General features: G+C 49.7%; 48 protein-coding genes (2 of these 48 cut by a window edge). 24 read left to right on the top strand and 24 right to left on the bottom strand.

The window, feature by feature from the left end; translation table 11 throughout:
* On the top strand, positions 1–333 hold the 3' portion of the coding sequence (dnaB, locus tag J7438_RS11345) for a replicative DNA helicase (protein WP_209201985.1). Its footprint begins 1,068 nt before the window's first position; 333 of the gene's 1,401 nt are visible here — the last part of the coding sequence; the start codon falls outside the window, past its left edge; the stop codon is at positions 331–333.
* A gap of 66 nt (positions 334–399) precedes the next feature.
* On the opposite strand, the gene J7438_RS11340 is transcribed toward dnaB, so the two are convergent.
* Positions 400–1,398: a serine/threonine protein kinase gene (locus J7438_RS11340; protein ID WP_209276622.1), complete on the bottom strand. Its 999-nt coding sequence runs from the start codon at positions 1,396–1,398 to the stop codon at positions 400–402.
* A 159-nt stretch (positions 1,399–1,557) separates the two neighbouring features.
* Entirely contained in the window at positions 1,558–1,974 is a 417-nt protein-coding gene (locus J7438_RS11335; protein ID WP_209276621.1) for a ComF family protein, read from the bottom strand.
* 493 nt (positions 1,975–2,467) lie between these two features.
* On the opposite strand from J7438_RS11335, the gene bioB reads away from it, so the two are divergent.
* The 6 genes from bioB to J7438_RS11305 all read left to right on the top strand — a co-directional run bounded on the left by bioB (position 2,468) and on the right by J7438_RS11305 (position 9,128).
* Positions 2,468–3,604 carry a biotin synthase BioB gene (gene bioB, locus J7438_RS11330; RefSeq protein ID WP_209276620.1) on the top strand — a complete coding sequence of 379 codons (1,137 nt, stop codon included), beginning with the start codon at positions 2,468–2,470 and terminating at the stop codon, positions 3,602–3,604.
* Entirely contained in the window at positions 3,601–4,824 is a 1,224-nt protein-coding gene (gene bioF / locus J7438_RS11325) for an 8-amino-7-oxononanoate synthase (protein WP_209276619.1), read from the top strand. Before bioB ends, bioF begins: the two co-directional genes overlap by 4 nt.
* Complete coding sequence (locus tag J7438_RS11320) at positions 4,824–5,594, top strand: alpha/beta fold hydrolase (protein ID WP_209276618.1); 771 nt, start codon at positions 4,824–4,826, stop codon at positions 5,592–5,594. The genes bioF and J7438_RS11320 overlap by 1 nt, the downstream gene beginning before the upstream one ends.
* A complete protein-coding gene (gene bioC / locus J7438_RS11315; RefSeq protein WP_209276617.1) occupies positions 5,591–6,502 on the top strand; it encodes a malonyl-ACP O-methyltransferase BioC in 912 nt (303 codons plus the stop codon). The genes J7438_RS11320 and bioC overlap by 4 nt, the downstream gene beginning before the upstream one ends.
* A gap of 17 nt (positions 6,503–6,519) precedes the next feature.
* Positions 6,520–7,200 carry a dethiobiotin synthase gene (bioD, locus tag J7438_RS11310; RefSeq protein WP_209276616.1) on the top strand — a complete coding sequence of 227 codons (681 nt, stop codon included), beginning with the start codon at positions 6,520–6,522 and terminating at the stop codon, positions 7,198–7,200.
* 137 nt (positions 7,201–7,337) lie between these two features.
* Positions 7,338–9,128: an acyl-CoA dehydrogenase C-terminal domain-containing protein gene (locus J7438_RS11305; protein ID WP_209276615.1), complete on the top strand. Its 1,791-nt coding sequence runs from the start codon at positions 7,338–7,340 to the stop codon at positions 9,126–9,128.
* Positions 9,129–9,218: 90 nt separating this feature from the next.
* On the opposite strand, the gene J7438_RS11300 is transcribed toward J7438_RS11305, so the two are convergent.
* Complete coding sequence (locus J7438_RS11300) at positions 9,219–9,476, bottom strand: hypothetical protein (protein WP_209276614.1); 258 nt, start codon at positions 9,474–9,476, stop codon at positions 9,219–9,221.
* A 354-nt stretch (positions 9,477–9,830) separates the two neighbouring features.
* Here J7438_RS11300 and J7438_RS11295 point away from each other — a divergent pair, with 354 nt between their 5' ends.
* The 4 genes from J7438_RS11295 (at position 9,831) to J7438_RS11280 (ending at position 16,439) form a co-directional block, all read left to right on the top strand.
* Complete coding sequence (locus J7438_RS11295; RefSeq protein WP_209276613.1) at positions 9,831–10,763, top strand: DUF3943 domain-containing protein; 933 nt, start codon at positions 9,831–9,833, stop codon at positions 10,761–10,763.
* Positions 10,764–11,090: 327 nt separating this feature from the next.
* Positions 11,091–12,869 carry an acyl-CoA dehydrogenase C-terminal domain-containing protein gene (locus J7438_RS11290; protein ID WP_209201996.1) on the top strand — a complete coding sequence of 593 codons (1,779 nt, stop codon included), beginning with the start codon at positions 11,091–11,093 and terminating at the stop codon, positions 12,867–12,869.
* A gap of 441 nt (positions 12,870–13,310) precedes the next feature.
* Positions 13,311–14,456 carry a hypothetical protein gene (locus tag J7438_RS11285; RefSeq protein WP_209276612.1) on the top strand — a complete coding sequence of 382 codons (1,146 nt, stop codon included), beginning with the start codon at positions 13,311–13,313 and terminating at the stop codon, positions 14,454–14,456.
* 189 nt (positions 14,457–14,645) lie between these two features.
* A complete protein-coding gene (locus J7438_RS11280; protein WP_209276611.1) occupies positions 14,646–16,439 on the top strand; it encodes a hypothetical protein in 1,794 nt (597 codons plus the stop codon).
* A gap of 100 nt (positions 16,440–16,539) precedes the next feature.
* Here J7438_RS11280 and J7438_RS11275 read toward each other — a convergent pair whose 3' ends face one another.
* The 3 genes from J7438_RS11275 to J7438_RS11265 form a co-directional block, all read right to left on the bottom strand.
* Positions 16,540–17,082 (bottom strand): hypothetical protein, encoded by a 543-nt coding sequence (locus J7438_RS11275; protein ID WP_209276610.1) that lies wholly within the window; start codon positions 17,080–17,082, stop codon positions 16,540–16,542.
* Positions 17,083–17,157: 75 nt separating this feature from the next.
* A complete protein-coding gene (tfpB, locus tag J7438_RS11270; protein ID WP_353620124.1) occupies positions 17,158–18,939 on the bottom strand; it encodes a type IV pilus assembly ATPase TfpB in 1,782 nt (593 codons plus the stop codon).
* A 91-nt stretch (positions 18,940–19,030) separates the two neighbouring features.
* A complete protein-coding gene (locus J7438_RS11265) occupies positions 19,031–19,669 on the bottom strand; it encodes a CYTH domain-containing protein (RefSeq protein WP_209276609.1) in 639 nt (212 codons plus the stop codon).
* Positions 19,670–19,838: 169 nt separating this feature from the next.
* Between J7438_RS11265 and J7438_RS11260 the strand changes: the two genes are divergently transcribed.
* From J7438_RS11260 to argA, 4 genes are all read left to right on the top strand, one after another.
* On the top strand, positions 19,839–20,519 hold the full coding sequence (locus J7438_RS11260) for a TIGR00153 family protein (protein WP_209276608.1): 681 nt from the start codon (positions 19,839–19,841) through the stop codon (positions 20,517–20,519).
* 19 nt (positions 20,520–20,538) lie between these two features.
* Positions 20,539–21,810 carry an inorganic phosphate transporter gene (locus J7438_RS11255; protein ID WP_209202003.1) on the top strand — a complete coding sequence of 424 codons (1,272 nt, stop codon included), beginning with the start codon at positions 20,539–20,541 and terminating at the stop codon, positions 21,808–21,810.
* A gap of 83 nt (positions 21,811–21,893) precedes the next feature.
* Positions 21,894–23,048, top strand: coding sequence for an acetylornithine deacetylase (gene argE, locus J7438_RS11250; protein ID WP_209276607.1), 1,155 nt, complete (start codon positions 21,894–21,896; stop codon positions 23,046–23,048).
* Between the two features lie 85 nt (positions 23,049–23,133).
* Positions 23,134–24,507, top strand: a complete 1,374-nt coding sequence (argA, locus tag J7438_RS11245) for an amino-acid N-acetyltransferase (RefSeq protein ID WP_353620123.1) — start codon at positions 23,134–23,136, stop codon at positions 24,505–24,507.
* A gap of 26 nt (positions 24,508–24,533) precedes the next feature.
* Here the strand turns inward: argA and J7438_RS11240 are convergent, their stop codons facing one another.
* The 4 genes from J7438_RS11240 to thiI all read right to left on the bottom strand — a co-directional run bounded on the left by J7438_RS11240 (position 24,534) and on the right by thiI (position 30,389).
* Entirely contained in the window at positions 24,534–25,223 is a 690-nt protein-coding gene (locus J7438_RS11240; RefSeq protein ID WP_209276606.1) for a YccT family protein, read from the bottom strand.
* Between the two features lie 116 nt (positions 25,224–25,339).
* Positions 25,340–27,880, bottom strand: coding sequence for a hypothetical protein (locus J7438_RS11235; protein ID WP_209276605.1), 2,541 nt, complete (start codon positions 27,878–27,880; stop codon positions 25,340–25,342).
* Positions 27,881–28,344: 464 nt separating this feature from the next.
* Positions 28,345–28,848 carry a dihydrofolate reductase gene (locus tag J7438_RS11230; RefSeq protein ID WP_209276604.1) on the bottom strand — a complete coding sequence of 168 codons (504 nt, stop codon included), beginning with the start codon at positions 28,846–28,848 and terminating at the stop codon, positions 28,345–28,347.
* Between the two features lie 83 nt (positions 28,849–28,931).
* Positions 28,932–30,389 (bottom strand): tRNA uracil 4-sulfurtransferase ThiI, encoded by a 1,458-nt coding sequence (thiI, locus tag J7438_RS11225; protein ID WP_209276603.1) that lies wholly within the window; start codon positions 30,387–30,389, stop codon positions 28,932–28,934.
* Between the two features lie 679 nt (positions 30,390–31,068).
* Here thiI and glnA point away from each other — a divergent pair.
* The 6 genes from glnA (at position 31,069) to J7438_RS11195 (ending at position 37,723) form a co-directional block, all read left to right on the top strand.
* Positions 31,069–32,472 carry a glutamate--ammonia ligase gene (gene glnA / locus J7438_RS11220; protein ID WP_101746446.1) on the top strand — a complete coding sequence of 468 codons (1,404 nt, stop codon included), beginning with the start codon at positions 31,069–31,071 and terminating at the stop codon, positions 32,470–32,472.
* Between the two features lie 259 nt (positions 32,473–32,731).
* Positions 32,732–33,292 (top strand): DUF4124 domain-containing protein, encoded by a 561-nt coding sequence (locus J7438_RS11215; protein WP_209202010.1) that lies wholly within the window; start codon positions 32,732–32,734, stop codon positions 33,290–33,292.
* A gap of 405 nt (positions 33,293–33,697) precedes the next feature.
* Complete coding sequence (glnL, locus tag J7438_RS11210; RefSeq protein ID WP_286196533.1) at positions 33,698–34,771, top strand: nitrogen regulation protein NR(II); 1,074 nt, start codon at positions 33,698–33,700, stop codon at positions 34,769–34,771.
* Positions 34,772–34,774: 3 nt separating this feature from the next.
* Positions 34,775–36,253, top strand: a complete 1,479-nt coding sequence (gene glnG / locus J7438_RS11205) for a nitrogen regulation protein NR(I) (protein ID WP_209276601.1) — start codon at positions 34,775–34,777, stop codon at positions 36,251–36,253.
* A 178-nt stretch (positions 36,254–36,431) separates the two neighbouring features.
* Positions 36,432–36,854, top strand: a complete 423-nt coding sequence (locus J7438_RS11200; RefSeq protein WP_209276600.1) for a hypothetical protein — start codon at positions 36,432–36,434, stop codon at positions 36,852–36,854.
* A 158-nt stretch (positions 36,855–37,012) separates the two neighbouring features.
* Positions 37,013–37,723: a fimbrial biogenesis chaperone gene (locus J7438_RS11195; RefSeq protein WP_209202014.1), complete on the top strand. Its 711-nt coding sequence runs from the start codon at positions 37,013–37,015 to the stop codon at positions 37,721–37,723.
* 121 nt (positions 37,724–37,844) lie between these two features.
* On the opposite strand, the gene J7438_RS11190 is transcribed toward J7438_RS11195, so the two are convergent.
* From J7438_RS11190 to J7438_RS11170, 6 genes are all read right to left on the bottom strand, one after another.
* Positions 37,845–38,348, bottom strand: coding sequence for a hypothetical protein (locus tag J7438_RS11190; RefSeq protein ID WP_209202015.1), 504 nt, complete (start codon positions 38,346–38,348; stop codon positions 37,845–37,847).
* 90 nt (positions 38,349–38,438) lie between these two features.
* On the bottom strand, positions 38,439–39,404 hold the full coding sequence (locus J7438_RS11185; protein ID WP_209202016.1) for a spore coat protein U domain-containing protein: 966 nt from the start codon (positions 39,402–39,404) through the stop codon (positions 38,439–38,441).
* Between the two features lie 660 nt (positions 39,405–40,064).
* On the bottom strand, positions 40,065–41,111 hold the full coding sequence (locus J7438_RS11180) for a hypothetical protein (protein ID WP_209276599.1): 1,047 nt from the start codon (positions 41,109–41,111) through the stop codon (positions 40,065–40,067).
* Positions 41,112–41,201: 90 nt separating this feature from the next.
* Positions 41,202–43,727: a TcfC E-set like domain-containing protein gene (locus tag J7438_RS11175; protein WP_209276598.1), complete on the bottom strand. Its 2,526-nt coding sequence runs from the start codon at positions 43,725–43,727 to the stop codon at positions 41,202–41,204.
* A 10-nt stretch (positions 43,728–43,737) separates the two neighbouring features.
* Positions 43,738–43,869 (bottom strand): hypothetical protein, encoded by a 132-nt coding sequence (locus J7438_RS27680; protein WP_286196532.1) that lies wholly within the window; start codon positions 43,867–43,869, stop codon positions 43,738–43,740.
* Positions 43,870–43,966: 97 nt separating this feature from the next.
* Positions 43,967–44,548, bottom strand: coding sequence for a hypothetical protein (locus tag J7438_RS11170; protein ID WP_209276597.1), 582 nt, complete (start codon positions 44,546–44,548; stop codon positions 43,967–43,969).
* Positions 44,549–45,192: 644 nt separating this feature from the next.
* Here J7438_RS11170 and trmL point away from each other — a divergent pair.
* On the top strand, positions 45,193–45,657 hold the full coding sequence (gene trmL, locus J7438_RS11165) for a tRNA (uridine(34)/cytosine(34)/5-carboxymethylaminomethyluridine(34)-2'-O)-methyltransferase TrmL (protein ID WP_209276596.1): 465 nt from the start codon (positions 45,193–45,195) through the stop codon (positions 45,655–45,657).
* Here the strand turns inward: trmL and J7438_RS11160 are convergent.
* The 4 genes from J7438_RS11160 to J7438_RS11145 all read right to left on the bottom strand — a co-directional run bounded on the left by J7438_RS11160 (position 45,654) and on the right by J7438_RS11145 (position 47,723).
* On the bottom strand, positions 45,654–46,097 hold the full coding sequence (locus J7438_RS11160) for a DUF29 domain-containing protein (RefSeq protein ID WP_209202021.1): 444 nt from the start codon (positions 46,095–46,097) through the stop codon (positions 45,654–45,656). The genes trmL and J7438_RS11160 overlap by 4 nt on opposite strands.
* Before the next feature lie 208 nt (positions 46,098–46,305).
* Entirely contained in the window at positions 46,306–46,812 is a 507-nt protein-coding gene (secB, locus tag J7438_RS11155) for a protein-export chaperone SecB (protein WP_286196531.1), read from the bottom strand.
* 87 nt (positions 46,813–46,899) lie between these two features.
* On the bottom strand, positions 46,900–47,316 hold the full coding sequence (locus J7438_RS11150) for a rhodanese-like domain-containing protein (RefSeq protein WP_209276595.1): 417 nt from the start codon (positions 47,314–47,316) through the stop codon (positions 46,900–46,902).
* Positions 47,317–47,585: 269 nt separating this feature from the next.
* The gene (locus J7438_RS11145; RefSeq protein WP_209202024.1) at positions 47,586–47,723 is read right to left on the bottom strand and encodes a hypothetical protein; all 138 of its coding nucleotides are present in this window, start codon (positions 47,721–47,723) and stop codon (positions 47,586–47,588) included.
* Positions 47,724–47,734: 11 nt separating this feature from the next.
* Between J7438_RS11145 and gpmM the strand changes: the two genes are divergently transcribed.
* A complete protein-coding gene (gene gpmM / locus J7438_RS11140; RefSeq protein WP_209276594.1) occupies positions 47,735–49,267 on the top strand; it encodes a 2,3-bisphosphoglycerate-independent phosphoglycerate mutase in 1,533 nt (510 codons plus the stop codon).
* A 73-nt stretch (positions 49,268–49,340) separates the two neighbouring features.
* Here the strand turns inward: gpmM and J7438_RS11135 are convergent, their stop codons facing one another.
* The 4 genes from J7438_RS11135 to J7438_RS11120 form a co-directional block, all read right to left on the bottom strand.
* Positions 49,341–49,940: a hypothetical protein gene (locus tag J7438_RS11135; RefSeq protein ID WP_209276593.1), complete on the bottom strand. Its 600-nt coding sequence runs from the start codon at positions 49,938–49,940 to the stop codon at positions 49,341–49,343.
* 201 nt (positions 49,941–50,141) lie between these two features.
* Complete coding sequence (gene bamJ, locus J7438_RS11130) at positions 50,142–50,762, bottom strand: BamJ family beta-barrel-assembly machinery protein (RefSeq protein WP_209276592.1); 621 nt, start codon at positions 50,760–50,762, stop codon at positions 50,142–50,144.
* A gap of 147 nt (positions 50,763–50,909) precedes the next feature.
* Positions 50,910–55,529, bottom strand: coding sequence for a hypothetical protein (locus J7438_RS11125; RefSeq protein WP_209276591.1), 4,620 nt, complete (start codon positions 55,527–55,529; stop codon positions 50,910–50,912).
* A 97-nt stretch (positions 55,530–55,626) separates the two neighbouring features.
* Positions 55,627–56,574 carry a hypothetical protein gene (locus tag J7438_RS11120; protein ID WP_209276590.1) on the bottom strand — a complete coding sequence of 316 codons (948 nt, stop codon included), beginning with the start codon at positions 56,572–56,574 and terminating at the stop codon, positions 55,627–55,629.
* Positions 56,575–56,911: 337 nt separating this feature from the next.
* On the opposite strand from J7438_RS11120, the gene J7438_RS11115 reads away from it, so the two are divergent.
* Positions 56,912–57,671, top strand: partial view of an L-cystine transporter gene (locus tag J7438_RS11115; RefSeq protein WP_209276589.1) — the 5' portion only. It continues 626 nt past the right edge of the window; only the first 760 of its 1,386 coding nucleotides appear in the window; its start codon is at positions 56,912–56,914; its stop codon lies off the right edge, out of view.

The raw sequence follows: 57,671 nt of genomic DNA, 5'->3' as shown, positions 1-57,671 counted from the left end.
ATCTCCCGATCGTTGAAAGCCATTGCCAAGGAGTTCAATGTCCCTGTTATTGCCTTGTCGCAGTTGAACCGCTCTCTTGAGCAGCGACCCAATAAGCGCCCGGTCAACTCCGACCTGCGTGAATCCGGTGCCATCGAGCAGGATGCCGACGTGATCATGTTTATCTACCGGGACGAGGTGTATAACCCGGATACCGAGTACAAGGGAGTTGCTGAAATTATTATCGGTAAGCAGCGTAATGGCCCCATCGGTACCTGCCGACTGGCGTTTATTGGCCAGTTCACCCGCTTTGAGAACCTGGCACCGGATGCTTACCGGTTTGAAGAGGACTGATGTTTTAACCACAAAGGCACAAAGACCACGAAGGAAGAAAACAGCCTCCCTGGTGGTGTGATAGACCTAAACCTGTCCAAAGACGGACAGTGGTGGCTCGTCTAGGGCTGCCAGTTGTTCCCGCAATTCAAGAATATGCTCTGCCCAGTACCGTTCGGTATTAAACCAGGTGAATGCCATGGGAAAGGCGGGATCATCCCAGCGCTTTGCCAGCCAGCCGCTGTAATTGATCAGTCGCAGGGTACGGAAATATTCCACCAGATTCAGCTCAGAAGGGCTGAAATCCATAAACTCTGTGTAACCTTCCAGAATCTCGGCCATTTGCAGGGTCTGCTCTTGGCGATCTCCGGATAACAACATCCAGAGATCCTGAATCGCCGGAGCCATACAGGTATCGTCAAAGTCAACAAAGTGTGGGGCCTCGTTCCGCCAGAGAATGTTGCCGCTGTGGCAATCACCGTGGACACGAATGGATTGCCACGTATGCTGTTGCGTCATCAGTTCCAGGCGATGGAGCAGGTCCCGGGTCAGGGTCTGGTAAGCTTCCAGGAGAGCAGCAGGAATAAAGTCGTTTGCCAGCAGGTATTCAACATTCTCGATGCCGTATCGCTGCAAGCTGATCGCCGGGCGGTGTTGGAAGTCACTGGTTGATCCCAGTTTGTGCATGCGTCCCAGGGTACGGCCAAGGGTCAGCAGGTTATCCAGATTATCCAGTTCCGGTGCATGGCCGCCCTGACGGGGAAACAGGGCAAACAGAAAGCCTGCAAACTCATGCAGTGTATTGCCTTTTTCGTCAGCCATCGGGGCGACCACCGGTAACTCCATCGCCTTGAGATCCAGGGTGAACTGATGTTCCTCCTGAATCTGATCTTTTGACCAGCGTTCGGGGCGGTAGAATTTTGCAATCAGGGGTTCACCTTCCTCAATGCCGACCTGGTAAACCCGGTTTTCATAGCTGTTCAGGGCCATAATGCGGGCATCGCTCAGAAATCCTGCGCTCTCAACGGCGTCCAGTGCCCGGTCAGGCGTCAGCTGGTCGTATGGATGTTGAGTAGGCGTGTTCATGCTGGCCTCCGTAGGAGTCTGAGTTCTGTGGAGGGGATTCTATAACCAATAGTAAAGACTGGCCACTGACGTCGGGTGGAATTCTGATTTGAAGTTAATGTGGATAATTGCCCTGAAATGCAGTACCCGAAGGCTGTCCGGGAGTAGCTCCAATAATCATCAGGTCTCCGGTGTTCTGGCAACACTCCATATATCCACGCGTTTGACACCACTTTTTTTCAACAGTCGGGTGATTTCATTGACGGTGGCACCGGTGGTTACCACATCGTCCACTAAGGCAACGTGGTACCACGGCGGTTTGCCGTTTAAAGTGAACGCGTTGCGAATGTTTTTTTGTCGGGCGGTGGCATCCAGGCTTTGCTGTGGCACAGAGTGGATGGTTCTTTTGATCAACTGCTGTTCAATGTTCAGATCTCTGAAACTGAGCAGTTTCTTCAGGGCTTTGGTCAACAACAGCGTCTGGTCATAACCTCTTTCCCGCAACCGTTTGCGGTGCAGTGGTACCGGCAACATGATTTCTGGCCACTGATCATCAAGGTAATAGTCCATCAACCATTCAGCCAGTGATGCAGCCATTGGTTTTATCAGTTCCAGTCTGGACTGGTATTTCACCATTTGTAATATCCGGTTGACGGGAAACTGGTACAGAAATGGTGAAAGACAGTGGTCAAATAAGGGTGGTTGCTTCAGGCACTGGCCACAGATTCCCGTGTCGCTGTCTTGAATGGGCACGCCGCAGCAGGAGCAAAAACACAGTGGGACCGGGCATGTTGCCAGGCATAACTGGCAAAGCGGTTGGGCAAGTGTGGTATGGCCCCGGCAAAGAATGCATTTGATCTGTACTTGTTGTTTAAAATTAGACCAGTTGTAAACCTTAAAGAGTTTCATAGATTGACGGTGGCAGTAATTCCGTTATCATCTTTTGCATCTTTATTGTGAAAATGTCGTTCTACTGATTGGTAATTTCATTTTCATGGTTGTTAACTCAAACAATGAATAAATCTCAGGTCTCCGTTAACAAGGGTTTTCTTCCCTTCCGTGATCGGTGTTCCCTCCCCCAGAGGATGTCATGTCCAATACCAGTTCAGCTCCAGCAGAAAGTTTCTCCAGCTCTTTTGGCCACAGTGTCGTTCGTCATGACTGGACGGTGTCAGAAGTAGAAACGCTGTTCCAAAAGCCCTTCAATGATCTGATCTTTCAGGCCCAACTGGCTCACAGAGCACATTTTGATCCAAACCAGGTGCAAGTTAGCACATTGTTGTCGATCAAGACGGGTGCCTGTCCGGAGGATTGCAAGTATTGCCCCCAGAGTGGTCACTACAATACCGGTCTGGAAAAAGAAAAATTGATGGAGGTGCAGAAGGTGCTGGAGGAAGCCAGAAACGCCAAGGCTTCCGGTGCTACCCGCTTCTGCATGGGCGCGGCCTGGAAAAATCCTCCCGCCAGGGACATGCCTTACATTATTGAAATGATTAAGGGGGTGAAAGCACTGGGTCTTGAGTCCTGTATGACCCTGGGTATGCTGAGTGAGGATCAGGCCACGGAGCTGGCGGGTGCAGGACTGGATTACTACAACCACAATCTGGATACCTCACCGGAATTTTATGGCAACATCATTACCACCCGAACTTATGCTGACCGGCTGAACACTCTGGCGTTTGTCCGGGAGGCGGGGATGAATGTCTGCAGTGGTGGAATTGTTGGCCTGGGTGAAAACGAGCGCGATCGTGCCGGGATGCTGGTTCAGCTGGCTAATATGCCGAAGCATCCGGAGAGTGTGCCCATCAATATGCTGGTGAAAGTCGCTGGTACGCCACTGGCAGACGCTGAGGCGGTGGATGGTATTGATTTTGTCCGTACCATTGCCGTGGCCAAAATTATGATGCCAGCGTCCAACGTTCGTCTGTCGGCCGGGCGTGAGCAGATGAGTGATGAGCTTCAGGCGCTGGCCTTTCTTGCGGGGGCCAACTCAATTTTCCTTGGCGATAAACTGCTGACCACCGCGAACCCTGATGCGAATAAGGACCGGCAGCTGTTTGCCAAGCTTGGCATTAATAAAGGGCATGATTGGGGTAAGCCGGTAGCGACTGAGCCTGATAAACAATGTCCGATCAAAGCGATGTACGACGCTGAAAAAAGCAATGATCATTACTACGACGCAATGGCCAGCCAGTCTGATCGAAATATGGCTGGTCATGGCCGATGAGCTTCAATCTGGAACAGGAGCTTGAGGCCCGCCATGCAGCGGGCCTCTATCGCCGTCGTCAAACCCTGGATTCACCGCAAGGGCCTGAGGTCATGATCAATGGCCAGCACTGTCTTGCCTTCTGCAGCAATGATTACCTCGGGCTGGCGAACCATCCCGATGTAATAGCAAGCTTTCAACAGGCAACGGATCATTATGGGCTGGGTGGCGGTGCTTCCCATCTGGTGGTGGGGCACAGTCGGGCACATCATCAGCTGGAAGAAGCACTCGCGGAATTTACCGGCAGAGAGCGTGTGCTGCTGTTTGCCAATGGCTATATGGCTAACCTGGGCGTGATCAGTGCCTTGCTGGGTAAGCAGGATGCGGTGTTTCAGGATCGCCTGAATCATGCCTCATTACTGGATGCCGGACGATTATCTGGTGCCCGCTTCCAGCGTTACCTGCATAATGATGTGGATAACCTCACTAACCGACTTCAGAAAACCCGTGCCCGACGCAAGTTGATCGTAACGGATGGAGTGTTCAGCATGGATGGCGATGTTGCGCCGGTAAAGGCGCTGTCGGATCTTGCTGAGCAGCACCAGGCCTGGCTGATGGTGGACGATGCCCACGGTTTTGGTTTCCTGGGAGCCACTGGCGGTGGTGTTGCCGAAGCCTATGGATTGGGCCAGAAACATCTGCCGGTGCTGGTGGGGACGTTAGGCAAAGCATTTGGAACTTATGGTGCGTTTGTGGCTGGCAGTAACGCTTTGATTGAGACACTTATTCAATTTGCGCGGACTTATATCTATACCACGTCCATGCCACCGGCTGTGGCGTCGGCGACCCTGACCAGCCTGAACCTGTTACGGGAACAACAGTGGCGCAGGGAACATTTGCAGACACTGATTCAATATTTCAGGTCCGGTTGTGAGCAGCTGGGGTTGCCTCTGATGCCGTCACCAACACCGATACAACCGTTGCTGGTTGGTTGTGCAAGACGGGCGGTGACCATAAGCCGCCGGTTGTCTGAGCAGGGGATACTGGTCACGGCAATCCGTCCTCCGACGGTGCCTGAAGGATCTTCCCGATTACGTATTACCTTCAGTGCATCCCATAAGTTGCATCATGTTGATCGCCTGTTGGATGCCCTTACAATGGCTGCACAGTCGACAGGTGTTGCAGACGTTTCTGATCAACCTGCCACCGCATCTTTATCGATGACAGGAGTGTTGTCCTGATGAGTAACTACCCGATCGTTTTAATCAGTGGCTGGGCCATGCCAGCCGGTGCCATGGCGTCACTGGCGGACGCCCTGGATGCCGACCATCGCAGGGTTTCCATTGTCGAGTTGCCAGGCCTGGTTCGTGAGTCACAAGCTTACAAAACAAGCCATGACTGGAACTCATTGCTGACTTATCTGGATCACCAGCTGTTTGAGAAGCCTGCCGTGCTGGTGGGATGGTCGCTTGGCGGAATGCTGGCAACGCTGTATGCCAGCCGGTATCCGGATAATGTGGCCGCTGTCGTTAACCTGGGGGCGAATGCCTGTTTTGTGCAGAATGACAGCTGGCAACCGGCAATGGATCCGACGCTGTTTGCCCGTTTTTATCAAGGCATGTCCCGGTCCCGTGAAAAGACGCTGCAGCAGTTTGTTCTGCTGTGCAGCGCCGGCAGTCCACGGCGTAAAGAGCTGTCGACATCCTTGCAGGCATTACTGTCTGATGCTGACCTGGATCATCAGGCCGAAGACAGCACCCTGCTAAGCCTGCTGGGCATGCTGGGCAAGAGTGATCTTCGTTCCGCGTTTGGTGATATTCGCTGCCCGGTGACCCATCTGTTTGGTAAAGACGATGCCCTTGTTCCGGTGGGGGCAGCTGATGCCATTGAGCAGCAGTTTCCGAAGCATCGGGTTCAGGTGCTTGATGGCGGGCATTGTTTCTTTATGGATGATTCCGGGCCGGTTATCAGTGAGGTGCGGCGGTTGTCCAGCGGGGATGTCGGAACATGAGTTCGATCCCTGTCCATAATGAGGTTGCCGGTAGCCTGGCAGATCTTCGGCCTGCCTCCTCTGCCATTAGCGTGACAACAGAGCGGGCAAACGCTCGGGTAAAGCAGCGTATCGCTGAAAATTTTAGCCGGGCTGCTGACAGTTATGATCAGGCGGCCATATTACAGAAGCGGGTCGCTGCCCGGACGATGCTGGGATTACCGGCCCGGCTCAGCTCAGAGCAGCCAGGCTCAAAAGCATTACCCTCCCACCGTATTCTTGACCTGGGTACCGGAACCGGTTTGCACACACTGACGCTGGCTGAACGCTATGACAATGCCGTGGTCATCGGTATGGACCTGGCCATGGGGATGCTGCAATTTGCCCGGCACAATACCAGCCATCCCCGGGTTGACTGGTGCTCTGGCGATATTGAGTCCATGCCCTTGCAGTCCGGTGCTGTGGATCTGATCTATTCCAGCCTGGCTATTCAATGGTGCGACTTTGAGCAGGTGCTTGGTGAGGTGAGCAGAGTACTGAAGCCTGGTGGGACTTTTGTCTTTTCTACCCTGGCTGAAGGCAGCTTGGCAGAGCTGGATAATGCATGGTGTCTGGCGGGAGAAAATAATCGGGTTAACCGCTTTGACAGTGTTGACACTCAAAAACAGCGTTTGAACGCCAGTGATTTGGTTTGCCAGGCTTTCTCACTGAAGCCTGAAACACTGTTCTATTCCAACGTGATCTCCCTGTTGCGCAGTTTGAAGGCTCTGGGGGTAAACACCGTATTGGCGGATAAGGGTGGCCTGGTGACCCGACGGAAGCTTGAAGCGTTACAACAGGCTTATGAAAAAATGCGACAGCCTGAAGGGTTGCCTTTGACCTATCAGGTCATCTACGGCGTCTTGCAGAAGCCAGTTTGTGAACAATAGAAAAAGAGCAGTAGAAAATGGGAAAAACTTATTTTGTCACCGGTACAGATACGGATGTTGGCAAAACTGTCGTCAGCTGTGGACTGCTTGAGGCGGCTCGCTTAACAGGGTTAACGACGCTGGCCTTAAAACCGGTCTCTGCAGGATGTCAGCACACTGAAAACGGCCTGAGAAATAACGATGCACTGGCATTGATGGAAGCCATGACGCTTGTTCTACCTTACGAACAGGTAAACCCCCTGGCTCTGGCACCTGCCATTGCCCCCCATATTGCGGCGCAGGAAGCCGGTGTGCGTATGACCCTGGACCGACTTGTGGGTTACAGCCGTGGTGCCTTGATGCGAAAAAATGATCTGGCTCTTATCGAAGGTGCTGGTGGCTGGCGGGTCCCCCTGAACTCACGGGAGATGATCAGCGGGTTGGCAAAAGCGTTGAATACTCCTGCCATTCTGGTGGTAGGCATGAAGCTGGGCTGTATCAGCCATGCCTTGCTCACGGTTGAAGCTATTCTCCGTGATGGTGTCAGGCTGGCAGGCTGGGTGGCGAATCAGGTGGATCCTGATATGAGCCGTTATGATGAAAATCTGGAGACCCTGAAAAGCCTGATTCCAGCACCCTGTCTTGGTGTGGTGCCTTTTCTTGAGGAGACCAGTGCCAGTCAGGTCGCCGGGTATCTGGATATTTCACCATTGGCTTGATTTACTTGAATTCACCCGTAATAACTTTTGCTGGCATGTATTGACATTTATTCTATCTAAACGTAAGTTTCAAACGGTTGTTTGAATTGTGCTACACTCATCTTTATCCATAAGTAAAAGAATATCGAGGATGCATCATGCCAGAATATAAAGCCCCCCTGCGAGATATCCGCTTCGTCCGCAATGAAGTTCTTGGCTATGAAGAACATTACGCAAATCTCCCTCAAGGCCAGGATGCCACCCCGGATATGGTGGACGCTATCCTGGAGGAAGGTGCCAAATTCTGTGAACAGGTACTTTCACCGCTGAATCGTGTCGGTGATGAGGAAGGTTGTACCTGGACACCAGAAGGCGTTAAAACCCCAACCGGATTCAAAGAAGCCTATCAGCAGTTTGTTGAAGGTGGCTGGCCTTCACTGTCCAGTGATGCCGAGCATGGTGGTCAGGGGCTCCCTGCTTCCCTGGGCCTGGTGCTCAGTGAATTGATGGGGGAATCCAACTGGTCCTGGGGGATGTATCCCGGGCTGAGCCATGGCGCAATGAATACTCTGGAAGCTCATGGTACCCATGAGCAGAAAGAAACATACCTTACCCGCCTGATTTCCGGTGAGTGGACAGGTACGATGTGTCTGACTGAACCTCACTGCGGTACTGATCTGGGTATGCTGAAAACCAAAGCCGTACCCCAGGAAGACGGCACTTATCGTATTACCGGTACGAAAATCTTTATCTCTTCCGGGGAGCACGATATGGCAGAGAATATTGTTCATATCGTTATTGCCCGTCTGCCGGGGGCTCCTGAAGGTACCAAAGGTATCTCCCTGTTTATTATTCCCCGTCATCGCCCGGATGCTCCGGGTGAACCCAACGGTGTCAGCTGTGGTTCCATCGAGCATAAGATGGGTATCCATGGTAACGCCACCTGTGTGATGAACTTTGACGAAGCCACCGGTTATCTGATTGGTGAGCCCAATAAAGGTTTGAACTATATGTTCACCTTTATGAACTCTGCTCGTCTGGGTACGGGTATTCAGGGTCTTGCCCATGCAGAAATCGCTTATCAGGGGGCTGTTCGATATGCCCGTGACCGCCTGCAGATGCGTTCTCTCACCGGTCCGAAGAACCCTGATGGTCCTGCCGACCCGATCATTGTTCACCCGGATGTTCGCCGTATGCTGTTGACCATCAAGGCATTGACGGAAGGTAACCGGGCACTGGTTTACTACGTGGCACAAATGGCCGACCTGGTGAAGAGTCCCGATGAAGAAGTCCGGAAGCAGGCAGATCTGGAAATGAGTTTCCTGACGCCTATTGTTAAGGCATTCATGACCGAGACAGGATTTGAAGCCGCTAACCACGGCCTGCAATGTTACGGTGGTCATGGCTTTATCAGTGAGTGGGGGATGGAGCAGAACGTTCGTGACTGCCGTATCTCCATGCTCTACGAGGGAACCACGGGTATTCAGGCGCTGGACCTGCTGGGTCGTAAAGTCCTGATGACTCAGGGTGCTACCATGAAGCCATTCACCAAGATGGTTCATAAGTTCTGTCAGGCTCAGGCAGACAATGAAGAACTCCAGGAGTTTATCAAGCCGTTGACTGCCCTGAATAAGGAGTGGGGCGACCTGACCATGCAGATTGGTATGAAGGCTATGCAGAACAAGGAAGAAGTTGGCGCAGCCTCGGTTGACTACCTGATGTACTCCGGTTATGCCTGCCTTGCGTACTTCTGGGCCCGGATGGCACTGACGGCAAAAGAAGCTCTGACGAATGGTACCACTGAAGAAGGGTTCTATAAGGCTAAAATCCAGACTGCACAGTTCTACTTCCAGCGTCTGTTACCAAGAGCTCAGATGCACAAGGCGTGCATTGAGTCCGGTGCCGACAACCTGATGGCCATGGAAGAGGATGATTTTGGCGACGTGTAATTCGCTGGTCTGACGGGCTGCAAGCAAATCAGCCATAAGTAAAGCAACAAACAGAGAGGCTACCGGTTGGTAGCCTTTTTTTGCAGGTTATTAGTGCATTTCATCAAGAATCATAAAGCTCAGGAAAGTAGTGGGTAAGGCAATAATCATAATCACCGGGAGTGCCGGATTAAATAGCATGAGAGTGCCTGCTATCAACCAGATCGTTCTGACCCAGCTGCGCTTGATGCGCTCTTTTCTGGAGATGATTCGAGCACGAGGTCTGAGCAATTTGCTGGCTAACTGGTTAAACAGGGTGGAAAAAAAAATCTGCAGGATTGCAGTGATCAAGACTAGAAGATATCGCATAAGACGCCTGAGTATCTGGTCAACAATATCGGAACTGCAGGACAGCTTATCTTCCGGAAACGAGCAATCGAATCAACACGGTTTGATCCGATAAAATAATCAAACAAAAAGAAGACGGTTATATTAAGTTAGCTTACTTTATCGGCAATTGGCACTTATTTATGATGGATGTTCATGAAGATCTCAGTGAAAAAGGATGTTTCTTGCTTGTTTCACTTTTTTGGTGCGTTTGAACTCAGTCTTTAGCCGCATTGACTGTTTTGCCAGCCATAAAAATATGGTCTATAAAACTGAGTTTGCTTTTATAAGACCTTGGAGCTGAATTCAGCAATTACGCTGTGTTGATGTCGCATCATGAAGAAGAATACCCAAACGATAAAAAACCTGTTAATTCTTCTTGCCTTCTTTTTTTTGTTATCGGGATTATCGCCGCCTGTTTTTTCTGATGATTTCAACCCTGCTCAAGGGCCTTCACTGGCTGCTGTGCATCATGATCTGACCCATCAGGCAGAAGTATTTAGCCAACATCCACCACCATTTGTGCAGCAATCGCCATTGCCTTCTGATGACTGGCGCTGGTTCTTGAAAGATAAAGGCCAAAGTTGGGACATCACGCTATTCGATAAAAAACCGGCAGAGAATCAGGCCAGACTATGGTACCAAACAAAAGTGACGTTTGGCTTGGCGCTGGGGGTTTTGGGAGTGATCGCTCTGTTACCAGAAAGTGTTTCCAATTGGGATAAATCGGAAATCAGGCCCATCAAAAAGTGGTGGAGCAATGTCAGGTCAGGGCCTGTATGGGACACGGATAAATGGTACATCAATTATATCGGGCATCCTTATTTTGGTGGTGTGTACTACGTTATGGCCCGGTCATCGGGCTATAACCAGTGGAACTCGTTTGTTTATTCATTTTTGATGTCCACTTTCCTGTATGAATACGGCATTGAGGCGATGTGTGAGCCGCCGTCCATTCAAGATATCATTGTGACTCCTCTCGGCGGGTGGCTGTATGGGGAATGGGCTTATCAGAAAAAACAGAAAATTCTGGACAATGACAGTGAGGTGATGGGCTCCAGAGTGTTAGGGTCTACCGCACTGTTTCTGCTGGACCCGGTTGGCAAATTCAGTGAGTGGGTCGGTGGTGACAGTGGTGAGGGGACAATACAAAATTTGTCCATTCGATTAAGCGTTATGCCCCCGGCTGCCAGTTTTTCCCCTTACCGGAAAACGTCACTCGGCGTTGATCATCGCTACATCGGCGTGGAGGTTTTCTTTAATTTCTAAATACGACAAGGGAACACAAAGAAGCACAGTCTTTTGCTGAAAAACAGGGACTCTTCAGGTAACATGGCACCGCGGAACTCAACAGCCTGTGTGACTGAAAGCTGTCTTGGTGTGGTTGCGATAAATGGTACTCTCGCTTTTTCGTCAAGTAACCCCGCTATGCTCTTCAGAAGCAGACATTTTTATTACCAACACCATCATGGACGCTCAAACCTGACAGGTTGCCGGTAAAACAGCTATGAGCCACTTTGTGTCTTTCTGCGTATAACTCAATGGCATAATGGCTGTATTCCAATAGTAAGAAGAAAATTCCAGGAGTGGAGAGTAATGGCCGAGTACAAAGCCCCCCTTCGCGACATGCGCTTCGTAATGTACGACGTATTCAACGTAGCTGAGCAGTGGGCTCAGTGGCCTTCTGTCAGTGAAACGGTGGATCAGGAAACTGCAGATGCGATTCTGGAAGAAGCCGCCAAACTGGCTTCTCGCACCATTGCCCCTTTGAACCGCCCGGGAGACGAAGAAGGGTGTCAATGGGATAGCGGTCAGGTAACTACGCCGGAAGGTTATAAAGAGGCCTACAAACTGTTCGCTGAAGGTGGTTGGAGCGGGCTGGGTGGTAATCCCGTTTATGGTGGTATGGGAATGCCCAAGGTACTTGCTGCCCAATTTGATGAAATGGTCTGCAGTGCCAGCCTGGCATTCACTCTCTACCCCAGCCTGGGGGCTGGTGCCTGTCTGGCGATTGATGCCCATGCTTCCGACGCGTTAAAAGAAGCGTACCTGCCGCAAATGTATTCCGGTGAGTGGGCGGGAACCATGTGTCTGACGGAACCCCATGCTGGCACGGATCTTGGCATCATCCGTACCAAAGCGGAAGACAATGGCGATGGCAGCTACGCCATCACCGGTACCAAAATCTTTATTACCGGTGGGGAGCACGATCTCACTGAGAATATTATCCACCTTGTGCTGGCCAAGCTTCCCGATGCACCTCCCGGGCCTAAAGGCATCTCATTGTTTCTGGTACCTAAGGTATTGGTGAATGACGACGGGTCTCTGGGTGAAAGAAATGCCCTTGCCTGTGGTTCCATTGAACACAAGATGGGCATTAACGGCTCCGCCACCTGTGTTATGAACTTTGATGGGGCCAAAGGCTATTTGGTGGGAGAACTGAATAAAGGCCTGAATGCCATGTTTACCATGATGAACTACGAACGCCTGTTTGTGGGGATTCAGGGGCTTGGCAGCAGTGAGATGTCCTACCAGAACGCACTCGAATATGCTCAGGATCGCATCCAGGGACGTTCCGCCAGTGGCGCTGTGCAAAAAGATAAAGCGGCGGACCCATTAATGGTCCATGGGGATATCCGGCGAATGCTATTGACTATGAAAGCCATGAATGAAGGCGGCCGGGCTTTCTCCACCTATGTGGCCAAACAACTGGATATTGCCAAGTTCAGTCAGGATGACCATGAAAAAGAGAAGGCTTCTGCCCTGGTAGCGTTGTTGACTCCCGTTGTGAAAGCCTTTTTAACCGATGTTGGGCTGGAAAGCTGTGTTGCCGGTCAGCAGGTGTTTGGTGGTCATGGCTTTATTCGTGAGTGGGGCCAGGAACAACTGGTCAGGGATGTGCGTATTACCCAGATTTACGAAGGAACCAACGGTATTCAGGCGCTGGATCTGCTCGGACGTAAAATTGCCCTGAGTGGTGGAGCCTACCTGGAAACATTCCTGAGTGAAGTTCGGGGCTCAGTGGACGCTAATGATGAATTTGCCAAAGAGCTGCTGACTGCGGTTGATAAGCTTGAGGAGCTGACGCGCAAACTTCTGGCGCAGTCGAAAAATGACCCCAATGTCATTAATTCTGCCTGTGTTGATTACCTGAATGCTTTTGCCTACGTTGCCTATGGCTGGATGTGGTCATTAATGGCGAAAACAGCAGCGAGCCAGCTTGCTGAAGGCAGTGAGGACCAATCCTGGCTGGAAGCCAAGCAGCTGACTGCCCGGTATTATTTCAAGCGTTTACTGCCTCGCTTTGAAAGTTCAGCGGCCGCTGCTCTTTCGGGAACTGAGGAACTATTTGCCTTATCTCCTGGTCAATTCTAATAGCAAGCAAGATCATTCCAGCTGAAACCAGAAAACCTCGCTTTGCGGGGTTTTCTGGTTTTTGGGTCTTTATTTTTCAGGATTACGGCCAATAAAAATAGAGAAATCTAGATGTTCTGTTGCATGGGTTATTAGGGCCTGTTGACGTTTCGTTGCGTGCTCAGCGTATCAGGGCGCTCCTATGACGAGGCGCGGCATTGCAGGAAGGCTGGTTGCCTTTCAAAATGCCGCAACGAAGACATAGGGGCGCCCTGATACGCCCGAAGGGTGGCTCAGAAAGGCACCATCTGCTTTGTCAGACTTGCTTGGCGTAGAATAACTACGCGCTGCACAAGTCTTTCGCGCATATGACGCCTTTCTGAGCCACTGAGCACGCAACGAAACGTCAACAGGCCCTAATGGTTCGCGTAATCTTTATTGAAATAAATTTTGGGGATACACATGACTCTCAGCTCAGCCTACAGGTCTTTATACCCGATATGTATCTATCTATTGATCATGACCCCCGGCAATAATGCCTATGGAATGGATGATGTTAAACCTCCGGTTTATGCCAGTAACTTTCTGTTAAAACAAAAAGATACAGGCCAGTGTCTGGTTGTAATGGATGAGCAGGTAGGCTGCAGCTCTGAAGAAAGCAGACTGACGGATGCCTGTGCTAATAGCAACAGGATAACGTTCGGGGTCTGTGATGAAAAACAACCTGAACAGAGGTGGAAGTTTGACTTCCAAAAGAAACGAATTCACTCATTGGAACGAAGTGCTGATCTGTGTTTGACCCGGCTGTCGAAACATCTGGCCATGGACGTTTGCCAACCAGCAAGTTTGCAACAGCTATGGTTTTTCAATCAACAGGATCATCTTTACAGCCGGGCTGATTATTTTGACCCTCTTGCGTTTGTAACACTCTTGCAAAGTCATACGGATACTTCACCGGTCTCGTTCCACTTTACTGACTCTGAAACGGGAGATGATCAATGCTATCTGAGTCCTTTTACCGGCAGGGTTGAGTGTGCAGGATTTGAAGTGGGTGAAGAGGCACTGAAACAACAGGAAGTTCAGTCCTGGCACTGGTCGGGCCAGTGGCCATGGCAGGCAACGCCAACAAAGCTGACAGAAGAGTTGCACCTTGGTGATTTCAGCAACAATCATTGTCTTGCGGTCACACAATGTCATATGGACAGTGTTGGACAGTACGATTGTTTTGGTGGGGCAAAGGTTCAGGTAACTGCCTGCCAATCTGTCAGTCATCAGGTCTGGCGCTATGACCTGGTGTCCAAAAAACTGTTTAATAAACAGGCCGGGGAGCAGTTCTGCTTAAGCTGGTCAGCGGGGAAACTGACACTGGAACACTGTCTGCCCGGTGCTGGTTCTCAGCAATGGTATTTTGCCCAGGGAAGAGGAAGCAAGTATCCGGAGCGAGGTCAACTGCGTTGGTTTACCAATTTAGAAGAACATTATGATTACGTTAAGGCACTTGATTTTGATCCCATAGTTAAATTTGAAATATTAAAGAAAGACATTCAGGGAAATGACTGCGGCTACGATCCCATTAATGGTCTTTGGAAAGGCTTATGTGCTAATTAGGCTATTTGATCAACAGGGTCATTCATAATTGCTGATCATAATTTAGAGATATCCACAAAGCGTTTGATACAACGGATACTACCGGGCTGATTGAACTTATTCCCGTCTATTTTATCTAATGGAATTCTCGGACAGCCTCTTAGTCCGGATATTTCATAAACGTGCTCCCTAAATAGTGAGGATAATCCTGTGGATTTGCTTGGCAGTGCTGCTGCGCGAGGCTATCAACGAACAGTATCGTCTGAGCGTGCTGAAACATCCGGGTTCAGAGAGGGGCGTGATGTCAGGGCCCATTCTGATTCTCCCGGTTTACCAGCCAGTTATGCGCCACCCGGCACTGAGCCATTACAGCGAAGCGTATCAGAGTATAACCTTGCCATTGTCAGAGATGGTATCAGAGGTTGTGTGGAAACGGGGAAGAAAGCCTCTCCCGAGTTTTTCATCTACCTGGAAAAGATCAAACCATTATTAGATGGCCTCCCAACTGAAGAGTCTCTCAAGGAAATAGGCGAATTATATAAACTTATCAATGAATGCGATTTCTTCACTGCAGAATTGAAAACCATGGATGACCTGAAAAAAAGGATAGCTTCCAGCTTTTTATCTTATGTTGAACAACAAAAAACAGAGCTGGTGAAACAACTGAAAACCTGTTTTAACCGCAGTAGCGGCGAAGCGGATCACTGTTATGAACAGCTTACTGGCAAAATCAAACAGCTTTTTTCTCAATTCACACCGCCAATGCAGGCGTTGTTGCATAATGTTGGTCCAACCATTGTGTCTGGTGAGTTGGATCAAGGTTTTAAAAAAAACCTGACTGACCAGCTCCGCAAAAATGTCAGCTCCGAACACCAGGTGAGAAATCAGAGTGCTGCCGTGCTGTCAGAGCTGGAAGAGTTTGCCCGCATTGCCAGAATGATTGTTGAACGTCAGGGAAAACACAAGCCAGCTGTAACGCAGAGTTATCTGGAAAGACTCTCAGTAATGATTGATCGATCGGTAAGAATGTCAGTGGCAGACAGCAGGTTGCATCTGGAGGCCCTGGAAATGATCGATTCAGCAATGATGGACACAATGGCAATAAGCCCGGGGCCGGATGCTGAAAATTATTGGCATCACATGCTTTTTGAGGCCGTCCTTAATCTTCGCTTTTCTTCCGAATTTATGGCTGCCTATCATCACCTGATTTCGCCATTACCACCACAGAAATGGGGTTTGGAAGAGCTGGAGGGGTTTATCACTTTATTAAGGTATTCCGGTCAGTCCCTCGGCTACTGTTCGCAAGAGTTTGTCTCATTACTTGCCAAAATGGATGGCACTGACAATGGGCAGCCTGCCAACACGTCAGTGGCAGCTGCCAGCGGTTATAATGACGAAGACGATTGCCGGGCCGTAGAGTCTGACGAAGCGCCGGGTGAAACTGAAAAAGGGTTAACCAAAGAGGACCGCAACAAGGAGCTGGGAAAATTTTTGCACGTTGTTGCTCTGGAAGCTTCAGGAGAGTTCTATTACTCAAACTACGATAAAAGCTATTCTGACTGGCACATAATTGTTGAAATGCTGCTCGGGCAGCGAGCGTTCACAAGCCCTTATGCCAGAAAGGCAATCAGGTTTATGGTTGATTTATCAAAAGGGGGGGCCAAGACTGCCAATTTGCATTTTTTCGATACTACTGGCAACAGAGCAAACGCACGCAGAACGTTAGAGCAGGTGATGAACCAACTCAGGCAAAAGCAACCGGACAAAATTGATATTCGGCAACATGGTTATTTCAGCAAGGTGTCCATCCAACTCTGGAAGGGTGGCCAAATATGCCATACCTGCCACGTGGCTGCGGTCACTGAATCCGGAGTGCCCTATGACAGTATGGCGATGGGGGCACAAATTTTGTGTGGCAGGGAGCTGATGAAAGAATTGTATACCTATCGGGATAGAGCCCTGGAATTTCGATATTACCAACCCATGAAGCTTGTTGCTCCTTAACCCGGATATTTTATAAACTGCCCCGAATCTCGCGAAGGACTTTGTTGGTCAGCAGAGATTGAACAATGGATGCTACAGAATTTATTTACAGACTCAATGATTACTTCTGAAGATTTCGTATCAGCAAACTGACACCTTCAGTTAACTCCCCAATGACATGGGGAGCATAAGCAATTTCCAACCATCGTTCTTTTTGCTGATGGGAAGAAGGATAAAATACCCAGCAAAGCTGCTCCTGCCATGAGCAATCGGATTCAAGATCATAGTGAATGCCGTATACCGGTAAGCTTCTGTTACCTATCTGTACTCCGTATCTGCCCTGCTCACTGCGGGTAGCAACAATGGTTCCTTCCTGGTTGGCTTGAATTTGATAGACCAGCGTGGGTTTCTCTTGGCTTTCGTCCTGGCTATAGACGGCGTGAGCCTTTAGCAGGCTGTTGATATAGTTCTGCAGGGCCTGTTTACGACCCTTGCCGGGCGTGTTTGCCGTCATCTGTCTGGCAAATGAATCCGACTCCTCTGTGACGATCATTTTCAGGCCATGCTTATCGGAGTAAATAGCTGTTGACGTCGGCTTATTACTGCTTGCGTTGATCAGCGCTGGAAAGATCAACAGCAGTAAAAGAAAGGCGTATTTCTTCATATCTTCAAAGGCCCTGAATTTATGATTTGTTATTTTTTCCCTGAAAGCCATTTCCTGACATTAAGCCTGCCGGGCTCACTCGGGAGTGACCCGCATCACTTCTTCTATGGTGGTCATTCCAGCGGCAACTTTCTGTGCACCTGATTGTCTCAGGCTATACATGCCTTCCTTGATACATTGTTGGCTGAGCAGTGTAATGTCAGGATTTTCATTAACCAGATCTTTAAGCTGAGGGCTCATGGTTAAAATCTCATAGAGGCCGGCACGCCCACGATAACCCGTTTCACGACAATCAAGGCAACCAACAGGCTGATAAACTTCTGAGGGTGCCGATGCTGGCCAGGGGTTTGTCAGGGCTTTCCAGCCACTGGTGTCCAGCGGCGCTTTCACTTTGCAATTCGGGCAGAGGGTTCTGACCAGGCGTTGTGCCATAACACCGAGCACGGTGTTTTTAATAAGATAAGGGGGAACACCAAGCTCAAGCAAACGGGTCAGGGCAGAGGGCGCATCATTGGTGTGCAGGGTAGAAATGACTAAATGCCCGGTCAGAGCGGCCTGAATTGCCATCTCGGCGGTTTCAAGATCACGGATCTCACCCACCATAATGATGTCAGGATCTTGTCTTAACAGTGCCCGAAGCCCTGAGGCAAAAGTCAGGTCGATGTTGTGTTGCACCTGCATCTGGTTGAAGGCAGGCTCCACCATTTCAATAGGGTCTTCGATAGTACAGACATTCACCTGATCTGTGGCCAGCTGCTTCAGTGTTGAGTACAGCGTGGTGGTTTTACCAGAGCCTGTGGGACCAGTCACCAGAATGATACCGTTGGGCTGGCCTGACATGGCTTTCCAGCGCCGTTCATCTTCTCTGGAAAAACCCATATCGCTGAATGATTTTACCAGCACTTCCGGGTCAAAAATCCGCATCACCAGCTTCTCACCAAATGCGGTAGGTAATGTGGACAAACGCAGTTCGACCTCATAGCCATCGGCGTTACGGGTTTTCAACCGTCCATCCTGCGGCTTGCGCTTTTCGGCAACATTCATACGGCCAAGAATTTTCAGGCGACTGGTCATTGCTGCGGCGACTTTGACTGGCATCTGATAAATCGAGTGCAGTACACCATCAATTCGAAAGCGGAGATTGCATTGTTCCCGGCGGGGTTCAATGTGGATATCGCTGGCTCTTTGTTCAAAAGCGTATTGGAGCAGCCAGTCAACAATATTGACGATATGCTGATCGTTGGCATCCGGAGCCTTCATGCTGCCCAGCTCCAGCATCTGTTCAAAGCTATTGAGCGAGGCAGAAGTGACACCAGCCTCCGAGCTGGCTCCCATCACTGACCGGGCCAGACGATAGAACTCGACGGTATAACGCCGGATATCGGTTGGATTCGCAACCACCCGCCGGATCTCCCGGCGATTAACATGGCGCAGATTGTCTTCCCAGATCCGATGCCATGGCTGGGCAGAGGCCACCACTATCTCAGTGCTGGTCACCTCGACGGCCAGGATCTGGTGTCGCATGGCAAAGGCATGGGACATGATGGGGGTAATGGCAGTAGCATCAATCTTGAGAGGATCGATGTGGCAGTAATCCTGACCAGCCAGTTCGGCGAGCCACTGACACAGGCGCTCAATATCCAGCTTGTTACCCGGATGACAAAGATCATCCAGCTCCAGGTCAGCAAGGTATTCCAGGGGGTGCAGACGGACCTGTTCAGGTGTGCGAGGGCGGCTGAGAATATCATCAGCTGTTGCCTGCTCTATATGCTTGCTTCTGACCAGGTCAGACACAACCATTGCCAGATCCAGCATTTGCTCCCTGTGTTGCAGGCCATCTGCTTTATTATTGTTCACGTGAAATACCGTTTGCAGCTGGAATTTCCTTATATTCTCTCTTTTTTTTCGGCGTGGGGACAAATGGATTTATTGTTTCAGTAAATTCCTGTCATTTGCCCGGCTCAGTGTTGCAATGCCTGTTGGCTATCAGTTGGAAACCTTGTTCAGCCTTGCTCTGGTCAGACGGGGTGAGTTCAAAGCAGCGCTGCAGGGCAGAGGCGATGGCCATCAGTGCAGACTCATCGCCTTCCATCAGCTCAAGCTCCAGTTCACAAATAGGGCTGGAACCAGTGCCTGACGTTACCGCCCCCTGATCCAGTGCCGCCTCAACCCTGGCAAAAGGGCTTTGCCAGACCAGTAGCCAGCGAGTGCGGTAGAAGTCGGTCGTAAATAGAGGTTTGAGCTGCTCTATCGATATATCACTGAGCTCAGCGGGCCAGACAGGCGGCAAAACCTGCCCGTCCAGTTTATTGGTGCGCAGCGGCCACTCCCATTCGCCCCGGCGGCTCAGGCCATTGATGCTTTCTCCCCGGGTTTTCAGAGTCTGGATATATTGCCCGTTAACTTCACGAATCCGCAAAGCCACCCTGGCCTGGTTGAGTCTCAGGTCCCGGGTATCAAAGTAGGTATTCCCAAGGTGAAGGGTTTCTGATGGCTGTACTGCATGTTCCTGCCAGAATGGGTGACTCTTCAGCGGCTCAATCTGATCGGCAGGCACAGAGAGCTTTAATTCGGTTTCCTGGCTCATTTTCTTATCCACAATGCGGTTGTCAAATTCTATCGGACGGAGAAATTATATAAAAATCATAGGTTCACGGGTAAAGGCACTCTGTGCTCTGTGCGCCAGCTGATGCACATCTGTGCAGGAGTTGAAACGGCCTTCTATAATCAGGCGTTCAACCGGATGGATTTGAAAAATGCCTACCAGCAACATACTGGCGAGTGTTTTCGGCCGCTCACCAATAGGACCTATTCAAAAGCACATTTCCACTGTTTACCAATGTGCGTTACAGCTGGAGCCATTCTTTCAGGCAGTGTTTGCCGAAGAGTGGGAGACAGCGTGTGAGGTTCAGCAGACAATCACCAAATTTGAGCACGAAGCGGATGCCATCAAGCGAAGTATCCGCCGGTCACTTCCCAAAAGCCTTTTTCTCCCCGTTCCCCGTACCGATCTGCTGGAAATCGTGACCGTTCAGGATAAAGTGGCTAACCGTGCCAAGGACATTGCAGGCCTTGTGGTAGGAAGAAAGATGGTTATTCCTGAATCCATGCACGAAGCATTCATTACCTATGTACGCCTTTCAATTGCCACAACTGCACAGGCATTGAAAGCCATTCATGAGCTGGACGAGCTTCTGGAAACGGGTTTTCAGGGGCGGGAAGTTGATCTGGTGGAAAAAATGGTTGAAGAGCTGGACAACATTGAGAGCGAAACTGACAAGGACCAGGTAAAAATACGCCGTATGCTGTTTGATCTTGAGCAAACGCTGCCACCGGTTGACGTCATGTTTCTGTATCAAATTATCGAATGGGTGGGCGATCTTGCGGATCGGGCTTCCCGTGTTGGTAGTTACCTCCAGTTGTTGCTGGCCCGTTAACTGAACCGGATGCAGACTGATGAGTATTATCGCTGAATATGGCACAGTTTTCCTGATCCTGGCCTGTCTGTTTGGGTTTTTTATGGCCTGGGGGGTTGGGGCCAACGATGTTGCCAATGCCATGGGGACGTCGGTTGGCTCCGGAGCCCTGACGGTTAAACAGGCTATTTGTATCGCCATCCTGCTGGAGTTCACCGGTGCCTATCTGGCGGGCGGGTCGGTCACTGAAACCATACGCAAGGGGATTATTGACCCATCCATACCCCTTCTGGCCGAGAATCCCAATCTGCTGGTATATGGCATGCTGGCTTCGCTGCTGGCTGCGGGCACCTGGTTACTGATCGCTACGCATTACGGCTGGCCGGTGTCCACTACCCACTCTATTGTCGGGGCCATTGTTGGTTTTGCGGCTGTTGGTATCTCTGCCGACACCGTCAGCTGGGGAAAAGTGGCAGCCATTGTTGGCAGCTGGGTTGTTTCCCCCCTGATGTCAGGGCTGTTCGCCTTCCTGATTTTTGTCAGCGTGCAGAAGCTGATTCTGGATACTGAAAATCCCTTCAGAAACGCCAAGCGCTATATGCCCCTTTATATGTTTCTGGTTGGTTTCATGATGTCGATGGTAACGCTGATCAAGGGCCTCAAGCATATTGGCTTGCCGCTGGATTATACCGAAAGCACCGTGCTCTCACTGATTATCGGGTTGGTCATAATGTTTATTGGCCAGATGGCGCTGGCAAAAATAAAGGAAGATATTCAGGCGGATATGTCGTTTCATTTCTCCAGTGTGGAGAAAGTCTTTGGGGTTATGATGATTTTTACCGCCTGTTCCATGGCCTTTGCCCATGGCTCCAACGATGTGGCCAATGCGGTGGGGCCATTGGCAGCGGTTGTCAGTGTGGTGATCAGTGGTGGTGAAATTGTCGGCAAGTCTTCCGTTCCGCCCTGGGTTCTGCTGGTGGGTGCTGTAGGTATTGTGGCAGGGCTGGCGACCTGGGGCTATAGGGTCATGGCTACCATAGGTTCTCATATCACCGAGCTGACACCCAGCCGGGGTTTTGCCGCAGAGCTTGCGGCCGCCTCTACGGTGGTAATGGCCTCCGGCACTGGCTTGCCGATCTCCACAACCCATACGCTGGTTGGTGCGGTTCTTGGCGTGGGGCTGGCCAGGGGGATTGGTGCTTTGAACCTGCGCGTTATCAGCACCATCTTTATGTCCTGGCTGGTCACTCTGCCAGCAGGAGCGATCCTGGCGATTATTTTCTTCCACTGCCTCAAGTTGATTTTTGGCTGAAGCCCCGGATTTAGTTTCCAATAAGGCCTGCCCTGTTTATCATCTTAAGAGACTCCCTTCATTAGACGGTGGTAATCAGGGTTATGAGCAGCCAGCAGCCAACATTTCAGCATGCACTTTCAAGATTGATCGAGATACCTTCTGTCAGCTCAACCCTTCCTGATCTGGATATGAGTAACCTGCCGGTTATCAATGAGCTGGCGGTGTGGTTGGAAGCGATGGGGTTTCAGTGTGAGATTCAACCCCTGCCCGGGGCTCCCCACAAGGCAAACCTGATGGCAACTCTTGGCAGTGGCCCGGGAGGCCTGGTACTGGCCGGACATACGGATACGGTTCCTTACAATGACAGCCTGTGGAAAAGTTCACCGTTTGCCCTGGAAGAAAGAGATGGCCGGTTTTATGGATTGGGCGTCTGCGATATGAAAGGCTTCTTTGCCCTGGTCATGGAGGCCGTTCGGGGGTATCTGGACAGGCCATTGAAAGCACCACTGATCATTCTGGCCACGGCGGATGAAGAGTCCTCAATGAATGGCGCTCGTGCCCTGGCGGAACTTGGTCGACCAAAAGCACGGTATGCTGTGGTGGGAGAACCTACCGGGATGCGACCTATTCATATGCACAAAGGCATTATGATGGAGCGTATTCAGATTCTCGGGCAATCAGGCCATTCCAGTAATCCGGCACTGGGTCGTAATGCCATGGAGACAGCCCACAAGGTGATCACTGACTTGATGCAGTTTCGCGCCGAACTGGCCGAGCGTTATCAGAACCCTGGCTTTACCATTCCGACCCCTACCTTGAACCTGGGTTGCATTCATGGTGGCGACAACCCTAACCGGATTTGTGGGCAGTGCCAGCTGGACTTCGATATTCGTATGCTGCCGGGGATGGACAGTGAACAACTGCGGCAGCAAATTCGGCAGAGGCTTTTACCAATTGCTGAAGCGGATCAGGTTGAGATCTCACTCGAAGCAATTACACCGGCTATTGAAGCTTTTGCCGGTCCTGAGAATTCGGGTCTGGTGGCTGCCTGTGAGAAGCTGACAGGGCATCAGGCAGAAGTCGCAGCATTTGCGACTGAAGCTCCATTCTTTAGCCGACTGGGTATGGATACCGTGGTATTGGGACCAGGTGATATTGATCAGGCTCATCAGCCAGATGAATACCTCGCACAGGAACGGATAAAGCCAATGATTGCTATTTTGCAGTCATTGATCAGACAGTACTGCTTATCTTGAAGAGAAGTACTGCACGATGTTCTTATAACCTGAGCATGTGATGCTCAGGGCGGCCTTTAATAGAGTGTGTCATGGATAAACAAGTGTGGCTTGCGTGAAAAAAAAGGAACATTCAGCAGACAACGTAGAAAAGTACGTGAAGTTTTTCCGTCAATCATCACCCTATATTCATGCCCACAGGGGGAAAACCTTTGTGATCATGCTCAGTGGTGAAACGCTGGCTCACCCCAACCTTGGTAATATCATCAGTGATATTGCACTGATGAGCAGCCTGGGTGTCCGACTGGTGCTGGTACACGGTGCCCGCCCTCAGATTGATGAGCGTTTACGGGAGCGGGGCATTAAAACAGTGATTCACCAGGGGGGAGCTGGCAATGGCAGACTGCATAATGAACGACGGGTTACTGACAGGCAGAGCCTTGAGTGTGTCAAAGATGCCGCAGGAAATATGCGAGCCCTGATTGAATCAAGGCTCTCGATGGGGCTGGTGAACTCGCCCATGCATGGTGCCAGGATTCGTGTTGTCAGTGGTAACTTTGTGACCGCCAAACCCCTGGGTGTGCTTGATGGTATCGATTTTAAGCATACGGGCGAAGTCCGGAAGATAGACAGTCAGGCCATCGATCATCTGCTGGACAGTGGTTATGTGGTCTTACTCTCCTGCCTTGGGCTTTCCCCCACCGGAGAGATTTTCAATATTGAAGCAGAGGAAGTGGCTACCCGGACCGCCATCAGTCTGCAAGCTGAAAAATTGATACTTTACGCTGAGCAGCAGGGGATTTTTGATCACCAAGGGAATCTGATCAATAGAATTTCTCCCCATGAGGCCATTAAAGAACTTGAGTCGCAGACTGGAGAGTCCAGACGACTGCTGTCCTCCGCCGTGACCGCTTGCTCCGATGGTGTCGAACGGGCTCAGATTATCAGCTATCAGGATGATGGATCACTGCTGATGGAGTTGTTTACCCGTGATGGTGCCGGTACGCTGATTTCCAGGGATCACTACGAAGAAGTCCGTGGAGCAACCATTGAGGATGTGGGCGGTATTCTTGAACTGATCCGTCCTTTCGAGGAAAAAGGCATACTGCGCCGTCGCTCCCGAAAAGAACTGGAACGGGAAATAAAGCTGTTCAGTGTCGTGTTGCTGGATGGGATGATCATCGGCTGTGCTGCTCTTCATCCGTACCATGAAAATGGTACCAGCGCAGCAGAACTGGCCTGTGTTGTGGTCCATCCTGAATATCGCGATGCACAGCGCGGTGATCGTTTGCTCGCCCATATTGAAGCGTTGGCAGAAGAACAGGGCATGAATGAAATCTACGTCATGACCACCCAGACTACCCATTGGTTTATTGAGCGGGAATTTGCTGAAGTTGCCTGTGATGATTTGCCGGCAGAGCTTAAAGCCAAATATAACCCCAAAAGGCAGTCAAAGGTTCTTATGAAGACGATAGGTTAACTGAAAACGGGCAAAAACCGGGTGGACTACTTCCCGGTTTTTTTACTGTCAGAAATCCACTGAAGGAATCGCTCACGGGTTGTTTCATCTGCCTGGTTGTACCAGTACTGCAGCATGCTTTCACTCATTGGCTGAGCCGTTGCCGGTGCTGGCATGACAGAAGGCCTGGATTGAGCAACCTGATATGAGACACCTTGCGGGTTAGCAATATAAACGGTTCCGGCCATTGCCCGAACAGCCGCCGGACTGTCAGACAGGTTAAACTTCTGGATATCCTCCACCGTGTCTCCACCGATTAACAGCCCGGATTTATTAAGCACGCTGAACTCAAAGGGAACCGTCTGACCTTTGGCATTGGTAATTGAGAATTGAGCCTTTGGCGACTGTGACAGTTTATCGGTATCTCTTGTTGTTTTCAGTCTCGGGGCATTAATGGTGTAGGTCTGATCGCCAGACAGCTCAAACGTCATGATATACGGGCTGGTGGTAAACATTTTGGTATCACCACCGTCCCTCACCAGCGTTTTCAGCTGAAATACCAACTGATGACGGCCATTGCCAAGAGAGAGGTCCTTCTTGCTGCCCAGATGATCGGCATCCTTACCATCAAGAACCAGCAGCTTTGTTTTCTCAGGCAGTACCAGTGTATTGTCAGCAATAACCGGCATGGCCAGAGTGGATATCAACAGAGCACCCAACAGACGACGTACAAACATAAGGCAGTGTTCTCCTATAGATAATCTATCGATTATAGGTTGGTACAACTACCGTTTCGTATTGTTGTTTTCCGAATTTTCGGGCCTGCGGGTCGCTATCGATGGCCAGTACATGGCTAAACCGGACCAATCGGGCGCTGATTGCCAATTGGGTGTTGAGGGGATTGAGAAGCGTTATATTTGCTACCAATAACATAAGTAATAATGCTGTGGAACAGCCTGAGAGTTTCTTCGTGCTTCTGGTAACTTCCTTCTCTTTGTGCTTTTTCAATCCAGGTTCTTAAGTCAAGCAGTTCGTCCAGACTATCGAGTTCTCTGATCTCCTTGAGTGCCAGGCCTTCTGATATTTCTCCTGTACGAAACCGGATAATCAGACGGCCACAGGGTTGGTTTCGGATAGAGTGCAAGAAATCCTCAGATGATAAACGCTGATGTTCATTGTGAGAATGCTGATTCGCTGATTCTCTCAAACCGGCAGCCTTTGGTATGTATCTGCGTTCCTGGCCTTCGGATACAGTAGAAATAACCCGTACACTATTACCAATCAGTGTTTTGGCTATTTGCTTGTTCCAGTTTGCGCTTTTTTCCTGAACAACACGATAGAATGTACCGAATGCACTGTTAATCTCCTGATCAAGCAACTGTTGTAAGGCGGCATGTTTAAGGATAATTATCGCGGCTTCTTCATCACTCATTGACTCATACGGCCCTTTGTTGAGAAGCTCACTTCTCTGTTTGGCTTCTTCCAGGCTGTTGCCAATTTTTTCCATTGATTTTATCGACCGGAGTAAATGATCAACCATTGGCTCCAATTCCTGTTTGGCCAGTGAGCGTAGCGTACCAACTTCCTCACGCCCTGTTCTTAGCCGTTTGCCAAACAGTTGTCTGGTATAATCAGACTGCTTTTTAATGATCTTTGCCATTCTCTTTTTATTAACTTTGGTATTTGCATGATCGGCAGCCATATCCGTAAAAAAGAAAGCCACATAGCACAAGACTCCGCTCAAAGTGATCTTTGGAGCTACAGGGGTTATATTGATGGTACTTCCTCTTTTTCCAGCTATTTTGAAAATTTTTACCAGGTTTTTATATAAGGTTCCTTTGACTTGGGTATAGAAAAAATCCTGAATCATACTTTTCAAAATCCCGGCTGATTTAAAGGCCGTAGATTCTTTTTTAGGCTCAATTCCCGAATTTTCAGAATCCGGATGACTTTCTGCTTTCCAAGCTGGATTCATCCAGTGAGGAATGATTTGCTGCATCCAGTTTTTGTTATTGGTTTTTATCTGGTAGCCGTGAATGGTTAACTTTTTGTTTGTGGTAACACTCTTGAACAGTTCTTCCCTTTTTTCAGAAGGCATATCTTTAAATTTTGAATTCCACAGGTCTTCCAGATCCTTTATATGCCGGTTTTCAAGAATGGTGCGGCTGATCACGACATTCTCGATAAGCTTGTCAAAGTAAAACAAATTGGCTTTCAGTTTTTTTCTTCGCTCAAAATACAGTGCTTTCTCTTTCTCTAAAGCAATAGACTCTGCCAGAGTCTTCTGTTCTTTTTCTGCCATTGTTTTGAGTTTTATTGCCTGCTTTTCGAGATCGGCATAAGCGTTGTATATCTGTGAAAAGGTTTTATGAGTGCATCGATAACGAAGTTTATTTATTAGCTTTTTTCTTTTCTTGTCGTTTGACTTATCAAAGTTGGTATAGTCAAAATCAGCGTATTTTTTTATTTGTTTAAGTCCTCTGACCATCCTGACCCTCCGCCAGAGTTCGGTACTGGAAGACCAGAAAGCGATGTAACCCAGATCAGTGATCAGTCCGACAGCTACGGCAATACCAATGGCGATTCCAGCGGGTGGGAAAATAGCTGTGAGGATGGCTCCAGTCAGTAAAATAAAGAAATTGTAAATCTGATATCGTTTGTTACGTAAGATATTTCTCTTTATTCTGTTGCCAACATCTTTAAGGTGTATATTTGCAAAAAAACGTTCTCCTGAAGCCAGTTGTTGAATATGTTTACGGTCTTCTTTTTCGATAAAATGACCTGTTCTCTTCGGCTCAGGTAGCTGAGGAAGTGGCGGTTGCTGATGATTGAGGGCTTTGCTGTCAATACTTTTTACTTTATTGTCGGTTGCTGATTTTTGTTCCTCAATGGGCAGGACCAGATTGTTTCGTAACTCTTTTTTAAACTCAAGCATTCGTTCAAAAGTGAACGTTTTTTCATCCTTTATGCCAACCTTTATTAATAAGTTTTTAATATATTCATATTGTTGCTCAGAATATATTCCATATTGCTCTCTTCCCTGAAGTTGTTGCTGCATGACTGGTAGCCCGGAGGTTTTTTCATACTGTATTGCCAGGCGAATTTTTCTATGGATATGCGGCAGTAGTACTTGTTGCAGGAAGCCTTCAGGTGGCGTTTTACCTTTACGTAAATACTCATAGGCCATATCCATGGTGCTGAGTTGAGTGGATTTGACGACAGCTTCCATCGTTTCTGTGCTGATAGCGATCTTTCCATCCGAAATACCCAGTCTGCCATCTTCTGATCGATGCAGCTTGATGTGGCCAGCATGCAGTTTTAATGCAGCAAGTACTTTCTGTGGGTTCTCAGGATTGTATTTGGTCAGATCATCAACCAGATCACTCACTTTCATTGAGGGGGCAGGGTGAATAAAGCGATTTATTTTTTCCTTACAGAAAGAGATTAACCGGTTATGCCAGTGCCTGGATTCAATATGCTCAGCCGCTTGAATGGTGGTCTCAACCGATTTTATTTCCCGGGTATCCGTGGCGTGTTGACCTTTACCGGGTTCGCATGGCGGGTATCCTGCGCGGTGCGAAGAGATATGATCTGTTGATGGTATCCGGGGCATTCCTCATTCCCTAAGGTAACCCTTATTCAAGGCTTGAATTGACTTATTGATTATTTGTAAAAATGATGCCTTGTCTGCCCAGCGAACAAGATAGACAACAGACAGTTTTTCCACGCAACATGACAAGCTGTTCAACTAACTATAGACAATCAGAATTGGAGAAAAGGGCATTTCCTGCATCTGAGGCGGCAGGAAATGTGGCTTATGCCAAGGAGGGGAAGAGGAAAAACGACAGGCGCTGATATTCAGGCCCTGTCGAGCACCAGGTAACTGTAAGTCAGTGGCTGCTCATCTTCTGATTGAGTGTCTTCCCGGGAGATTTCCCGCCACTCCTGCGGGTTGATGTCCGGGAAAAAGGCATCACCGTCAAAACTTTGATAAACCCGGGTCAGGTAAAGCCGGTCAGCCTGATCAATTGCCTGTCGATAGATCTGTTCGCCGCCAATGACCATGATTTCTTCGTTACCGTTGATCAGGTTAGCCGCCTCCGCCAGGGCAATCCCATCATCCAGGCTGTGAACTACACTGACTCCCTCGTGGTGCCAGTTGTGATCCCGGGTAATGACGATATTTGTTCTGCCTGGCAGAGGCTTACCCAGGGAGTCAAAGGTTTTCCGGCCCATGATCACAGGCTTTCCCATGGTAACCGCTTTGAAATAGCGCAGATCTCCCGGCAGATACCAGGGCATTTTATTATTGATGCCAATGGCGTTGTTGTCTGCCACCGCAGCGATCAGGGACAGTTTCATCCATGTTACTCCTTTTTTGAACCATACAGCTGTGAACCACAAAGACAACGCGTGTAAATCGGTGTGCCTTCCCGGTAGAAAATTTACGGCTTCGGGTTAAATACGCCAACATTCTTATGCCCTTCTTCCCGAAGGTGCATGGCATGCAGCTGGCTCATTACACCCCTTTCGCAGTAGAGCAGGTAATGTCGATTGTTGTCCAGCTCCGGGAAACGTGTGCGCAGCTGATAGAAGGGAATGATCACCACCTCGCGTCCGGGCATGGTGAATGGCTTTATCTCTTCTTCAGTGGGGTGACGAATATCGATAATCACTTCACCCTGATGAACTTCACTAACCACCTCAACTTCTTCCCGGGTCAGGTCATCCGCAATGATGTCGTGGATAGAGACCGTTCTCCGGCTTTGAATTGCATCTTCGAGTACATCGAAGTTGAACCGCTCCTCTTCTGCCACAATTCTCCCAACCTTGGCCCGGGTGGTGGGGTTTTTCGAGATTACTGCGCAGTATTCCGGAATATTACGAACAAATTCTTCAGTACCGATTTGTATGGATATATCGATGATTGCCTGCTTATCCATGGTAATCAGAGGCCGGAGCACCAGGGCATCGGTTACCGAGTCAATCACCGCCAGGTTTGGCAGTGTCTGGCTGGAAACCTGACCAATGGCTTCGCCGGTGACCAGTGCAGCCATCTCCATCTCTTTGGCCACCTTAGTGGCGGCCCTGAGCATCATTCGCTTGAGAATAACGCCCATCTGGGCGTTGTCCACTTTGGTCAGTATTTCTTCGACAACGCCTTCAAAAGGTATGGTAACGAACTTTACCTGGCGAGAAGAACCGAAGCGGTTCCACAGGTAGAAAGCTACCTCCTTTACTGCCAGCTCATGGGCATGCCCACCCAGGTTGAAGAAGCAGAAGTGAGTTCGGATGCCACGCTTCATGGTCAGGAAGCTCGACACCGTAGAGTCAAAACCGCCGGAAATCAGCGAGAGAACCGGCTCCTGAGACCCGAGGGGATAGCCACCCAGACCTGCTCCCCGCTTCTGTGTGATAAAATAGCGGTCATTTTTGATATCAATACGAACCGTTATTTCAGGATTTTTCAGGCTGACCCCTTTGGCTTCGGTCTGTTGGATAAGACCGCCACCGACAAATCGCTCTACCTCAATGGACTGGAAATCGTGCTTGCCGGTGCGGTTACAGCGAACGCAGAACGTTTTGCCCGCCAGTGTTTCTGAGTGAGCCTCAACGGCTTTTTCCAGAACATCGTCCAGGCTGACCAGCTTGTGCTCTGCCACCTGCAGCCAGTAGGCAATGCCCGGGATATGGCTTAACAGGTCACCGACCTCTGCCATCAGGATCTGATCATTGCTACCGGTCGTGACTTCTATATGATCCCATACACCGCAGACATCGATATTCTCATCCACACGCTTGAGAATGGTGCGAATATTTTTACGCAGCATTTTAATAAAGCGTTTTCTTACCGGGGCACTTTTAATGGTGATTTCCGGAAACAGTTTGATGATGAACTTCATGGATCAGGAGACCTTGTGGGCTGGCTAGTCAAGGCGGGTAGGACGGATAACTTAACCATTCGTTAACAGCGCATTATACCGAATAACCGAGAACTCTGGCACCCTTGTAGCACGTTGCAGGATGGCCCCGAAAAACCGGCTTATATGGACCGTAATCGGTATTTGTCTCTATGCCGGTAAGTAATGCTGCAAATCCCTTGTCAAAGGGGTTACACTGTCAGCCGCTGTTTGGTCAGATGGGTGTTGTAAAAGCTGCTTGCACTTATTTGGTGCGCTCATGGTTTTCTCTGCACCGAATCGGGCGGGCTTTTTCCGGATCTCGAGGTGCCTTGCATTGTTCAGGTGCGTGAGAATCGTGAGCATGTGTACTTTGAGCAGCCTGAATAGGATAAGGCAAGCAAAAACTGTGTGAACCGGTCTGGTATCTGGCTGTTTCCCGGTCTCTTTTTGCTCAATGTTTGCCTTTTTTCAGATGTTTCACTGTAAAGCACTGTTTTTGTCCATCCCATCTGATCAAGTTGCAAAATGTGGCATAGCTATTGCTCATGGTCCAGCAAGCGAATCTCCTGGCTGCTCGTTGGTGAGACAGCAAAGAGATTGATCAGTAAACCGCCTGATCTCATTGGTTGCCAGTGCGGTGTTTGTCCGGTTTTTTTGTCCTCCAGAGGGGAAATAATAAATGTCGAAGACTCTTAGCCTGATTAAGGAACATGACGTTAAGTGGGTTGATCTGCGTTTCACTGATACCAAGGGTAAAGAGCAGCACGTATCGATTCCCATTGGTGAAATAGACGACGAATTCTTCGAAGTCGGCAAAATGTTCGACGGTTCCTCTATTGCTGGCTGGAAGGGCATTAACGAATCCGACATGATTCTGATGCCAGATGACAGCACGGCTGTCATTGATCCATTCACTGAAGCCACCACCCTCAACCTGCGCTGTGACATCGTTGAGCCATCCACCATGCAGGGTTATGAGCGTGACCCACGCTCTGTTGCCAAGCGTGCCGAAGAGTACCTGAAGTCTACCGGCATTGCCGACACGGCGTTCTTTGGTCCTGAGCCAGAGTTCTTTGTGTTTGACGACGTTAAGTGGAGCGTTGATATCTCCGGTGCTTCTTACGAAGTGAATTCAGAAGAAGCGGCATGGTCTTCCAACGCCAAGTTTGAAGGCGGCAACATCGGTCACCGTCCAAAAGTGAAGGGTGGTTACTTCCCGGTACCACCGGTTGACTCCCTGCACGATCTGCGTGCCGCCATGTGTGATGCCATGGAAGCCCAGGGCCTTGACGTTGAAGTTCATCACCACGAAGTAGGTACTGCCGGTCAGTGTGAAATCGGTGTCAAGTTCAACACCCTGGTAAAGAAAGCTGACGAAGTTCAGATTCTGAAGTACGCAGTGCATAACGTTGCTCATGCCTATGGCAAGACCGCTACCTTTATGCCGAAGCCACTGGTAGGCGACAATGGCTCCGGTATGCACGTTCACATGTCTCTGTCCAAGAACGGTGAGAACCTGTTTGCTGGTGACGGCTATGCAGGCCTGTCTGAAGAAGCTCTGTACTACATCGGTGGTGTGATCAAGCATGCCAAGGCCATCAACGCCTTTGCCAACGCTTCTACCAACTCCTACAAGCGTCTGATCCCGGGCTTTGAGGCTCCGGTTATGCTGGCTTACTCGGCCCGTAACCGCTCTGCTTCTATCCGTATTCCCTACGTGAACAGCCCTAAAGCCCGTCGTATTGAAGTACGTTTCCCTGACCCCACTGCCAACCCATACCTGGCCTTTGCTGCCCTGATGATGGCGGGTCTGGACGGGATCAAGAACAAGATCCATCCTGGCGATGCGGCTGATAAGGATCTGTACGATCTGCCACCAGAAGAAGCGGCCGAGATCCCAACGGTTTCTGCCAGCTTTGAAGAATCCCTGGCTGCCCTGGACGCTGACCGTGAGTTCCTGACGGCCGGTGGCGTATTCACAGACGACATGATCGATGGTTACATTGAACTCAAGAAGGAAGAGTGTCTTGCCGTTAGCCAGACAACTCACCCGGTAGAGTTTGATCTGTACTACTCTGTCTAAACCATCATCCAAGACCGGATAAGTCGTTGTTTAACCTCAAGCCAGAGCGAAAGTTCTGGCTTTTCTCTTTCTGGTGATCTCTGTAAATGCACGACTGAATGGATGCAGGTGGCAGACGCACACAGGGGCCATTACCGGGAAGCAATAACCAGCATACGTTTTCCCCGTTACTACCTGTTAAAAAGTCTTGGTAACTATTAAGCTAACCAGTGCTCAACACGATATAAGCCGGATATGACTTCACTAAGGCAAGAGGCTCATGAATATAAAAAAGGCAATGGTTTGGTCTTTTCTGGCGGTGATTCTGCCTCTGGTATCAGTGAACTTTGCGTTTGGCACGATTTATAAAACAGTGGATCAGGACGGAAATGTGATCTTTACTGACTCCCGACCTGCGGATCAGCCCAGTGAGGAAGTCAGGTTACGCCCGATTACGCCAATGTCTCCAGCACCGGAGAATAAGCCTGAATTACCAAAACCTGCTCAAAAAGTGAGCAAGAAGCCCTACGGCAGACTGCAAATTATAGAGCCAGCCAATAATGCTACGGTGCGTAACCAGGGAAATTTCACGGTAAAAATTGTTACAGCGCCAAAAATCCTTGATGGTCACAAAGTTCGTCTGCTGCTTGATGGTAAGGTGGTGGCGGGCCCCAAGCGAAATTTAACCTTTGAACTCGAAAATGTTGAGCGTGGTACCCACAACCTTGCCGTGGAGATCATTGATAACCAGGCCAAAGTCATACAGTCGTCCAGCAATACGATCCATGTCCATCGAACCTTATTCATTCCCGCAGTATCTATAAACCCTCCTGCCTCCTGACGGCTGCACCAAAAAAGGGAGAGTGAGTTATAGGCTTTACTCCCCACGTTTTCAAATCAGCCCATAGTCTCGCTAATTTAAGCTCCATAAACCTGGTGCTCTGATTACATGAATGCACTATTATGGTGCAATTACAGCTGGCAAGTTGGAATTAACGTTTGAACATCTTTTCGATGGTACGCGATATGGCCCGGATAGATGCAATATAAGGCAGGTTAGAAGTTTCACTGTAAAAAGTCTGGCTTGCCATCAATGGTGGTTTGGTTTTTGCATTAACGATAGCCAATACCGTTTCTCATCAGATTCAGGTCAACAGAGCCTGAAATATAAAAGTAATAACAATACCTGACCATGAAGCAGCTTTTACCTGGCTCTTTAGAAGAGATAATCCCTGAAACAGGAACTATGCAAAACATCATTCTGGATAACCTGAATACCGTGGTAATGGTGCTTGACCGGGAGTTCCGGGTGATTACCCTGAATCCGGCGGCAGAAACCCTGCTGGATACCAGTTTGAAAAGGATTTTGAACCAGCCGGTAACCACGGTGATTCCTGAAGAAAACTTCAAGGCTGATCTGGATCGCAGTCTGTCTCAGTATCAGCAGTTTACCCGTCGGGAAACCGACTTTCCCATCAATGGGGAGATGATCAATGTGGATTACAGCATTTCACCCATCACTTGCGGGGAAGCAAGGCTGCTTCTGGAAATCAATCCCCGTGACCGGGTTCAGAAAATTACCCGGGAAGAGTCACTGATCGCCAAGCAGGAAACCTCCAGAATTCTGGTTCGGGGCCTGGCCCATGAAGTAAAAAATCCATTGGGTGGTATTCGTGGCGCAGCTCAGCTTCTGGCCAGGGAACTGGATGACCAGGGACTGAAAGAATTTACCGGGATTATTATCCAGGAAGCTGATCGGCTGCGTGACCTGGTCGACCAGATGTTGGGGCCGCTTCAGCCACCAAAGATGGAAGACCTGAATATTCATGAAGTACTTGAAAGGGTGATGCAGTTAATCAATGCCGAAACCGGTGGAGAACTCAGGCTCAAACGAGACTACGACCCAAGTATTCCCGATATACCGGGTGACTTTGAACGCATGATACAGGCCATTCTGAACCTGGTGCGCAATGCCATGCAGGCCATTGATCAGGCCATGCCGCGATCTGAAGGCCTGATCACCCTGAGAACCCGTATAGCAAGACAATTTACCATCGGTACCGAGCGACGGCGGCTGGTTTGTCACTTGTCCATTATTGATAACGGGCCAGGAATTCCGCCTGATCTGATCGACAATATTTTCTACCCCATGATCAGCGGCCGTGCCGATGGAACGGGCCTGGGGTTACCCATGGCACAGTCCATCATCAGTCTGCATCAGGGATTGATTGAGTGTGAGAGTAAGCCGGGTGAAACCATTTTTAACGTGTTCTTACCCATCACCAGAGAACCGCTTTCGCTGGATATGACACAGGAGTGAGGTATGAGTTTGAGTTCCAAAGTCTGGATCGTGGATGACGACCAGGCAATACGCTGGGTTCTGGAGCGGGCCCTGAATTCAGCCGGTATCGAAACACAATCCTTTGATGCGCCGGAAAAAGTGCTGGCTGCGCTGGAACACAGTGAACCGGAAGCCCTGATCAGTGATGTCCGGATGCCGGGCATGAACGGTTTGCAACTGATGAAGGCGGTTCATGAACGCAAGCCGGATATTCCCGTTATTATCATGACGGCGCACTCGGACCTGGACAGCGCCGTGTCTTCCTACCAGAGTGGTGCATTTGAGTACCTGCCGAAGCCTTTTGATATTGATGAAGCGGTAGCGCTGGTCAAGCGCGGTCAGGAGCATCGCCAGCAACAACTGGCTGAGGCGCAGGTTCCGGAGGCCTCCCTGCAACCGGAGGAGTCTACGGAGATTATCGGTGAAGCCCCGGCCATGCAGGAAGTGTTTCGTGCCATTGGCCGCCTGTCGCACTCCAACATCACCGTATTGATTAATGGTGAATCCGGTACTGGTAAGGAGCTGGTGGCCAGGGCCCTGCACCGCCACAGCCCCCGGGCGGACCGATCTTTTATTGCCTTGAATATGGCGGCGATTCCCCGGGACCTGATTGAGTCTGAACTCTTTGGTCACGAAAAAGGCGCATTTACCGGTGCCGGAGGCATGCGTCGTGGGCGTTTTGAACAGGCCGGTGGTGGTACTCTGTTTCTGGATGAAATTGGCGATATGCCCGCCGATACCCAGACCCGCCTACTGCGCGTGTTGGCCGATGGCGAATTTTACCGCGTGGGTGGGCACACGCCGGTTAAAGCGGATGTGCGAATTATTGCAGCGACCCATCAGAACCTTGAAAAACTGGTGGCAGAAGGCAAGTTCCGTGAAGACCTTTTTCACCGGCTGAATGTTATCCGGGTACATCTGCCAAAGCTTAAGGATCGTCGTGAAGATATTCCACGACTGGCACGCTTCTTTCTGGACAAGGCAGGCAAAGAGCTTGAAGTGGAACCGAAAATCCTGCACCCGGAAACGGCCAGTTACATCAGCACCCTGGACTGGCCCGGTAACGTCCGGCAGTTGGAAAACACCTGTCGCTGGTTAACCGTGATGGCCTCTGGCCGGGAAGTGCTGGTATCTGACCTGCCCCCAGAGTTTACGGATAAGGGAGACAGTGACCTGGGTTCGGTCACCGGCTATGGCAGCTGGCAGCAACTGTTTCGCCAATGGTGTGATCGTGAGCTGGCAGCGGGTCAGGTCGGCATCCTTGATCAGGCGGTGCCAGCCTTTGAAACCATTGTTATTGAATCTGCACTGGCCCATACCGGAGGCCGTAAAAAAGATGCAGCAGAATTACTGGGATGGGGCCGGAATACGCTTACCCGGAAGATCAAGGAGCTGAACCTGGAGCCCTCTGGGCCTCTGGAAGAACCCTCAGCGCCCATAGAAGAAGAGCTGGTTGGTTAAAAAGCTTACTCCTGATATAAGGAATTTTGACAGGACGTAAGGTTAATAGTTCGTATTTCACACTGCCTATACTGAAAACAGGATGTAGCAGTAAGGCAGTAGTATCATGGAACGGACTCTATCTTTGCGCCAGGGAATTGGCGCACTTTTCTTATTCGGTATATTTACCGCCACTTCGTTGACAAACGTTAAAGCAGCCACCCAGGGCAAACTGGGTAACACTTCCACCGGCTCATTTTCTATCACACTGATTGTTTACCCGTCCTTGCAATCTCAGGTTGCCATTGTGGATGAGAGTACAACGGATGAAAACGGTAATCCGGTTATTATCCCAACCAGCACGTTGAGTTTTGATCGCCCGGTTTCCCTTTGTGTTTCAGGGCGTGGTTTATCCCAATTCAGCCTGGCTTCCAGCGGTGCCGACGGTGTTGATTTAAGAGTCTCTGAGCCAGCGGGAGAAACCCGGATTACCGGGCAGCCCTCCGCCATGTTTGGTGTTGAAAACGACTGCCGTAACAGCAGCCGACAATTGATTGCCCAGCCGCTAACCGGCTTTCAGGGTTCAAAAAAGCCTGCGACGTTATTGATCCATGCCGAGTAAGGATAAGTTTCAGGCAACTTTGGCAATAAAACCCATTTGAGATTATTTTTCGTGGCAATAGAATAGGGGAATATTGTTCATCCCCTGTCGTCTCAAACTTTCCTGGGTTATGCAGCGAAGTTTGGCCCGGGGCAAATCGGAATCTCCATTATATGTTAATGAAACGCCTTGTCCGTGGAGCCTGCCTGCTGGCCACTCTTATCGCCAGCTCACAAGTGCTGGCAACCATGTCTCTTGATCGTATGATCGTCTACTTCAAGCCAGACCAGCTGCCACGGCAGGATGTGGTGGTCTCCAATCCGGATAAAGAAAATCTCTACCTGCAAACCGAAGTGTACAACGTCATCAATCCCGGTACGGAGCAGGAAGAACGTATTCGGGTGACAGACCCTAATGACATCAAACTGCTGGCCACACCGGGAAAAGCTATTATTCCGCCCAATGGCCGTAAAACCGTAAGGTTGGTGAGTCTGGAAACCCCTAAAGATAAAGAGCTGGTCTATCGGGTAACCTTCCGTCCTGTGGTTGGTGACCTGGAAGCCAAACAAACCGCCATCAAACTGCTGGTAGCCTATCAGGCCCTGGTCTTTGTCCGTCCTCAGAACCCTGAGTATAAAGTGGACGGTAAATTAGATAATGGCAAAATGACGTTTACCAATAGCGGCAATATCAACGTGGTGCTTCGTAATGGAAAATACTGCACCAGTAATGCACAAGAGAGCTGTACTGACCTGAGCGACGGTACTCGTATTTATGCCGGTGAAAGTTGGGAGATGCCTCTGCCGGAGGGTGCAGCCAAAGGCAAAGGGTTTATTCAGTATGGCCTGTTCGATGGTGAGTTTGAGGAGACACAGAAGTTTTCTCTGTAAATACAGGCGATTTGTCGCTTGGTGACACTCCTGGTGGGATGATTCGAGAGTTCCCTAACAGAACGCTCTGGCATCCTGCCTTAATCCCGGGAACAGGATTACCTGAGACCCGAAAACAAATTTATACCAGTTTTGCTTTAAGCAGCGTTTTAATCTCAGCGATATCCGACTTCACCTCAAACATATCTGATTTGAGTCCTGAAACATCAGACTTGAGTTCGACCACATCTTCTTTAAGTTCGACCACATCTGCTTTAAGTTCGACTACATCCGATTTGAGTTCAGATACATCCGATTTAAGTTCAGATACATCCGATTCAACCCTGTCAAAACGTTGATTCACCGACGCTTCAAAAGACTCCATTCGCCGGTCAATATAGCTCTCCATGGAAATATGGTTCTGATCCACTTTAACGGATAAGGTTTTGAGATCACCGGTCAGCGTCAGCACCACCTGCTCAAGGTCGGCAATGGCCTTATGGTTGGAAAGCAGCAGGTCCTGATGTTTTTTTATATGGCTGGCCAGGGCATCCACCCCTTTACTGGTATCCACCTGGTTACGACGCAGCTCCCTCACTTCTTCTTCTAATCGGGTCAGCCGGAATTCGTACCGTTCGACGGTCATTATTATCATCCTCATTACTTGTCTGGAGTGTCAAAGCTAGACCAGGTTAGAGGAAATGCAAATCACTTGGGACAAAGCTCATTGACCCGTTTACTCAGGTATAACCGTCAGAGTGACGGTATCACTATATACACCCGTGGCAAGGGTTTGATTACCGGGAATATCGATGAATATCTGCACATTATTTGCCGTATATCTGTAGCAGTCCTGACTATCAGATCCTGCCAGATCTTCAATAAAAACACCCGGAGACAGGCTCTGTTTAATACCTGGCTGAAGAGCTGGTTGAAGCATAATTTTATAGTTAACGGGCGTTCCACCCTGGGACAGATAAAACTGCTGATTGGCATCATTTTTACCGGTCGCTTTGAGTTTGAAGTCTGTACCTCCCTGAGAAAAGACACAGAAGCTCATAGGCTCGCTGGTAATAGCCTGGTTGCCTTCCGCGGTCATCTCTATGTCTTTAAGGCCACTAATCCTGACTCTATCTGGAATTCTGATTTTGAATAGCAGGTCTACATCGTCACTGGCAGAAATAAAGCCGCTGGTTTCCTGCCCAAATAGAGAATAATTGGAGATATATAATCCAGGAAGTGTGGATTCCAGGGCATTATTAAAGATGGTAAACGTCAATGTTCCATCGACAGCCTGGTATTGGCCAGGGGTAAGCCCAGCTGAGAAGTCATTATTTACGTTTATTTCATCATTGCTGCCTTGCTTATATTTGACCTGGCCAATCACAATGTCCTCAGTGATCTGGTTGGTCTCTTGGTGTAGAAATGTGAAGTCAGAGCCTCTGAGGTTGTATGTTTGCTCAAACTGAAAGAAGTCACAACCACGAAAGAAAGTGCCATCGAATCTGTCTCCAAAGCAGGACTGCAGAGTCACATTTACCGGAACCTCAAACTGTGAATCCTCCCAGTCCAGGGGAATTTCGATATTAGCCGCATTACTGCCCAGAAATCTGAACGCACCCTGGCTTGGGAGGGAGAGTGACAATAATAAAAACATGAGATAGCAGAGGTTGGTCGTTGCTGACTTGGTACATAAATACATAAATATTATCCATGCGCTAAGTTCACTCCGTATATCCCTGCCAACTACCACGGAATAATCGGTAAGGATGCTTTTGCAGACAGTACAATATCTGTACTGTTTGTCCAGAAAATCTGCTAATAACTTGTCAGTTTATAAGGTGTGTTTACTGCCCTGTTTTATGATAATTGCTCTTGAACCTGTTAAAGATGTTCGGTTTCTTGCTGTTATTCTTCGTTCGCCCTGTCATCTGAGGGAGTGTCTACCGGAGTTTCCCAGAGTAATAAGGTAAGCGAAAGAAGTGGTAACGATGGAAATATCGGTATGCATTACTGCGCAGGAGCATGGGAATGGGAGATATTTTTATCAATCCCGCTATTCAGGAGTCTTACGGTAGACATTAAGCATCTGGCAGTGGCTACTGTTTGAACCACAAAGGACACAAATGCCCATGTCGCGTGACAATATTTTGCGCCACCCTCAGGGATGAAAAATGGTTACGCAAAATATTTTTCACGGCAAAGAGCACGAAGAAGAGCTTTTCTTTTCCTTTGTGCTCTTTGTGCTCTTTGTGGTTCCAATTCAAGACCCACAACACGTAACACCAACCCGTCAGCGACAGTCACTACGAGCCAGAGAACGAGGGATACAGCTATAGCATCAGGAAAAATTCCTTAATGTCTACGATTCAGGAGTAACAATCAGCGTAACGGTATCCTGGTACAGCCCTGAATTAGCGCTATCAAGTGATGCTTTGTTAATCGATACAGTCAGCATCATATTTTCATCATTGCCGCAATCCAGCTGTTGATCTCCTTTCCATGACGGACGGCCGACAAAATCACCACCTTCAACAAGGGTAATTCTGTTACCAGCCCCATTATTATTTGACGGCCCGACAGTCAGGTTATACTCGATAGTTTGACCATTATTATCAAGCTGAAAAGCACCCGAGCCAAACCTGCTGAGCCCCTTTATTTTGAACTTGCTCCTGCTTGCGGCATAGACACAAAATTTTTGAGATTCCGAAATATCCTGCCCGGTTTTTGCCGTCAATAGCATATCCTCGAGTCCTGAGATCAGAATCGCGGGAGCAACATTAAGGGTTATTGAAAATTCGATAAAAACAGGCCCAGGGCTTTCCGGGGATGTTCCCGACCCTGCTTGCATTTTAAAGATACCACTGTAAATACCTGTCGCACCGGCAGAAATAATATCGTCTTTATAGGCAGTAACTGTGACAGATAACTCATTTTCTCTACACAGGCGGTATTCATTATTTCCTGTTAGTGTGACTGTAGAACCAGGAGTGAAGCGATCAGGAGTTTGAGGTGCATCATTCTCTGAAAACCTCTCAAGATGAATGGTAAGTGGTATCTGATTTCCGTCATTGCTGACAATAAACTGTCTGGCATCTCCATCAGTAGGGCCCTGTAGTTGCAGCTCAGGATTGTACATTACTCGATTATTGCCATCTTCCCTGTAAGAAATGGCACAAAAGGTTTTTTTATTCACAAGCTGGTTCTTGCCACTTGCCACATCATTCCCTGTCCATGAACCAAGATCAATATCAGTAAGGCGTTTAATTTTTACCCAGTAGTTATCAACGTTATCGCAGTTCTGTGAGTTACAGTCTGCGTCCGCAAAACCATGTAGTGAAAAAGTCAATAACAGTATCAAGAAAAAATAATTTCTAGAATGTATTGCACTGATACTTATGCTGAGCAAGCGGTTATCCTTCCAGAGAGGAAACAATCACTAATCTCGTTCCTGCGCAAGGCATGGGAACAAGAAAAAACCATTCTGCATACTACTTGATTATTCGTCGACATCATCCCGCCGGGTAATTGCCAGCTGGCCTTCCAGCAATGGTGAACATTGGGAGTCAGCAAGATCGATGGTGCCCATCTGCAGCACATAACCGGCATCCAGTGGTTTAACCGGTAGCTGGCAAAGCCAGCCGTTGTCCAGTTCTATTTGCAGGTTGCCCACATCGGCACGGGTCTCCAGCTGAAACATCCCGATATCATCTGTGCTGCCCGGGTAGAGGCCACCGTTAATACGGGCACCTTCCAGTGGTTGACCGTTAAACAACAGTCGTCCAAACAGCAGCTGCAGGGGAATGGCCTCGTAATCCAGTGTCATTACATTACCTGGGTAAAGCGTCACGGTTTTTTCCCGCTCATCAAAGCTGTACAGGGTTTCACCGGCCGGGCTCAGGCTGACCCGGTATTGCTCGTAGGGTGACAGGGCGATAATGGACGGGGAGCCGGCAATGGCATAGCCACGACGCTGGCCGTTTACCTTGACATCAAATACATCACCGGGGCGGCCATCCAGATTCACTACCAGGGCGCTCTCTGCACGCTCTTCCCCCCCCAGGGCAAACACGTCGCCATCGGTCAGGAAGCTGGTGCTCATACTGCCACCCCAGGAGGTGGTATTACTGTCACTGCCACGGGTATGGCTGGCACTGAAGCTGGCCCGGCCATAATGGTTGGCGTACTGAACGCTGCCATCCATGCGTTCATCACCGGTACCGCCTTCAACGCCCAGGTCAAAGCGCAGATCGCCATCCAGATAGTCGCCATCATCCCAGGACGTTGACAGCCGCAGTCGCTCAGAGCTATCCGTTGCACCATCACGTTTGCTGATCTCTGCCCGTGGTGTGGCCCGGAAGTTCCAGCGATCTTCACGGTAACGGAAACTGAAGCTGACCAGACCAATCTCTGTATCACCGGATTTGCTCAGGCTCAGAGCCACATCGCCATCGTAATCAAAGGTGCGGAACAGGGTACGGCGATAGTCCAGACTGTGAGTACGGGTCGGGTCCTGCTCTTCATTATTGTTGTCATAACTCTGGTTCAGGCTGTAACGGTAGCCCAGGCTGCCATCAAACAGGGGCATGGATGCGGAAAACGAGTGCTGTTCAAAGGCATTGCCAAACAGGCCGGGAATGTCATTGCCATCATCATCAACATCGGCTGTCAGTGACTCATCGTGCCATAAACGACGATAGCTGCCCGAAAGCGATAAGTCTCCCAGGGTCAGTCGACTGTTCGCGGTAAAACCCCGGCTACCATTATCCGCCAGTATCAGTGATGGCGAGATTTCATAGCGGTAGCCAAAGTGATACAGCCCGAATTCCATCAGGGCATCGTCATTATTGATGGCAACGGCACCGGTGGCCGCCAGGGTGTCGAGCACCCGGCGGCTGACACCTGCACGGTTCAGCCACTGTTCCGTCAGCTCTGGCAGGGCTTTATCCCCTTGACGGTTGACCACCCGGCCGGTTTCCGCAAAAAACAGCCACTCACCGATGGGGGGAATCTGGCTCTGCTTGGCAAAGAAGCGGTTTTCAGTGGCGATCAGGTTGCCGCTTTCATCGAGTATACGAATCTCAATATCGTAAGCGCCACTGGGAAAGCTGGTGGTATCCAGCTGTTGGGAGCCTGCTTCAAAGAAGGCGCTGTCGATCAACCGGTCATCTTTACGCACTTCCACCCGGCCACGGGTGGGCAGGAACACTTCAACTGGCATACCACCGGAGAAGTCCAGGTCTTCCCGGGTATTGTCGGAGCTATTAATCCGCAGGCCAACCATGGGCTGGTCAGAGGTGAGGTTCAGACCAAAACCGCTGGTGGATAACAGGCCAGCGTTGTATTCCATCCCTTCAAAATCGCGCTGGCCGTAGAATTGGTTGACGGAGAAGTGATTGGTATCGGAATAGTCCCAGCTCCAGTAGATACTGTTTTCTTTCCAGGCGGCGATGGTCAGACCATTTAGCGTATAACTGTTATCGCTGTCCTCGGCACTGGAGCCGCTGACGGTGGCAGAAAAGTTCTGCATCAGGGCAAAGCCCGCATCGGAAGGGGGCAGGTATTTACGCACATCAGCGGCACGGGTCAGCATAAAACGACGGTTGATAAATATATCCACCCGGAAGCGGGATTCATCAAAAATGACACCGGCCACGGGTGATTCCAGAATACCGCAGTTTTGCGAGGAGTCTGTTAAACATACCAGATCTGCATGGCTGTTCAGTTCGCCGGTCAGGGTGCTGACGATCAGGGTTGGGTCACTCAGATTGCCGATCTGGCGCACCAGTTCGGCGGGATTGGGCAGTTCAATAATTCCGGGGCTGAACGAGGCCAGCTGGGAACCGATATAGCGGTTGCCAAAATAGATATCCACCAGGGATTGCTGGGTGTCGCTGAGTTCTTCGAAACCGGCGGGTGGGTTGGTGGCGGCGAGAAATATGGGGTCGTCAGCCCGCGCCATGTGGCTGAAAGCGTACATGGAAAATGCAGATAGTATTGGAATGATGCACTTCCAACGACGCATAATGGGGGATCTATCCTGATTGTTTAACCACAACGATGCTGAAAATCGCTCCGGTATTTTCAGCACTTCCTACATCCCTGGCGGTCGGCACAGAGATATCAGAGTTTATATTCTCATTCCCACGCTCTGCGTGGGAATGCATACCCCAAGTTTCAGGGTATTCGGGCTTTTCATTGGCTGAGTAGCGCTAGGAGAGACCGGTATGCATTCCCACGGGGGACCGTGGGAGCGAGGTCAAGTTATTTTGGTTGTACCAGTAATGTGATTTTATCCGTGTAGGTACCAGTTTGAATGCTGGTGAACGATGAGTTTACTAATGCAATTTCCAAATCCATATTTTCATTACCGGTACAAACCCCTCCAGGAAGTGGCTGTGATAACAGGCTGCCTGCGTTAAGTCGTCCAGTTTTTGTCGCACCATCAGCGTTTTCCGCAACTAATTCTGTACTGGCACTGTCGGTTATTTTTACAGTATAGGCAATGTCAGTTGCTCCTTGTGTTCCAGAAATATCCTTTAAGCTAAAAGGCGTACTACTGGCACTGGTAATTGATAAATCAAAGTCATTACTTTGAAGACCTTTATTAGCAAAAATGCAAAAAGATGAAGTATATGTATCAAAGTTTGAATCGCTATTGGCATCTACCAGCTCAACATCTTTCAATCCCCATACTCTGGCAAGCTCGCCTTTTATTAAGGTGATATCAAAAATACCAGTTGAGGTTGAGCCAAGATTTCCTTGTGTTACTGCAACAGCACTTGTAGAACCCAACACCCCCACAGAAACCACCGTCGCCAGTGCCAATGTCCTTAATGTTTTCATTCTTATGCCCCCATGCAGTGGTTAACTGCTGTCTTCTTGTGATTATGTTTTTATTTGGTGTTGTCTGGTTGTTGGATGGAAAAGGGAAGTGTTAAGGATGAATAGTTACCAGGGTATGCCAGCCTGTTACGCTGAACCATTCACTATTCACAGTAAACGATTCACACTTTCCACAACTCCAGTCAAAAACCTTCGCAAGCCAACACCGAATAATGGTTATTTTACGACCAAAGCCTTCTACTGTATAACTTTCAGACAGACAGTAAGTACTTAGTCAGTCATGATATTGAAACCTGATTTTTAAATATTCAGAGATATTACTCAAGTTTTTTGTGACTTACGTCACTATAAATTTGGCTATATCTCGGTTTTTGCGAATGGAATGTGTGTGGATATTTGTATGGTGGTTTGAAAATTTCAGTGTTGTGCTCACATACAGGTCTCAATACTGATCATTTTGTTGTGTTTCAGTGTCGCTTATTTACACATTGATAATGTTTCTGATTTCCACCCAATGCCCTGGCCAGTGAATTATTCAGTGGCCACCTGAATGGTTTATGATCAGCCGTCACAATTTGTCAATGAATGCCATCCAACTCACAGATGCTCTATGATTGACACTCTGTCATCTATTGGATCTGCCCATGCTCGATGTTGTTCTCTACCAACCGGAAATCCCCCCCAATACCGGTAATATCATCCGCCTCTGTGCCAATACCGGCTTTCGTCTGCATTTGATAGAACCCTTGGGCTTTGAGCTGGATGATCAGCGATTGAAACGGGCGGGTCTGGATTATCATGAGTTTGCCGAGCTGAAGATTCACCCGGATTACCCAAGTTTTCTGGAAACCGTCAAACCGGGCCGGGTGCTGGCTCTGAGCACCAAGGGTACCAGTAATTACAGCTGCTGCGCCTTTCGAGAAGGGGATGCCCTGCTGTTTGGCCCGGAAACCCGTGGCCTGCCAGCGGAAATACTAACGTCTTTGCCCGGCGATCAGGTGCTGAGATTACCCATGCTCCCGGACAGCCGCAGCCTGAACCTGTCCAATACGGTGGCGGTGATGGTTTATGAAGCCTGGCGGCAGATGGGGTTTATTGGTGGGCGCTAAGACTTGGAAGGCCAGAAGTTTTTATCCACCGCTTGCTGGAAACTCCACGGGCACTGTTCTGGAAATAAGCTGACTGGCAGATTGGTTTCATCATGGGCGTCTTCCAGGGCTCGTTCGTAAACGACAGGCAACATTGCATCAAGTTTGCTTTTCAGTCCCGGACAGTCCAGTAGTAAACGCCCAATCTGCTTCCTTTGTTCTTTTATGGTTCTTTCCCAGCTGTTGCCCTGTTTTCGCTTTTCTGGTTGGAAGTGCCATTTTAGTAAATGCGTGAACAGTACGGTCAGCCGTGACTGCAGGGCCCGGTAGTCACTTCTGCCCATGCTTTCCAGCTCCTCCAGAATATTATCCAGGTCCAGCTCAGCCAGCCTGCCTTCGCGAATCAGGTCGGCCTGTTTTTGAGTCCAGGAATAAAAGTCACGTTCATATAAGTCGGACATTGTGCTTACCTTGCCTGCTAGCTTTCCTTTGCCGTGAAAAATATTTCGCTTAACCATTTTTCATCCCTGAGGGTGGCGCAAAATATTTTCACGCGCCATTGGCATTTATGATGACTTTAGATGGTTATAACAGCAGAGGCAAAGGTGTGGGCATTGGGGGAGGACAGGAAAAGGAAGCCGGCTTCAGAAAGAAGCCGACCAGGTATTATCAATTAACAGCTTCCGGCTGCTGCTTGGCGGACTGCTGTTCGCGGGCCTGCATATACAGCGCGTCGAAGTTCACCGGTGCCAGCATCAGCGGAGGGAAGCTGCCGCGCAGTACCAGGTTGTCGATGGCTTCGCGAGCATAAGGGAACAGGATGTTCGGGCAGAAGGCTCCCAGGGTACGGTGCAGTTCTTCTTCATCCAGACCTTTGGCCAGGAAGACGCCTGCCTGATGTACTTCAGTAACGAAAGCGGTTTCCTTCTTATTGGAAGGGCTATCTTCAGGACCGTTTTCCACCGTTACCGTCAGGGACAGAACCACCTCGTAAAGACCTTCTTCCAGGGGGCGGTTGCTGGTGCTCAGGTCCAGTTTGACTTCTGGCTGCCACTGCTTCTGAAAGATCTCAGGAGCCTTTGGTGATTCAAAGGAGATATCTTTCGTGTAGATTCGCTGCAACGCAAACTGCGGAGCCTGCTGTTGTTGAGAAGCCTGCTGCTGATTTTCAGCCATTGTCATTTCCTTACTTTTGATGAGCTAATGATAAGCCAAGCGAATAACGCATTTTGGTAATGATCGTGCAGATTGTCCAGCCAGAGCCTATTTTCGGACCACTGGCAGATTGTCAGAGGTCCAGGTGGACATACCACCCTGTAGTCTGACCACATTGGCAAAGCCCTCGGTTTTCAGGGTTTTGCCAACACTGCCGCTGTGTTGCCCCATGGCATCCACCACAATAATGGTCTTTTCGCGGTATTTCTCCAGTTCACCGGTACGTTCCCTGATTTTTGTATAAGGAACGTTAATGGCGTTGACGATATGACCTTTGGAAAAGTCTGCCTTTTCCCGAACGTCGATCACCACGCCCTGGTCCTGGTTGACCATCTGGGTCAGCTGGGCGGTGGAAACGCTCTGCCCACCCTTGCGCATTTCAGTAAAGGCCAAAGCGCTGGCCAGCGCCACCAGTGCACCAACGTGCAGGGGGTGGTTAATGATAAACTCGATGAATTGTTCCATGCCGACAAGCTGTCAATCTATAAATTGAAAGGTGGCAAGTATACTGATCCCGTCTCAGGAAAGTAAGGGAAGGACGATGGAAAAAGTGCTGGCCGACTTTTGTGCGCTTTTGGTATGTACGGTGCGTTAGTACAAAAAGCCATCGCCAACTAAAATGACTCCATAAACGCTGTCGGTGATATTTGTGCGGAAAGTTTCAGAAAATTGCAGAGACTTTCAGGGGATATCGCCGGTTGACGCCCCCTGGTGTGATAGTTTGCGCTGTTCACTCAAGAGCGGGCATTGCACTGGAAACCGGCGGCAAAGCAGGTAGAATGCCAACCATTCCACTCACCATAAGGTTGGTTCAAGAGATCGCGCTGATAAGTCAGACATTCAGCCTCTTCACCAGCCTTCCCGTTCGCCAAGGTTAAGACCCATGACTGATAAGCGCACACCTACCGCCCTGATCATCCTTGATGGTTACGGCTACCGTGAAGAAAAAGACAGCAACGCCATTCTGGCCGCCAAAACGCCGGTAATGGATCGTCTGTGGCAAGAGAACCCGCACAGCTTCGTTTCCGGTTCCGGAATGGACGTTGGCCTGCCCGATGGCCAGATGGGTAATAGCGAAGTTGGCCATATGAACCTGGGTGCAGGCCGCGTGGTTTACCAGGAACTGACCCGGATTACCAAAGCCATCCGGGACGGTGACTTCTATGAGAATGAGGTGATTACCCGCGTTGTGGATAAAGCCATTCATGCCGGTAAAGCCGTTCATATTATGGGGCTGGTATCTCCGGGTGGTGTTCACAGCCATGAAGACCATATCCATGCCATGGTTGAACTGGCTGACCGTCGTGGTGCCAAAGAAGTCTATGTTCATGCCTTCCTGGATGGCCGTGACACACCACCGCGCAGCGCTGAATCGTCCCTGGCAAAGCTGGATGCCCTGTTGCAGGAAAAAGGCATTGGCCGTGTTGCCAGCCTGATTGGCCGTTACTACGCCATGGACCGTGACAACCGCTGGGATCGTGTCCAGCAGGCTTATGACCTGATCACCGATGGCAAGGCCGGGTTCACTGCAGCAACCGCAGTTGAAGGCCTGAGAGCCGCTTATGAGCGTGACGAAAACGACGAGTTTGTTAAAGCCACCGTCATTGGCGCTGAAGCGGCCCGGCTAAACGATGGCGACGCACTGGTATTTATGAATTTCCGTGCTGACCGCGCCCGTGAAATCACCCGTGCCTTTGTTGATCAGGACTTTGATGGCTTCCAGCGCAGCCGTGTGGCCGATCTGGCCGGTTTTGTGATGCTGACGCAGTACTCTGCGGATATCGATGCCCCCTGTGCCTTCCCGCCCAGCGAACTGGTGAACACGCTGGGTGAATACATGGAGAAACTGGGCAAAACCCAGCTCCGTATTGCGGAAACCGAGAAGTACGCTCACGTCACCTTCTTCTTCAGCGGCGGTCGTGAAGAGCCGTTTGATGGCGAGAAGCGAGTGCTGGTGGCCTCACCAAAGGTCGCCACCTACGACCTGCAGCCAGAGATGAGTGCTCCGGAAGTCACCGATCGTCTGGTTCAGGAGATCCGCAGCGGTGAGCATGACCTGATCATCTGTAACTACGCAAACTGTGACATGGTTGGCCATACCGGTGATTTCAACGCAGCGGTTAAAGCAGTTGAAGCGGTAGACGCGAGCATTGGCCGTGTGCTGGAAGCCCTGGAAGAAGTAGGTGGTCAGTGCCTGATTACCGCGGACCATGGTAATGCCGAACAGATGGAAGACCCGGTCACCGGTCAGGCCCACACTGCCCACACCTGTGAGCTGGTGCCACTGGTGTATGCTGGACCGCAAGGCATTCAGCTGAAGGATGGTATTCTGTCTGATCTGGCACCCAGCCTGCTGGCGCTGATGGGTTTGGAACAGCCTGCCGAGATGTCAGGAAAGTCCCTGCTGGTTAAGTAAGCTGCTCTGTTTTTCGACTAGAGTCTGAAGATAAGTGACAGGCTTATCTTCAGATGTTGTCGGATACCACAGGTTAAATGCCTTCACGTCGGTTTCTGTGAGGATAGTGATGGCTTTGATGATATTGCGCCGGGTAAGAGGAGCAGCCAGAATCAGGTTCTACCGCTGAATAATGGCTTTGTGCCGGTACTGGCTGTGTATGCTGGTTTCGATTGAGTTCTACATTAGATGATATGACGGTGCGCAGTACTTGCACAGCTTGTTGATCAGGAAGAGATGTAGCGAGTAAAAGGTCATCAACAAAGGGAATCTCGGTAAAACCCTGCTCCAGTAAAGCATCCGGACAGAATTGACGTAATTTTTCCGGAGTAGCTTGAAAGGTTGTCTGTTTATATTGAGTCACTTCTCTATAACAAACTGATATTGTCGGCTGGGACGGACATGAAGGGCTGTCATCATTTGGCTGTGAAGTGGCCTGATGCATGAAAGAAGTAGGTTGGGCTGATGCACACGGCAGACCGTTTGCAGTCTTGGGGGTTGTTGAAGAATGGCTTCGCTGGGTAGTAGGCGAAAATGGGGTTTGTTGAGGCCTGTCTGGCATCGATGTCTGCGAAAATTGGCCGGGCAATGGATATTCGCCTGACTGACCAAAATGGGAATTAAAATTATTCATCGGTAGCGTACCTTTAAATCTTTTATCAAGTTATTTCGGTCTCACGATCTTTACAAAGTACCATAATAGATGAATATTTATTTTTAGTTTGATTTTAAATTCGGAAAGAAACATTTATTTCTTTTGAAGTGGTTATCGAAGAAATGAGGAGTTGTTCAGATCCCTGTCATTAAAAACAGGGATCTGAAAGGCCCTGATCGATCAGGAAACAATAGCCAACAGTTCCACTTCAAAAACCAGCGTCGTGTATGGACCGATGGCACCACCGGCTCCACGTTCACCATAAGCCAGGTGATAAGGAACAAACAGCTTCCACTTGGAACCTGTGTTCATCATTTGCAGCGCTTCCGTCCAGCCGGCAATCACACCGGATACCGGAAATTCTGCAGGCTCTCCCCGTTGCACGGAGCTGTCGAATACGGTTCCGTCAATCAGTGTGCCATGGTAATGGGTTCTTACCGTACTGGCCCGGGTTGGTTTTTCACCATCGCCTTCGGCCATTATTTCAAACTGCAGGCCGGATTCCGTGACCTGAACACCTTCACGTTTGGCATTTTCCGCCAGGAACTGCTCACCTTCGGCAGCAAGCACCCGAGCCTTTTCCGCTTCTTCTGCCTGCAGGCGTGTTTGCATTTCAGTAAAGGCTGCGTGCAGGTCTTCGTGGGCAACAGCGCTTTCGACACCGTTCAGGGCATCTGCAAGGCCAGCCAGAACCGCATCAATCGATAAGCCCGCGATGGGGTTGGAGGCCAGCTGATCGCCCATCTGGCGACCAATACCGTAGCTGACCCGCTCTTCCATGGTTTGGTAAATATCAGACATTAATTATCAACTTCTAAAGGAATTAAGCGCGGGAGTATAACACGATTAGCAGGCCATCCATTGATATCTGATGGTCAGATAACGGTCTACAGTATGAGTTCATTTGGTTAATTGCCAATGTGTGCATATTATTTGGTTCAACCATTCTCAGGAGGCGGAATTGGCAGGCCCAACCATCGCGATCAGTGCTTTGATAAAATCCCTCCCCTTGATCTGGTGATTATTCACAGGCGGATTGGTCAATAGCCAGCCGTTAACCCTGTGCTCAAAATCACGACGGCGAACATGGTTACGCAATTTCATTTGCAGATTCTCCGTCAGTGCATGAAGGCGTTGTTGTTCCTGAAGCAGGTTCGTCAGGTCGTCAGGTTCCCGGGGGGGGGCAGCAGAGTGCAGGGCGATGAACTGTCTGGCTTTATTCAGGGTCAGCAGGGAGCGCATAAACAAGCCATAAATACGCTCATTGGGGCTTTCAGGATGATTAAAAAGAATGGTGCGGGGTATGGGAAATACCGTGCCTTTCTGCAATTTTTCAGTCAGTGGATCAAGGTTCTCAGCGAGGTATTCCAGCGTATTGTTCAGTAATCTGGTCTCTTCAGTAAACGGCAAACACCATACCGGCCGATCAACGCCGGAAACCTGAATGGCCACTGCCTTTGCATCGGTTACTCTGTCATCAATATTGACCTGAAGCCCCATTGCTTTCATGCCCAGATCACCGTCTTTCAGATCAATATTGTAGGCGTTTGGCAGTTTAATCGCCTGACACCCCGGGACTCGCCAGATGATGACACCCTGGGGAATGTCTGAATCCTTGTCGGTATTCAGTGCCCGCAGTTTTTCAACGAGCATTCCGGCAGACACCTCAGTCGTGCAGATAATATCGATATCATCAAATGATAAGCAGTGGTTCTGTAAAAAACGTGAGTATGAACCGGTAATCAGGATGGGGGGATTGGCATAAGAGTGGTTGATTTCCTGGATAATCTCCAGAGCTTTCAGCGTGAGCTCATTTAACTGCGGAGCCTGATTGTCAGAACACTCCGGTCCACCTGTTGCTGGCCGCTCTGTTGGACGGTGCTTTAGAGTTTGAGCCGCATTGACGGTAACTGCGGCAGAGGTATTTTCTGTTTCTTTGAGGTATTCCTTAAGCTGAACAGGGTGTGGGGCTGCCCTGCCGGGATTGATGGCGGATGGCGCTGGTGAGGCAGGGGCTGCATATTCACGTCGATTATAATTGGACCGCCCCGGAGCAATGGCATGCTCCTGTCTGATCATTAACTCATCCATCAGGTTGGCTGCGGAACTGTATTGTTCAAACCAGTAGCCCAGGGCATGGCGCAGGTTGCTTTCCCGGGGAAAACTCTGAAGGGACTCCAAAACCTGATTCTTATGGACTTGTCGTCCATTAACAGGCCGTCCGGTGATACAGCAGTGTGCCAGGAAGAAAAAATACAGGCGTGAGTTCTGAAATGAGCACCTCAGTGTTTTGATGGATCGCAATACCTGTTCTGCTGACACGCTCCGATGATCAATGGTCAATTCATACTGCATAGCCATGAATTTCAATACACATTTCAGCCGCTTGTGCTGATCTTTAGCCGGTACGCTGTTTAAGATTTGCCAGGCCCTTTGAATGATCTCCTGATCTTCGTTGGCTTCATCGTACCACTGAGGTTGTTTCAACCTTTGCATCAGGTATTCAGCTTGCCTTGCAGAATGATTCCCGCGGGCTTTATCAAATGCTGCCAATACAATCTGGTTATCCAGGGTGTTGCCATTCACTTCACTGGCATTCAATGCCAGCTGAGCATAAAAAATCGCTCTTTCGAGCAACCAGTTGCTCCGTTCATAGGCCTTGATCACCGTATCCTGCCTGACCTTCTGGCCATTCAACAGCAGGCCTCTCAGGCAACATTGTTCCTTAAAGCGTACTAACCCGAGTTTTCCTTCCGGACTCTTCGGGAAGGCTCTGGCCACAGCATCCGGCGTGACCGGCTGGCCATTCAACAGGATTCCCCTCAGGCAACATTTTTCCTTAAAGCGCGCCATCCCCAGTTGGCTTTCCGAAGTATTCGGAAAATCCTTGACTACCGCATCCGGCGTGACCGGCTGGCCATTCAATACGATTCCCCTCAGGCAACACTGCTCCTTAAAGCGCGCTATCCCCAGTTTGCCTTCCGGACTATTTGGGAAACCCTTGACCACCTCTTCCGGTGTGACCCGCTGACCCTTCAACCTCAATCCCATCAGACAACATTGTGCCTTAAAGTGCGCTACGGCCAGTTTACTCTCAGGATTATCCGGGAAACCCTGAACGACACTGTCCGGTGTGATCTGCTGGCCATTCAACAGCAGGCCACTCAGGCAACATTGTTCCTTAAAGTACGCTATGCCCAGTTTGCCCTCCTGACTATCCGGAAAATACTTAATCACTTCATCCACAGTGACCTGCCGACCATTAATCGGCATTCCCCTCAGACAGCATTCCGCCTTGAAGCGTGCCAGAGCCAGCATTGCTTTAGAGGCCTCATAACCCTTAATCACTGCATCGGTTGTCACCTGTTGGCCATTCAACAGCAGCCCCTTCAGACAACAATGTTCTTTAAAGTGCGCTATCTCCAGTATTGCTTTAGCGGCCTGAAAATCTTTAATCACTGCGTCCGGTGTAACCCGTTGGCCGTTCAACATCATGCCCTTCAGGCAACATTGTTCCTTGAAGCGTGCTATCCCCAGCCTACCTTCCGGACTATCCGGGAAATCCTTGACTACTGCCTCCGGTGTGACCTTCTGGCCATTCAATGCCAGGCCCATCAGGCAACATTGTTCCTTAAAGCGCGCTATCTCCAGCGTTGCCCTGACTGCCTGAAAATCCTTAATCACTGCATCCGCAGTGACCGGCTGCCCGTTCAATGGCAGGTTGCTCAGGCAACACGACTCTTTAAAGCGCGCTAACGACAGTTTGCCTTCCCAGCTATCCGGAAAACCCTTAACCACCGCATCTGCTGTAACCGGCTGGCCATACAACGACAGTCTCCTGAGACAACATTCCTGCTTGAAGCGCGCTATCGCCAGTTTGCCTTCCGGACTAGCCGGGAAATCCTTAACCACTGCATTCGTTGAGACCTGTCGACCATTCACCGGTAGTGCTTTCAGGCAGCATTGCGCCCTAAAGTACGCTGCCCCCATTTTGCCTTCCGGATTATTCGGGAAATCCTTAATCACCGCATCCGGTGTGACCTGCTGGTCATTCAACGGCCAGCCATTCAGGCAACATATCGCTTTGAAGCGTGCCAGCTCCAGTCCTGCCCCGGCCACCTGAAAACTCTTGACTACGGCATCCGGTGTGACTGGCTGGCCATTTAATGGCAGGTTATTCAGATAACATTGCTCTTTAAAGTACGATAGTTCTAATTTTGCCCCGGCCATCTGAAAATCCTTAACTACCGCATCCGCTGTGACCGGCTGGCCATTCACCGGCAGGCGGTTCAGACAGCATTGCGACTTAAAGCGCGCCAGCTCCAGTATTGCCCCGGTTGCCTGAAAATCCTTAATCACCTCGTCCGCTGTGACCGGCTGGCCATTCAACCTCAGGCTTCTCAGGCAGCATTCTTCCTTGAAACGCGCTATCTCCAGTATTGCCTTGATGGCCTGAAAGTCATTAATCACCGCATCTGCTGTGACCGGCTGGCCATGTAATGGCAGCTTCCTCAGGCAGCATTCCTCTTTGAAGCGAGCTATCCCCAATTTGCCTGCCGGACTATCCGGAAAACTCTTAATCACCAGATCCGGTGTGACTGGCTGGCCATTCAATACCAGGCCATTCAGGCAGCATCGTTCTTTAAAACGCGCCAGCTCCAGTGTTGCCCCGGCTGCCTGGTAACCCTTAACCACCGTATCCGCTGTGACCGGCCGCCCGTTTAACATCAGGCCCTTCTGGAAACATTGTTCCTTAAAACGGGCCAGCTCCAGTGTCGCTCCGGCTGCGTGATAATCCTGAACTACAGCTTCTGCTGTGACCGGCTGGCTATTCAATGGCAGGCCCTTCAGGCAACATCGCTCCTTCAGGCGCCCTATCTCCAGCATTGCTCTGGCTGCCTGATAATCCTTGATTACCTCATCCAGTAACACTGGTTTGCCATTCAACATCAGACCCTTCAGCGAACACAGCTCCTTAAAACGTGCCAGCTCCAGTGTTGCGTTGGCTCCCTGAAAATCCTTAATCACCGCATCCGGTGTCACCTGCTGGCCACGCAACGTAAGGCCCTGCAGGCAACATTCCGCTTTGAAGCGTGCCAGCGCAAGTAATGCCTTGATTGCCTGGAAATCCTTAACCACCGCATCCGGTGTCACCTTCTGGCCAAGCAACAACAGACCCTTCAGGCAACACTCTGACTTAAAGCGTGCTATCGCTAGTTTGCACTTATTGTTTCGATCCGGTTTTCGGTTGAATTCTTGAATGACCTGATCCGGCGACACTTTTCTGTTGCCAGCCAGCACGTTCTCCAAGCAGAGCCTTTGCAGGAAAAAGCCACTTCTGATCGACGTTGTATCATTGCTAAAGGCGGTAAGCACATCAGCCACGGTAACTGTACGTCTTTGTAATTGTTTATTTTGCCAAAAGGCTTCTTCCAGTTGTCTGCCATAATCCGGGGTGGTGGCACTGCCTCTATAAGACTGACGGTTTACGACTCTTTTACCGTTAAATGTACTTCTACTGCGATCAGGAGGCCTGGCTGAACCGGCTTCCCGCTTACCAGCAGACACACACTGGGCATAGGTTGATACCGTTGTTTTCAGAATAAAACCCTGAACAATCAGACTTTAAATACCGCCTTTGACCTCAAAATGATTATTAGGTTCATCAGCCAACCTGTAAAAGCGCCATAAATGCTTTGTTGCCAAGCTCAACATCTAAAAACTGCACGACGCTGGCTGGCAATGACCTCACCACGCGATCTGCCCTGCCATCATAGCTCAGAGAAAGAAAATCATGGAGCAGATTGAGCATATTGCTGTTGGTCAGTGATGAACTGGTTCTTTTGCAGGATGCAAGCCTGGATGGACTGATTGACTTATGTTCCAGCCAATATCTTTCTTCAACCGTTTCAATACAGACAGAAAAAGCAATGAGTAAGTTTTCTTCCTGCACGGGATCGAGACCCTGCAAATTTTCAGATGGCAAGGAGCTACCTAAAATCTGTTTGCCAAGGTCTTGAACTTTTTCCCCAAGATGTTCAGGACAGACGAGAAAGTTCCAGTATTCAATGAGGGATTGCTTGACCTCATGGTAAGGTGCCAGATGCTTAATCCCTGTTATTCCCCGATTGTGCAAAAATAATAAAAGATGGAGATAAACATAAACCGGCTCTCCAACTACTCCACCGAACTTTGCACCTAAACCGTCGATATGCTGCTTTCTGTTGTCAATAAGCTGAGAAAGTGAAGGAAGCTTGCCAAGTCGGGCCTCTGCAAAGATATTTTTCAGTACAGGAATACGAACATGATGTTTGTGATAACGCTCTATTTGATGAAAATCGGTTCCCGTAATTCTTTGCAGCTGAGCGATCTGACCAACCAGCGAGTTCAAATGACTTGGCAATGCCGCCGCTGACACTCTGCTTGATGGAAAAACCTGATGTACTTCATAGGAACCAATCGTCCTTTCCGGTGCAGAAGCACTCATCCGGCTCTCTGCAAGACCGACTTCTGGTTGAGACCTTTTCCGGGAAGAGTCAACTAATGGAGGTTCTGACATCCGTTTTGCACCAGGAACCCGGTGCCCGACAGATGAGTGATAATGAGTATCCATGATATTTAAGTTTCAATTGCCAGGGTTGTTGTCTTGAATTCCTTGCTCCCATGTAAATCCTTATCAACAGTGCCTATTCTAGACGACTCTGCTGCTTGACAAGTTCGCTGTCAGGGTCGGTAAATGACCAGGCTGCGTGTCCCAAGAGTTAACGTTCTACATCTCTATTTGAGTGATGGCCAGCTTTCTACTGCTGGCAGTAGAACTCACCCTGTTTTATGAAACTAAAGTAATAGTTCTTATGTCTTAACTTAATACCCGGACCAAAATGCGGGCTGAGAGTATTTCCATACCGGGCTTCATTGATAACACCTGAAACAGGAAAGGACCAGGAACCATGTCTTTAGCAGTACTGACCAATATTTTCATCATGGTAGCGTTGCTCTATTTGCTCTACCGTTTCCAGAAACACTGCCTGCCGTTCAGCTGGCAGGTATTTATTGCCCTGGGCATGGGCGTGGGTTACGGAGCCTGTTTACAGCTTTTTTATGGTTACCCTTCTGAGACCCTGACCGAGTCCATCAACTGGTTCAATATTGTTGGCAACGGCTATGTCAGTCTGTTGAAGATGATTATTGTGCCCCTGGTCATGGTGTCCGTGATCTCGGCTATCCTGAAGCTGAAAGGTGCTGGCACCCTTGGCAGGATCAGTGGCTGGATTCTGACATTGCTGATGGTCACCGTATCCATTGCTGCTGCCATTGGTATTATTTCCGCCCTGGGCTTTGGTTTGAGTGCCGAGTCCATTACCTCCGGTGTTCGTGAAGCGGCTCGTGGGGAGCAGCTGCTTAACACGGTGACCAGGGTAGAAAACCTGTCAATTCCCTCCATGCTGATCAGTCTGATCCCTGCCAACCCGTTTATGGATATGACCGGAGCCCGGAGCACCTCCATTATCGGCGTGGTGATTTTCTCCGCTTTTATCGGTGTCGCGGCGCTGGGTCTGGATCCTGAGCAGCCTGAAGAGACCAGCCACTTTGAGCGAACCGTTCACGCTGTCCACGCCATTGTTATGCGTATCGTGACGATGGTATTGAATCTGACCCCCTTCGGTATTCTGGCCTTGATGACCAAAGTGGTGGCAGGCAGTAACGTCA

It is taken from the genome of Thalassotalea sp. G20_0 (genome assembly GCF_017744175.1).
Classification (GTDB): domain Bacteria; phylum Pseudomonadota; class Gammaproteobacteria; order Pseudomonadales; family Endozoicomonadaceae; genus Endozoicomonas.
The sequence above is the reverse complement of the archived record's forward strand: the minus strand, read 5'-3'. Positions and strand labels throughout refer to the sequence as shown.

Coding starts and splice junctions, on each gene's coding strand:
- J7438_RS11340 (WP_209276622.1), bottom strand. CDS start 1,398: ATGAACACGCCTACTCAACATCCATACGACCAGCTGACGCCTGACCGG.
- J7438_RS11335 (WP_209276621.1), bottom strand. CDS start 1,974: ATGGCTGCATCACTGGCTGAATGGTTGATGGACTATTACCTTGATGAT.
- bioB (WP_209276620.1), top strand. CDS start 2,468: ATGTCCAATACCAGTTCAGCTCCAGCAGAAAGTTTCTCCAGCTCTTTT.
- bioF (WP_209276619.1), top strand. CDS start 3,601: ATGAGCTTCAATCTGGAACAGGAGCTTGAGGCCCGCCATGCAGCGGGC.
- J7438_RS11320 (WP_209276618.1), top strand. CDS start 4,824: ATGAGTAACTACCCGATCGTTTTAATCAGTGGCTGGGCCATGCCAGCC.
- bioC (WP_209276617.1), top strand. CDS start 5,591: ATGAGTTCGATCCCTGTCCATAATGAGGTTGCCGGTAGCCTGGCAGAT.
- bioD (WP_209276616.1), top strand. CDS start 6,520: ATGGGAAAAACTTATTTTGTCACCGGTACAGATACGGATGTTGGCAAA.
- J7438_RS11305 (WP_209276615.1), top strand. CDS start 7,338: ATGCCAGAATATAAAGCCCCCCTGCGAGATATCCGCTTCGTCCGCAAT.
- J7438_RS11300 (WP_209276614.1), bottom strand. CDS start 9,476: ATGCGATATCTTCTAGTCTTGATCACTGCAATCCTGCAGATTTTTTTT.
- J7438_RS11295 (WP_209276613.1), top strand. CDS start 9,831: ATGAAGAAGAATACCCAAACGATAAAAAACCTGTTAATTCTTCTTGCC.
- J7438_RS11290 (WP_209201996.1), top strand. CDS start 11,091: ATGGCCGAGTACAAAGCCCCCCTTCGCGACATGCGCTTCGTAATGTAC.
- J7438_RS11285 (WP_209276612.1), top strand. CDS start 13,311: ATGACTCTCAGCTCAGCCTACAGGTCTTTATACCCGATATGTATCTAT.
- J7438_RS11275 (WP_209276610.1), bottom strand. CDS start 17,082: ATGAAGAAATACGCCTTTCTTTTACTGCTGTTGATCTTTCCAGCGCTG.
- J7438_RS11265 (WP_209276609.1), bottom strand. CDS start 19,669: ATGAGCCAGGAAACCGAATTAAAGCTCTCTGTGCCTGCCGATCAGATT.
- J7438_RS11260 (WP_209276608.1), top strand. CDS start 19,839: ATGCCTACCAGCAACATACTGGCGAGTGTTTTCGGCCGCTCACCAATA.
- J7438_RS11255 (WP_209202003.1), top strand. CDS start 20,539: ATGAGTATTATCGCTGAATATGGCACAGTTTTCCTGATCCTGGCCTGT.
- argE (WP_209276607.1), top strand. CDS start 21,894: ATGAGCAGCCAGCAGCCAACATTTCAGCATGCACTTTCAAGATTGATC.
- J7438_RS11240 (WP_209276606.1), bottom strand. CDS start 25,223: ATGTTTGTACGTCGTCTGTTGGGTGCTCTGTTGATATCCACTCTGGCC.
- J7438_RS11235 (WP_209276605.1), bottom strand. CDS start 27,880: ATGAAAGTGAGTGATCTGGTTGATGATCTGACCAAATACAATCCTGAG.
- J7438_RS11230 (WP_209276604.1), bottom strand. CDS start 28,848: ATGAAACTGTCCCTGATCGCTGCGGTGGCAGACAACAACGCCATTGGC.
- thiI (WP_209276603.1), bottom strand. CDS start 30,389: ATGAAGTTCATCATCAAACTGTTTCCGGAAATCACCATTAAAAGTGCC.
- glnA (WP_101746446.1), top strand. CDS start 31,069: ATGTCGAAGACTCTTAGCCTGATTAAGGAACATGACGTTAAGTGGGTT.
- J7438_RS11215 (WP_209202010.1), top strand. CDS start 32,732: ATGAATATAAAAAAGGCAATGGTTTGGTCTTTTCTGGCGGTGATTCTG.
- glnL (WP_286196533.1), top strand. CDS start 33,698: ATGCAAAACATCATTCTGGATAACCTGAATACCGTGGTAATGGTGCTT.
- glnG (WP_209276601.1), top strand. CDS start 34,775: ATGAGTTTGAGTTCCAAAGTCTGGATCGTGGATGACGACCAGGCAATA.
- J7438_RS11195 (WP_209202014.1), top strand. CDS start 37,013: ATGAAACGCCTTGTCCGTGGAGCCTGCCTGCTGGCCACTCTTATCGCC.
- J7438_RS11190 (WP_209202015.1), bottom strand. CDS start 38,348: ATGACCGTCGAACGGTACGAATTCCGGCTGACCCGATTAGAAGAAGAA.
- J7438_RS11185 (WP_209202016.1), bottom strand. CDS start 39,404: ATGTATTTATGTACCAAGTCAGCAACGACCAACCTCTGCTATCTCATG.
- J7438_RS11175 (WP_209276598.1), bottom strand. CDS start 43,727: ATGCGTCGTTGGAAGTGCATCATTCCAATACTATCTGCATTTTCCATG.
- J7438_RS27680 (WP_286196532.1), bottom strand. CDS start 43,869: ATGCATTCCCACGCAGAGCGTGGGAATGAGAATATAAACTCTGATATC.
- J7438_RS11170 (WP_209276597.1), bottom strand. CDS start 44,548: ATGAAAACATTAAGGACATTGGCACTGGCGACGGTGGTTTCTGTGGGG.
- trmL (WP_209276596.1), top strand. CDS start 45,193: ATGCTCGATGTTGTTCTCTACCAACCGGAAATCCCCCCCAATACCGGT.
- J7438_RS11160 (WP_209202021.1), bottom strand. CDS start 46,097: ATGTCCGACTTATATGAACGTGACTTTTATTCCTGGACTCAAAAACAG.
- secB (WP_286196531.1), bottom strand. CDS start 46,812: ATGGCTGAAAATCAGCAGCAGGCTTCTCAACAACAGCAGGCTCCGCAG.
- J7438_RS11150 (WP_209276595.1), bottom strand. CDS start 47,316: ATGGAACAATTCATCGAGTTTATCATTAACCACCCCCTGCACGTTGGT.
- gpmM (WP_209276594.1), top strand. CDS start 47,735: ATGACTGATAAGCGCACACCTACCGCCCTGATCATCCTTGATGGTTAC.
- J7438_RS11135 (WP_209276593.1), bottom strand. CDS start 49,940: ATGAATAATTTTAATTCCCATTTTGGTCAGTCAGGCGAATATCCATTG.
- bamJ (WP_209276592.1), bottom strand. CDS start 50,762: ATGTCTGATATTTACCAAACCATGGAAGAGCGGGTCAGCTACGGTATT.
- J7438_RS11120 (WP_209276590.1), bottom strand. CDS start 56,574: ATGGATACTCATTATCACTCATCTGTCGGGCACCGGGTTCCTGGTGCA.